Genomic DNA, 57671 nt, shown 5'->3' with positions numbered 1-57671 from the left:
GGGGCGCGGGTGCTGGTGGATGGCGCGCAGTCGGTTTCGCACATGCGGGTGAACGTACAGGCGCTGGATGCTGACTTCTTTGTGTTCTCCGGGCACAAGGTGTTTGCACCCACCGGCATTGGCGTGGTGTACGGCAAGAAGGAGTTGCTGGACAGCATGCCGCCGTGGCAAGGGGGTGGCAACATGATTGCCGATGTCACCTTCGAGAAAACGCTGTATCAGCCGGCACCCAACAAGTTCGAGGCGGGCACGGGCAATATCGCGGACGCGGTGGGCCTTGGCGCAGCCATCGACTATGTCGAGCGTATCGGGCTGGAAGCCATTGCCCATTACGAGCACGACCTGCTGGTGTATGCCACCCACGGCCTGCAATCGGTACCGGGTTTGCGCCTGGTCGGCACGGCAGCCAACAAGGCCAGCGTGCTGTCCTTTGTGCTGCCGGGCTATCGCACCGAGGAAGTGGGCAAGGCGCTGAATCAGGAAGGCATTGCGGTGCGCTCCGGCCACCACTGCGCCCAACCGATTCTGCGGCGCTTCGGGCTGGAAGCCACGGTGCGGCCTTCGCTGGCGTTCTATAACACCTGCGAGGAAGTCGATACCCTGGTAGCGGTATTACAGCGGCTGGCACGGCGGGGTTGAGGGTGATGTAGCAAACAGCAAGGGCCAATGCCATGCATTGGCCCTTGCTGCTTTACAGTCCGGCACGCGGTGCGCTCAGGATCAGACGTAGCCCCAGCAGGCCGATGGCACACGCAGCCAGGCGGTCGATGTGCTGTTTGGCGCTCAGGTAGATGGCCTGTGGCCTGCTGCTGGAAAAGCCGAAGGCCACCAGCGCATACCAGCCAGCCTCCACCAGCAGCACGGCAGGCGGCAGGGCTAGGCTGCACCACAATGCCGGCTGCCTGGGCAGCAGGGCAGCAAAAATGCTGCCATAGACAATTGCGGTCTTGGGGTTGCTCAACTGGGTGGACAGCCCCAGCCAGAAGGCGCGCAGTAGCGGGTCATGCTGTTTGTCATGTGTGGCAGCCAATGTCAGGGGTGTTGTTGCGCCTTGCCAGATACGCAGGGCCAGCCACAGCAGATACACCCCGCCCGCCAGTTTCAGCAAACCATACAGCCAGCCCACGGCGGCCAGCAGGGAGTACAGACCCAGCAAGGCCAGCAGACTGAAAACAGCACCGCCTACACCCATGCCCAGTGCAGTAGCCAGGCCGTGACGACGCGACTGGCTGATGGCGGTGCGGGCCACCACCACAAAGCTGGGGCCGGGGCTGATGGCACCCAGCAAAATGGCGAGCACAATGGCAATGAAAGCGGCTGAAGAACTCATGAATGGCTCTCTGGGCTAAGGGTGAGGGAGGTGGCTGGCGCTGCTGTCTGCTTGCCCGGTCTTTGCGGGCGGCCATTGGCAGCATAACATCATGCGCTTGCCCTTCATGAAAGTGTTGTCATGCCATCCATCCGTCTGATGCAACTGGACGATTACCCCACCGTGCTTACCCTGATGCAGCAAACCCCTGGTATTTCCATCCGCGATGCTGATTCTGAAGAAGCTACCGCGCGTTATCTGGCGCGCAACCCCGGTCTGAGTTTTGTTGCCGAGTGCGATGGCCAGATCGTGGGCTGTGTGATGTCCGGCCATGATGGCCGCCGTGGCTATCTGCAGCATTTGCTGGTGCTGCCGGCCTATCGGCGTCAGGGGTTGGCGCGACGTCTGGTGGATGCCTGCATTGCCGAACTGGCGCGCCAAGGCATCGCCAAGACCCATCTTGATGTATTTCGCAGCAATACCGCCGCGCTCAGCTTCTGGGACCGGCAAGGCTGGCAGCGGCGCGAGGATATCTGCCGCTATTCTTATATTTCCAGCGGCAACAGCCAGGCCTGAACCGGGAGTCGTTAGCACCTCACTGGCGGCAGAGGCCCGCTTGCGCTTACAATGCGGCCCTTTTTTCTCGTCCGGGGGCTGTCATGGAAATGATTTACGCTGTGCAACGCTACGCCGCCACGCGGCCATGGGCCAGACGTGTCGGGCAGCTTTACAGTCAGGCGGTGCAAGCCGAAGCCGTACAACAGGAAGGCATGGCGCTGGTGGTGCGCGAACTGGAACGCGCCGCCCAGGTGTATCCGGCAGCCAGCGCACGTATGACCATCGAACAGCGGCTGGCCGATGCCTATGGACAGTTTTGCCGCCATGGCCGGGTGATGGCACATCTGGAAAATGGCCTGATGCAGGCGCTGCAGCATACCCGCCTGCCCGCCAATATGCCGGAGCGGCTCACGCTGCCTGCCGATGCCTTCTATCTGCATGCGGGTGAGCAGGGCGGGGCCTTTGTCATGCATCTGCCTGCCAGCAATGCAGTCGCCCTATTGTTGGTAAGCGCTGATTTCTCGGCAAGTGGCAGCGACTGGCTGGCGGATACCGAACAAAGCCTGGCCTTGCTGGTGAATTACCCCGGTGAACTGGCTGCGCCGATGGCCACGGTGGTGCCTGAATGGCATGCGTTGTTGAGCACGGTGTTGGGTGGACTAGCCGTCATGACCCAGCCCAAGCTGGAAATGGTGCGTGGCTGGGAAGAGGCCGCCCCGGCGGATGTGGTAGCGCTGGCCAGCCACCCCGGTTGCGTGAAGTCCCGCAAGAAAGGGCGCAGCCAGCTGCTGCAGGCAGGTTACCAGGAGGTAAGCTATTGCCGGATGAATGGGGTGGCTGCAAGCACGGCTGGCTATGCCAATCAGGGTTACTGGCGACGCCAGGCAGTGAGCGATGCGCAGGGCGGCTCCCGCCTGGTGTGGGTGATGCCGCGCTGATCAGCGCTGTGCCAGCTGGGTGCGCAGGATCTGACGCACCGCCGAGGTTTCAAAGGGCTTGCCCATGATGGCGGACACGCCGGCAGCCTCGGCAGCTGCCAGTTTTTCCATGTTTTCCTCACTGGAAATCATGATGATGGGAACCGAGCACTGCATGCTGCGGGTGCGGATGTAGCTGGCCAGCTCGCAGCCATCCATCAGCGGCATGTTGTAGTCGGTCAGCACCAGGTCAAACAGCGTGCTGTCGATCAGTGGTACGGCATCCTTGCCACTCCAGGATTCGGTAATTTTCTCGAAGCCCAGTCTTTCCAGTACGGTGCGGATGTGGCGGCGTGCCATCACGCTGTCGTCCACTACCAGGATGTTGAGGTCGGCATAGTCGATATCGCTGTCGGTATCGTTCTGGTTGACGGCCAGGAAATCCATGGTGTCGTTGATGACCTTGCGCAACTGGGGCAGGTCGAAGGGTTTGGGCAAAATGCCCATCAGTCCGGCCTGACGCATGGGGTCAATCAGCTCCGGGTTGGTTTCGCTGGAAATCAGGATGAAGGGCAGGTCGCGCAATTCCGGGTGGCCGCGCATCTGGAAAATCAATTCTCCGGCAGTCATGTCCGGCAGGTGAAAGGCACTCATCACCACGTCCGGCTTGTATTTGCCGATGTATTCCAGCAGTGCTTCCCCGGTTTCGAATACTTCCATGCGCGTGATGCCAAGTTCTGCCAGCGCATTGCGGATGATCTGCGCTTGAACCGACGAGCTTTCTGCCAGCGCGACAATCAGATGTTGGGTAGACAGCATGCGTGTATCCGTTTTCTGTTGTAAGGCTACATTCCACTATAGGCTGATTGGCTGTGCTGTCAGCATGGCCAATGAAAAAACCCTGCCGCAGGCGACAGGGTTTTTGGCTTATTGCTCCTGATGGTAGCGGGTAATGCGTTCTACCTCTTCCTTGGAACCCAGGAACACCGCAATGCGTTCATGCAGGCCTTGCGGCTGGATGTCCATGATGCGCTGGTGGCCGTTGGTGGCTGCGCCGCCAGCCTGTTCAATGATGAAGGCCATCGGATTGCCTTCGTACATGATGCGCAGCTTGCCGGCTTTGTCCGGATCACGGGCATCTTTCGGATACATGAAGATGCCGCCGCGGGTGATGATGCGATGCACTTCGGCCACCATGGAGGCCACCCAGCGCATATTGTAGTCCTTGCCCAGCGGACCGGTCTTGCCGGCCAGCATTTCGTCGACATAGCGTTTTACCGGGGCTTCCCAGTGACGCATATTGGACATGTTGATGGCAAATTCCTGTGTGGTTTCCGGAACCTGCATGTCGGAGTGCGTCAGCACGAAGGAGCCGTGCTCGCGGTCCAGCGTAAAGCCGTGCACGCCGCTGCCAAAGGTCAGCACCAGCATGGTTTGCGGGCCATAAACGGTGTAGCCGGCGGCAACCTGCTTGGTACCCGGCTGCAGGAAGGCTTCCTGGGTGGGGTGATCAATGCCTGCCGGGCAGCGCAGAATGGAGAAGATGGTGCCTACCGAGATATTGACGTCAATATTGGACGAGCCGTCCAGCGGATCGAACATCAGCAGGTATTCGCCCTTCGGGTATTCGCCCGGAATGTGGTAGGGCAGTTCCATTTCTTCCGATGCCATGGCGGCCAGGCTGCCACCCCATTCGTTGGCATCCAGCAGGAAGTCGTTGGCGATCACATCCAGCTTCTTTTGTGCCTCGCCCTGGATATTGCCGGTACCGGCTTCGCCCAGAATGCCGGCCAGTGCACCCTTGTTGACGGAGTAGCTGATGGCCTTGCAGGCGCGGCCAACGGTTTCGATCAGCAGGCGCAGTTCGGGCGGCAGGGTGCCGGCCTTGCGCTGTTGTTCGATCAGAAAGCGGGAAAGGGTGATGCGGCTCATGTCATTCCTTGCGTGCGGTGGATGTGCAAAACGTATCTGGTTCTGGCACAGCGAATCTAATGTCAGGCGGTCATTATAACGAATATGCCTGCATCGTCATGCGCTAACAGCTATCAATAAACGGTGATTCCAGCGAGAGCCTTGTAATGCGGATATTTCTGGCGCTGATTCTGATGTCATGGTTGCCCGGTGCCATGGCGCTGAGCATTTATACCGAAGAATGGCCCCCCATTACCTTTCAGCGTAACGGCATGGCCGATGGCATGGCAGTGGAGGTGGTAAGGGAAATCCAGGCCAGAATTCATGACAACAGCCCCGTGGAGGTGGTGCCGTGGGCGCGTGGCTATCGCGAGCTGGAAAGCACGCCCAACGTCATGCTGTTTACCGTAGGGCGCAGTGATGCGCGTGAAAAGCTGATGACGCTGGTAGGGCCGGTTGCGGTATCGCAAACCGTGCTGCTGTGTCGCAAGGGCGAGTCAGCTGGGCTGCTGGCGCTGGGGAGTGCCATTTACAACAGGCCGGTGGGGGCGTATCGGGGCAGCATCTTTGCTGACGCCGCGGTGGCGGCCGGTTTTACCGAGCTTGATCTGGCACCTACCCCGCAGATCAGCGCACAGAAATTGCTGGGCGGACGCTATGACTTGTGGGTGGAAGGCAGCTTTGTCGTAGCCGCCGTGCTCAAGGATATCCGGCAGTCAGCCGATGCAGTGGAGGTGGTGAGGGTGCTGGAGTCGCTGGAGTTGTACCTGGCGTTTTCGCGGGGCACGTCGGGCAGGGTCATCCGCCGCTGGTATGACGGGTTGGCGGCGATCAAGAAAGATGGCACTTTTCGGCGTATCTACAACAAATGGCTGCCGCACGAGAGTGTGCCAATGGAGGTGAGAGAACTCGGGCTGCCGCCTTCACCCTGAGGAGCGGCAGCCTGTGCTGCTGGCTTAGTCAGCCGGGAAGGCGTGGGCAATCATGTTGGCATTCAGCCCGGCAGCAGGAAAGGGCCGCATCTGGCCGGCTTCCTGTTCCAGCCAGCGGCAGAACGAGGCCACGGTGGAATCGCCCGATGCGGTGCGCGGTACGATCCAGCAATAATCCCGCACCGGCACTACCGGGCTGGATAGCGGTGCCACCAGTTGGCCGGAATCCACCAGCGACTGTGCCATCGGCAGCGGGCCCAGTGCCACGCCCAGGCCATCCAGCGCGGCCTGCAAGGCCAGCGAGAAGCGGTCGAAGTGCAAGCCGCAGGCCGGTTTCAGCTCGGGCACACCGGCCAGGGTCAGCCAGCGTTGCCAGGCGGTGGGGCGTGTGTCGGCATACAGCAGGGTGTGCTGAGCCAGGTCTGCCGGGCTTTCAATCGGAAAACGCTTGAGCAGCGCCGGCGAACACAAGGGCAGCTCGCACTCTTCCAGAAACGGTTTGGCAATATGGCCGGGCCAATCGCCGGGGCCGCGGCGGATGGCAATGTCAAACGGACTGTCCAGCCGGCTGATGTCGCGGTCGGATGTCACCAGATGCAGTTCGACATCCGGGTAGCTTTCGCGAAATACATGCAAGCGCGGCATCAGCCAGTGCATGGCCATGGTAGGGGTGGAGTTGATGGTGAGGCGGCGCTGGTTGTCCGGCTGCAGCAACTGCGAGGTGGCGTTGGCAATCAGGTCCAGCCCGTCCTGCACCTGAATCAGGTAGCGCCAGCCGGTATCGGTCAGCTTCACCCGTCCGCCGGCGCGCTCGAACAGACGCACACCCAGCCATTCTTCCAGCTGCTTGATCTGCTTGCTCACAGCACCGTGGGTAACGAACAGCTCGTCCGCCGCCGAGGAAAAGCTTTCCAGCCTTGCTGCGGCCTCGAATATCCGCAGCGCATTAAGAGGGGGGTAAGTACTCATGGTGTGAGTATAACTCACAGACGATGTTTCGATTACTCGTTTGTAACTGGCATGCAGAGGGCGTAATCTTCCAGCAATCAAAACGGGGTAGAAGGAAATCTCCCCGGACGGTTGCCGCCAGTTGATCCCGCGCTGGCGGCTGACTCATTGCAAACAACCCAAGCAAAAAGGTCCCAAGCTATGCTCGAAGCCTACCGTCAGCATGTTGCAGAGCGCGCTGCACTGGGCATTCCGCCCCTGCCGCTGAACGCCAAGCAAACCGAACAACTGGTCGAACTCCTGAAAAACCCGCCGAAGGGCGAGGAAGATCTGCTGGTCGAGCTGATCACCTTCCGCGTACCGCCGGGCGTGGATGATGCGGCCAAGGTCAAGGCATCCTTCCTGGCCGCCGTTGCCGAAGGCAGCGTGGCTTCGCCGCTGGTTTCCCGCGCCAAGGCCACCGAACTGTTGGGCACCATGCTGGGTGGCTACAACGTCAAGCCGCTGATCGACCTGCTGGCTGACGCCGAAGTGGGCGCCATCGCCGCCGAAGGCCTGAAGAAAACCCTGCTGGTATTCGATTTCTTCCACGACGTGCAAGTGCTGGCCGACGGTGGCAATGCCAACGCCAAGGGCGTGCTGCAAAGCTGGGCCGATGCCGAATGGTTCACCAGCCGTCCGGAAGTGGAAAAGAAAATCACCGTTACCGTATTCAAGGTGCCGGGCGAAACCAATACCGACGACCTGTCGCCGGCACCGGACGCCTGGAGCCGCCCGGACATCCCGCTGCACTACCTGGCCATGCTGAAGAACACCCGTCCGGGTGCTGCCTTCGTGCCGGAAGAAGATGGCAAGCGCGGTCCGATGCAGTTCATCGAAGACCTGAAGAAAAAAGGCCATCTGGTTGCCTACGTGGGCGACGTGGTGGGTACCGGTTCTTCCCGCAAGTCCGCCACCAACTCGGTGGTATGGGCGACCGGCCAGGACATCCCGTTTGTGCCGAACAAGCGCTTTGGCGGTGTAACCCTGGGCGGCAAGATTGCTCCTATCTTCTTCAACACCCAGGAAGATTCCGGCTCGCTGCCGATCGAAGTGGACGTGTCTGCGCTGGAAATGGGCGATGTGATCGATATCTACCCGTATGACGGCAAGATTGAAAAGAACGGTGCCACCGTTGCCAGCTTCCAGCTGAAATCTGACGTGCTGCTGGACGAAGTCCGTGCTGGCGGTCGTATCAACCTGATCATCGGTCGTGGCCTGACCTCCAAGGCGCGCGAAGCGCTGGGTCTGGCTCCGTCCACCGCCTTCCGTCTGCCCAAGGATCCGGTCAATTCCGGCAAGGGCTTCTCGCTGGCACAGAAGATGGTTGGCCGCGCCTGTGGTCTGCCGGAAGGTCAGGGCGTACGTCCGGGCACCTACTGCGAACCGAAGATGACCACCGTGGGTTCGCAAGACACCACCGGCCCGATGACCCGCGACGAGCTGAAAGACCTGGCCTGTCTGGGCTTCTCCGCCGATCTGGTGATGCAGTCCTTCTGCCACACCGCTGCGTATCCGAAGCCGGTGGACGTGAAAATGCACAAGGAACTGCCGGCCTTCATCTCCACCCGTGGTGGCGTTGCGCTGCGTCCGGGCGATGGCGTGATTCACAGCTGGCTGAACCGTCTGCTGCTACCGGATACCGTGGGTACCGGTGGTGACTCCCACACCCGTTTTCCGATCGGCATTTCCTTCCCGGCCGGCTCCGGTCTGGTGGCTTTTGCCGCTGCTACCGGCGTAATGCCGCTGGACATGCCGGAATCCGTTCTGGTGCGTTTCAAGGGCGAACTGCAGCCGGGCGTCACCCTGCGTGACCTGGTGAATGCCATCCCGCTGTACGCCATCAAGCAGGGTCTGCTGACTGTGGCCAAGGCTGGCAAGAAGAACATCTTCTCCGGTCGCGTACTGGAAATCGAAGGTCTGCCGAACCTGAAGGTTGAACAGGCATTCGAACTGTCCGACGCTTCTGCCGAACGTTCTGCTGCTGGTTGCACCGTGCATCTGAACAAGGAACCCATCGTCGAATACATGCGCTCCAACATCACCCTGATGAAGACCATGATCGCCGACGGCTACGCCGATGCCCGCACCCTGGAACGCCGCATCAAGAAGATGGAAGAGTGGATTGCCAACGGTGAACTGCTGAAGGGTGATGCCGATGCCGACTACGCCGCCGTGATCGAAATCGATCTGGCCGACGTGAAAGAGCCTATCGTGGCCTGCCCGAACGACCCGGACGATGTGAAGTTCATGTCCGAAGTGGCCGGCACCAAGATCGACGAAGTGTTCATCGGTTCCTGCATGACCAATATCGGTCACTTCCGTGCTGCGTCCAAGCTGCTGGAAGGCAAGCGCGACCTGCCGGTCAAGCTGTGGCTGGCGCCGCCGACCAAGATGGATGCGCAGCAGTTGACCGACGAAGGTCACTACGGTGTGTTCGGCATGGCCGGTGCCCGTACCGAAATGCCGGGCTGCTCGCTGTGCATGGGTAACCAGGCGCAGGTGCGTGAAGGCGCTACCGTGATGTCCACTTCCACCCGTAACTTCCCCAACCGTCTGGGCAAGAACACCAATGTGTTCCTGGGTTCGGCCGAACTGGCCGCAATCTGCTCCAAGCTGGGCAAGATTCCGACCGTGGAAGAGTACAAGGCCAATATCGGCATCATCAATGAGAAGAGTGCCGAGGTTTACCAGTATCTGAACTTCGACCAGATCAAGGACTATCAGGACATCGCCGCTACCGTGGCAGTGAACTGATCCCGCCTGTGATCAACAAGAACCCCGCCTGGTGCGGGGTTTTTTGTCTGCTGCGGTTACCTGCGGCCAGCTAGTGCGGATTGGTGGCAAAAAACAGGTACAATCGACAATCTTGTTGCCCTGTAGCGCTGCGTCGGTTTGCTGGTTGGCCAGCGGCTGGATGCAGGCAGCGGTTTGAATGACGAAAGAGGTTGCGGATCGTGTGGTTTGTGTTTGCGCTGATTGGTTTGGGTGTGGCTGGTGGTGTGGCCTGGCGGAAGCTGGGAGGAGGGCAGTCCTGGGTCAAGGGCTTGCCGGAACAGCGCGTACGCCTGCTGAAAAAGCTGGACCAGATGCTGGGTGCCGGCCACGACGAGGCGCTGGATATCACACCGGCAGCCTTTCGTGAGCGCCGCCGCGAGCCGGTTGCCATCCACTTCGATGCTGATGAAGAAAGCCGCCCGTCAGAGTCGGGCGTGCCGCTAAATGAAAAAAGTACACAGCTGCCAGTCGTATCCGGATCGGCAAGCACCGAATTCCGTCAGCCCGTGGCAGCACCCTCTCATGCCGATAGGGCAGGACCTGCTGTAGCGGCAGCAGCAGAAGTAGTGACTGCCAAGCGCCAAACCACCGTTCGTACTGCACCGCCGGCAGATCTGCCGCATGTGGAGCTGGCGCGCAGTTACCGCAAGAGCAAGCCCCAGCCCAAACCGGCAGCGGCACCGGTTACCGGCAATCTACCGGTCATCGGGCTGGACGAATTGCAAAACAATATGCACCACGGTGCACGCCGCCGTCAGGCGCAGCGCCAACCGCTGGCAGCTCAGCCAGAACAGAAATCCCTGCCGTTGATTGATCCGCACGAAGTGCGCGCTCAGGTCAATGCTTTGCACAGCAAGCGCCGTAGCGGCGAAGTGCTGGTCGAAAAGCCTGCCGTGGTTCTGCAGCCGGTGCGTTCGGCACCCCTCAAGATCATGCCGACACCGTCGGTGCCGCGTCGCGAGCAGGCACCGGAAGAGCCCGCCATTGTCCGCCACGAACAGCAACCCCGCAGCAAGGCTTACGAAGGTTGGATCCGCCCGCCGGAGGGCAAGGCAGCTGCAAGCAAGACAGCCCAGCCTTCGGCAGCGCTGCCAGCAGGACTGTCGCTTGCCGATATCCCGGATGCTCCGGCCGCTGGTCTGCCCGCAGCGGCTGCGCGGGTCACGACTATGGTTGGCAGCGTACTTGAGGCAATACCACCGGCAGATACGTTGCCGCCAGTCCTTGCCACAGACAGCATGGTGCCGGAAGCGGCTGAACAAGCTGCTGCTGCCGAACCATCCCTTGCCCAATTGGTGCATACAGTCCATGAAGATGCAGAGCCTGTTGCAACTGAAACTGTTGTCGCTGAGCCGCCTGCAATTGATGCCGGCCAGCCACCACGGCAAGATGCGCCCCTGAATGTGCTTGCAGAACCGATGGCAGCACCTGCTGTTGTTGCCGCCAGCACGCAGTCGTTGTCAGTAGCAGCGCTTCCTGATGATGAAAACAGCTTTACACCAAGCGTTGAGGAGCGTCAGCCCTGGCGCTGGCCTGAGCAACGCCAGCAGGTGCCGCAGCCTGTTGCGCCAGTTGCCCGGGCCGGGCAGGAGCAGGATGCATTGCGCTGGTCGACGATTGTAGAACGGCTGCCGCAGGCCGAAGCAGCAGCTGCAAGCGATAGCCCACTGGTTTGGCATTTGCTGGACGATGCTCAGCCCTCAGTCAGCCTGGCTGCCGACCCTGTGGAAACAGCTACCGCCCTGGCAGATACAGCATCCCCTGATGCATCCGTCGTGCAATCTGCTCTGATGGGGACGGCGGCTACAGATTCCGCCGGGTATGCCCCTGCGAGCGCCGTGCCGCCGGGTACTACGCCAGATGCTGCCCAGCCGTGGAGCTTGCCTGCCCCGGCCGCAGTGCATCGCTCCAGCCTGCCGGTGATCTACGGCGAAGACTGCCTGCCAGGACTGGATTTGCTGCGCCCGGCAGAAGAAGCCACTGCCGTGGTGTCTGAAGATGAATTGCTGGAGCGCGGCATTCTGATTGAGGAAAAACTGGCCGAATTCAAGGTCAAGGTGAGTGTGGTGGATGCCTATGCCGGGCCGGTGATCACCCGTTATGAGGTAGAGCCTGCCGTTGGCGTGCGTGGCAATCAGGTGGTTAACCTGATGAAAGACCTGTCACGGGCGCTGGGGCTGGCGTCAATCCGTGTGGTGGAAACCATACCGGGCAAAACCTGCATGGGGCTGGAGCTGCCCAATGCCAAGCGCCAGATGATAAGGCTGTCAGAAATCTTCTCCGCTGAGGTGTTCCAGCAGCCGGCCTCGCGCCTGACCATGGCGCTGGGCAAGGACATTACTGGCCAGCCGGTGGCCATCGACCTGGCCAAGGCCCCGCACCTGCTGGTGGCGGGCACTACCGGTTCGGGCAAGTCGGTGGGCGTCAATGCCATGATTTTGTCCATGCTGTACAAGGCCACACCGGACGAAGTGCGTTTCATCATGATCGACCCCAAGATGCTGGAACTGTCGGTATACAACGATATTCCGCACTTGTTGGCCCCGGTGGTGACCGACATGAAACTGGCGGCCAATGCGCTCAACTGGTGTGTGGGTGAAATGGAGCGGCGCTACCGGCTGATGAGTGCGCTGGGCGTGCGCAATCTGGCAGGCTACAACGACAAGGTGCGCGAAGCCGAGGTGGCTGGCCGCCGGCTGACCAACCCCTTCAGCCTGACACCTGAAACACCGGAGCCGCTGAATAATCTGCCCTTCATCGTGGTGGTGGTGGATGAATTTGCTGACCTGATGATGGTGGCCGGCAAGAAGATTGAAGAACTGATTGCCCGTCTGGCCCAGAAGGCCCGTGCAGCCGGTATCCATCTGATTCTGGCTACCCAGCGGCCGTCGGTGGATGTGATTACCGGTCTGATCAAGGCCAATATCCCGACCCGGATTGCCTTCCAGGTATCCAGCAAGATCGACAGCCGCACCATTCTGGATCAAATGGGTGCGGAAAGCCTGCTCGGCCAGGGTGATATGCTGTTCCTGCCGCCGGGCAGCGGTTATCCGCAACGGGTGCACGGTGCTTTTGTCACCGATGACGAAGTACACGCGGTGGTGGATTTTCTCAAGCAATGGGGTGAGCCGGATTATGTGGAAGGCCTGCTCACCGGCGAGAGCGAGGCGGATGAGGAGTCGGCCGCAGCCACCGCCAAGACTCAGGCGGCTACCGAGAGCGATCCTCTATACGATGAGGCGGTGGAGATTGTGCTGAAAACGCGCAAACCGTCGATTTCTGCGGTGCAGCGCCATCTGCGCATAGGCTATAACCGTGCGGCGCGGCTGATCGAGCAGATGGAAGCCGCCGGCATTGTCAGTGCCATGGAAAGCAATGGCAACCGCACCGTGCTGGTGCCGCAGCGGGAGTTTTGATCGATGTAGGCCTGATGTGTGCCACGCAGGGCAGAGGAAAACAAAAAAGGCAGCCAAGGCTGCCTTTTCCTGTGATGAACAATCTCAGTAGCGACGCTGGCGACGCGGAGGCTGTTCGTCGTTACGGATGCGGATGGGGATCAGCTCGCGCTTTTTCTCCAGCGGGGCAAGCATCATGCCCAGCACAACGGCAAAGGCGGCGATCAGTGCGATCATCAATACGGTTTCCATGGCTGATCTCCCTTGGCTAAGTATGGTTCTATCTGGTTGAACCCTGAATTCATTGTCGGCACAACTGGCTGATTGCTCAAGTTAAATATGCGGCAATTGTGGTTTTTTTCAAGCAAACCTGTGCTATTTCATAGTGATGCAGGTAGCAATCCAAACATCATCTATAAAGTAAGGCATGAACCAATACGTAATGAGCTGGAGAAGGTTTTGACTGCGCCATTCCATGCTGATTCCACCCCAGCGGCACTGGCGTCGGCAGCAGTGCTGCAAGCCATGTTCAACGCGGCAGATTCGGCGTTGCTGGCACTGGATGCTGCAGGCACCATCACCTTGTTCAATCCAGCGGCAGAAAAGCTGCTGGGCTACAAGGCAGACGAATTGCGTGGCCAAAGCCCAAGCTGCCTGCTGGCACCGGATAGGCTGGAACAGGAATGCCGTCAGCTGACGCTGCGGCTGGGGCGCAGTGTCGCAAGCGCGGAGGTATTCACGGCAGAGGCACAAGCTGGCCGCAGCCTGCAACGCGAGTGGCCATTGCTGGACAAGCAGGGGCGCGAGCATACGGTACGTCTGTCGGTAACCGCCATTGCCACCCCAGGTGCGGACAGCGGCTTCATGCTGGTGTTGCAGGATATTACCGAACTCAAACGCATGCAGCAGTTAATGAGCCGCCAGCATGCATTGTTTACCACCGGGCCCATGGTGGCATTTTCCTGTAGCCCGGAACATCCTGATGTCGTGGTGGAAGTCAGCCCTAACGTGGCGGATATTCTGGGTTGTTTTCCCGAGGATATCCTGCTGGAGCCTGCGTGGTGGTTGCAGCGGCTGCATCCGGACGACAGGTCAGCCCTGGCCGATGGCCGTTGGCGGCTGTTGCAGGGGGAAGGCTTTGTTACACGGCGTTATCGCTTTTTGCATGGCAGCGGGCGCTGGTGCTGGCTGGAAGAGCATGTGCAGCTACTGCCTGGCGACGTGGTGCAGGGCTACTGGATTGATGTCAGCAAACAGGTGGAGGGTGAGGACCGGCTGGCCAAGATTGCCAGCAACATTCCCGGCATGCTGTTCAAGTACACCATCGATGCGTATGGCAAAGGTCATTTTGTCTATGTGAGCGAAGGGGTGCGCAATATCTTCGGCATCTCGCCCCAGCAGGCGCGGGAAAACGCAGAACTGGTGGCGCAGCGGGTTTTTCCGGATGATCTGCAGCGGGTGCGCGAAGAGGGCGAATCTGCGCTGCGCTATCACCTGCCATGGATATGCGAGTTTCGCATCCTGCTGCCGAATGGGCGGCTGATCTGGGTGGAAGGACGGGCGACGCCGGAGTTGCAGGACGACCAGTCGGTGAGCTGGCATGGCCTGATCTCGGAAATCACCCAGCGCAAGCGTACCGAAGAGGCGCTGCGCGAAAGCCAGGAAAGGCTGGACATGGCCATGCGTGGTGCCAATATCGGCCTGTGGGACTGGCATGTGGCACTGGGGCGTCTGGATTTCAACCAGCAGCTGGTGAACATGCTGGGTTACGACTATCACACCCTGCACAATAATCCGGCGCAGTGGCAGGCGCTGGTGCATCCGGATGATCTGTCCACCGTGCGGCACAATATTCGTGTGTTGCTCAAGCGCGAGGCACAGCAGTACCGCATTGAGTACCGGCTGATCAAACGCAATGGCGAAATCATGTGGATTCTGGACAAGGGCCAGGCTACCGAGCTGGATAGCAACGGCAATGTCTGCCGCATTGTTGGCACCGTGCAGGACATCACCACCCACAAGCAGGCGCAGAAGCTGCTGGAAAACAGCGAGGCGCACTTTCGCATGCTGTTCCAGAATCATGGTGCAGTGATGATTCTGATCGATCCTGCCAGCGGCCAGATCGTGGATGCCAATTCATCCGCCGAGCGCTTTTATGGCTATAGCCGTGCCGAGCTGGTGGGCATGCCGATGAGCCAGATCAACCAGATGGAGGACGAACGGGTACGTGGCACCATGGGGGTGGCCTTGTTGCAGGCGCATAACCATTTCACCTTTACTCATCGGCTGGCCAGCGGCGAGTTGCGCACCGTGGACGTGCATTCCTCGCCAGTGGATTCCGGTGGCCGCACCCTGCTGTTTTCCATCATCCACGACATTACCGCACGCCGGCAGGCCGAGGATGCGCTCTCCACCCTGCAGCGCCAGTTGCTGGCCATTATCGAGAATTTCCATGGTGCCATGCTGCTGGAAGACCAGAATGGTGCCGTGGTGCTGGTCAACCACCAGTATTGTGAAATGTTCATGCCGGAGCGCAGTCCGGAGCAGATCAAGAATGACAGCCGTTTGCATGTGGCTGCTGAAGCGGCCTGCTGTTTTGCCGAGCCGGAACGGCTGATGCAGCGGCTGGAAGAATTGCAGCACTCGCGCCAGATGGTGCTGGGAGAGGAATGGGAGCTGGTCGATGGCCGTATGCTGGAGCGCGATCATGTGCCCATCTTCATCGAAGGCCGGCTGCGCAGCGTACTGTGGGTCTACCGCGACATCAGCAGCCGTAAGAAACAGGAGGAGGCCCTGCGCCTGCTGGCTACCACGGATGCGCTGACCGGCATTGCCAACCGGCGCAGTTTCATGGAAAAGCTGGGCGACGAATTTGCCCGCTTCATGCGCTTTAGCAATCCGGTGGCGGTGCTGATGCTGGATATCGATCACTTCAAGCAGGTCAACGATACCTGGGGGCATGCAGTAGGTGACAAGGTGCTGCACGAATTTGCTGCCATCTGCCAGCAGGAAGTGCGCAAGGTGGATGTGCTGGGCCGGCTGGGCGGGGAAGAATTTGCCGTCATCCTGCCTGGTAGTGGCATGGCAGGTGCGCTGGCGCTGGCGGAAAGGCTGCGCGAAGCGGTGCGCGCCCGTGAGATCAAGGTGGGAGAGGCATCGTTGCAAATCCGCACCAGCATCGGCGTGAGTTGCTTTTCACGCCAGCAGCAGGATGCCGCCGTGGCGCTGGCGCTGGCCGACCAGGCTCTGTATGAGGCCAAGCTGGCCGGGCGCGATCAGGTGAAGGCTTTTGATGGCAATGGTCAGCATTTTCCACCCATTGCGCCGGCAGGGAGCTAGGCGGCGGGCAGAGGGGATGCAGGTGCAGTCTGTTTCAGGCTGCGCATGGCGCGGTCCACGCCATCCAGCGTTAGCGGAAACATGCGTTGCTGCAGCAGGGTACGCATCATCTGCAGGGATGGGGTGTAGTCCCAGTATTGCTCGGCCACCGGATTGAGCCATGCGGCATGACGGAACTGCGTCAGCAGGCGCTGCATCCATGCTTCACCGGATTCCGGATTCATGTGTTCCACGCTGCCGCCCGGATAGCTGATTTCATACGGGCTCATGGTGGCGTCACCCACCAGAATCAGCTTGTAGTCCTTGCCGAAGGTGTGGATCAAGTCCCAGGTGGACAGGCTGCTGCTCTGGCGGCGCTGGTTGTCCTTCCACACGGTTTCGTAGACGCAGTTGTGGAAGTAGTAGTACTCCAGATGCTTGAACTCGCTTTTGACGGCGGAGAACAGCTCTTCTACTGCCTTGATGTGGTCGTCCATCGAACCGCCGACGTCAAACAGCACCAGCACCTTCACGGTATTGCGCAGCTCCCGCACCATCTGCAGCTGTAGCAAGCCTGCATTGCGGGCGGTGGCGGCAATGGTGGCATCCAGGTCCAGCACTTCCTCGGCGCCATCGCGGGCAAATTCGCGCAGCCGGCGCAAGGCCAGCTTGATATTGCGACTGCCCAGCTCTGCTGCATTGTCGAAATTGCGGAACTCCCGTTTGTCCCACACCTTTACTGCGCGGCGGTGGCGCGAGCCATCCTGGCCGATGCGTATGCCTTCCGGATTGTAACCGTAGGCACCAAACGGGCTGGTGCCGCCAGTGCCTATCCATTTGTTGCCGCCCTGATGCCGCTCATTTTGTTCTTCCAGCCGCTGGCGCAGGGTGTCCATCAGCTTGTCCCAGCCCATGGCCTGTAGCTGCTGTTTTTCCGCTTCGCTGAGGAATTTCTCCACCTGTTTGCGCAGCCACTCTTCCGGAATCTGCGTTTGCAAATCGTCCAGTTGCAAGGTTTTGCCATGGAAGTAGTGGCTGAATGCCTGATCGAAACGGTCGTAATGCTTTTCATCCTTGATCAGCGTGGTGCGTGCCAGGAAGTAAAAGGCGTCCAGGCTGCCAAAAGCAACATGCTGCTTCAGCGCTTCGAGCAGGGTGAGGAATTCCTTGAGCGATACCGGCAGGCCGGCGTCGCGCAATGTATAAAAGAAATTGATCAGCATGGTGGCTTCGTGCAGCGTGACAGGGAAAAATCCAGATGCTATTCTGGCTTTAGAGTCGTGGCTCTAAACGACCGTTTGCCGGATGGAACAACACGAGGATAGCACAATGAATGTCATGCCGATGATGCCTGACACTGAAGCAGATCTGCAGGAGGGCTATGCGGCGTTACGTACCGCCGCCGATAGCGAACGCTTCCCCGGCCTGGCCTGTCGCCGTGGCTGGCTGGATGCACTGGAACAGCTGATCCAGCACAACCGCTCGGCACTGATTGCCGCCGTCAATGCCGACTTCGGTCAGCGCAGCAGTGTGGAAACGCAACTGGGTGAGCTGTTTCCCAGCCTGGAAGAGTTGCGTCGGGCACGGCGCAAGTTGGGCGGCTGGATGCAGCCGCAGCGGCGGCCGGTTTCCATCTGGTTCCGCCCGGCGCGTAACCGGCTGTTGCCGCAACCATTGGGCGTTGTGGGCATTGTCGTACCGTGGAACTATCCGCTGTTTCTGGCGCTGGGGCCGCTGGTTGGTGCGCTGGCTGCCGGCAACCGGGTGATGATCAAGATGTCCGAGCTTACCCCGGTTACCGGCCAACTGCTGGCCGAGCTGGTGGCACGCCATTTCGAGCCGGGTCTGGTCTGTGTGATCAATGGCGGCCCTGAGTTGTCACAGGCGTTTACCCGCCTGCCTTTCGACCACCTGTTGTTTACCGGCTCCACCGCCGTGGGTCGGCATGTGATGCGGGCCGCGGCGGACAATCTGACGCCGGTGACACTGGAGCTGGGTGGCAAGTCGCCGGCCATCGTGGCACGCGATGCCGACTTTGCCCACGCCGCAGAATCCATTATTGCCGGCAAGATGTTCAATGCAGGCCAGACCTGTGTGGCACCGGATTATGTGCTGGTGAATGCCAAGGATCGCGATCGCCTGCTGGCCATGCTGGATGCCGCCGCCACCCGGGCCTATCCCACATTGGCGCATAACACTGACTACAGCAGCATCATCCACCCGCGCCATTATCAGCGCCTGCAGCAATGGCTGGCCGAGGCCGAAGCTGCCGGTGCCAGAATCTGCCAGGTCAATCCGGCTGCGGAGGACTTGCGGGCAGTGCGCAAGATCCCGCTGACGCTGGTGCTGGATTGCCCGCCGCACTGTGCGCTGATGCAGGAGGAAATATTCGGCCCCATCCTGCCGGTGCTCAGCTACGACCGTTTTGACGACGCACTGGATTACATCAATGCCCGGCCGCGCCCGCTGGCGCTGTATCTGTTCGACCGCGACCCGGTGCGCATCGACAAGGTATTGCAGCAGACCATCTCCGGTGGTGTGTGTATCAACGAAACCGTATTGCACGTGGTACAGGATGCCATGCCCTTTGGCGGTGTCGGGCCTTCGGGTATGGGCCATTACCATGGCTACGAAGGCTTTCTCACCTTCTCCAAGCTCAAGCCGGTATTCGAGCAAAGCCGCTGGGCCGGCACCTGGTTGACCCGCCCGCCTTACGGGCGTGCGGTGCAATGGCTGCTGCGACTGATGCTGAGGGGATGAGATGATCAATATCAAGCGACGGCAGTTGATCAAGACCGGCATGGCCGGCAGCGTGGTATTGCTGGCTGCAGCCTGGCTGGCGGCCCCCGTAGATGATTATCCCGCGCCGGTGTCCGCCGTGCGGCTGGATTTCCTGCAAGCTGCTGATGGGCAGATCATTCGCAGCCTTGCACCGGTGATGTTGGGTATCGCCGGGCTGCCACTGGATGATGTAGTACAGGGGGTAGACCGGGCCATCACCAAGCTGCTGCCTGCGGTGCAGCAAGAGCTGCGCCAACTGTTTGACCTGCTGGCCAACCGCTGGGCGCGCTGGTGGCTGGCCGGCGTGCGCAGCCCATGGGCCATGGCGCAAGCGGGGGAGCTCAGCCAGTTTCTGCTGCGCTGGCAAAACAGTTCCTTGCTGTTACTGCGCTCGGCGTATCAGGCCCTGCGCGCGCTGATCAATGCGGCCTGGTTTGGCAACCCTGCCAGCTGGGGTGCGTTGGGTTATCAGCAACCACCACAAATCATGGGCTTGCTGCCATGAGCCAGAACATGACATTGCCGGACCCGATTGCCCAAGGCGTAGCCGCTGGCTGGCGCGTGCTGGATGGTGCGGCGCAGACACAGGACCTGCAACTGACTTGCGATGTGCTGATCATCGGCACCGGAGCCGGTGGTGGTATGACGGCGGAAGTGCTGGCCAGCGCCGGGCTGGACGTGCTGATGGTGGAAGAGGGTGCCTTGCGGACATCGCGTGACTTCCGCCTGCTGGAAGCCAAGGCCTATCCGGAGCTGTATCAGGAAGCGGCCAGCCGCAAGACGGCAGACAAGGCCATCACTATTTTGCAGGGGCGCACGGTGGGTGGCAGCACCACCGTCAACTGGACCAGCGCTTTTCGCACCCCGCCAGATACCTTGGCCTGGTGGGGAGAGCGCTATGGTTTGCAGGGCCTCAACTCACAGGCCATGGCACCGTGGTTTGACATGGCCGAACAGAGACTGGGCATTGCCGACTGGCTGGCAGATCCCAATCCCAACAACAGCGTGCTGGAGCGTGGCTGCCAGGCGCTGGGGCTGAAGCATGGCCGCATCCGGCGCAATGTGCGTGGCTGCTGGAATCTGGGTTATTGCGGCATGGGCTGTGCCACCAATGCCAAGCAGTCCATGCTGGTAACAACCATTCCCGGCGCACTGGAGCACAAGGCCAGCCTGCTCAGCCGCGCCCGGGTGGAGCGGCTGCTGTTGGCGGCGGATGGCAAGTCGGTACAGGGCGCTACAGGCCGCTTGCTCAAAGCGGATGATCACAGTCCGAGTGCGCGCCAGTTCAATATCAAGGCACGGCATGTGGTGCTGGCCGCCGGAGCAATTGGCACGCCAGCCATCCTGCTGCGCAGCGGCCTGGGTGATGCGCATGTGGGCAAGCGCACTTTTCTGCATCCGGTCAGTATCTGCGGGGCAGTCATGCCGCAGCGCATCGAACCTTACAATGGCGCACCGCAGACGGTGTATTCCGACCACTTCATGCATACCCAGCCACTGGATGGTCCGCTGGGTTACAAGCTGGAAGTGCCGCCGGTCCATCCTTTGCTGATGGGGGTGACGCTGCCTGGATTCGGTCAGCACATGGCTACGCTGATGCAGCAGCTGCCCAATCTGCATGTAATGCTGGCTTTGTTGCGGGATGGTTTTCATCCGGACAGTCAGGGCGGGCAGGTGCGTTTGCGTGCGGATGGCTCGCCGGAGTTGGATTATCCCCTGAACGACGTGCTGTGGGATGGCGTGCGGCGCAGCTGGTTGACCATGGCCGAGCTACAGTTTGCCGCTGGTGCACGTCAGGTACAGGTGATCCATGAGCAGGCAGCATTGCAGTCCAGTTGGAAGGCGGCCCGCGAGATGATAGGTCAGCTGGCGCTCAAGCCCTTGCTGGCCCGGCTGGTTAGCGCGCATGTGATGGGTGGTGCCGCGATGAGCAGCCGGCCCGAAGACGGTGTGGTGGATGAGTATGGCCGCCACTGGGCGCTACGCAACCTCAGCGTGATTGATGGCTCGGTGTTTCCCACCAGTCTGGGTGCCAACCCACAGTTGTCAATCTATGCCTTTGCCCTGCGTGCGGCACACCAGTTGTGCGCGGCATTGAAAGCCTGAAAATCTAGAGCAAAAGCCCAAAAATGCCGGATATCCGGCATTTTTGGGCTTTGTCTGGTGGTAAATTCCATTTTGCTGCAGTTTGACTGACTAAGCGCAACCGCAGTCCATGCAGTTGCAATATACTGAAGTCATTATTGATGAATGAGTGTTCATTACTTCAATGGCATTTTCTGGCAAATTTTTCCCCTTGTGGCTGGGTCTTGCCGTTCTGAGCAAGCTGGTATTGGCAGAATCACTGCAACAGGCCTGGCAGCAGGCGGAGCAGGCCAGCAACAGCCTGCGCGCTGAGGCCCGCAAGGTAGCAGGGGCGCGGCAGCAGGAGGCCGCCAGCCATGCAGCCGCCGGCCCGGCGCTTACCGTCGATGCCGGTGTCAGTCAACTGGATAGCACGCCGACAGCGCGGCTGGATATCAGCCCGCTCAGCCAGGGGTTGGGTGCGCTGGGTGCACATCTGCCCTCTACCGTGGATGCGCCGTTGAGCAACCGGGATGTGCGCTATGCCAATGCCCGTCTTAGCCTGCCGCTGTATACGGGGGGCCGGCTTGCTGCCATGCAGCAGGCAGCCGCCGCAGCCACCAGCGCCAGCCAGTACGCACAGGAGCAGGCCCGGCAGTCACTGCGGCTGCAGGTGGCGGAGGCCTATTTTAATGTGCTGCGCGCGCGTCATGCTGCCAGCGTGGCCAGCCAGTATCTGCAAAGCCTGCAGTCCTACCAGCGTGATGTGAACAATTTTTTCCGCAAAGGCGTGGTGGCGCGTGGGGATGTGCTGGGGGCTGAGCTGGCGGTTGCTGATGCACAGCAAAAGCAAATCTCGGCCCGGCAGGCCGAAAGCCTCAGTCAGTCCGCCTATAACCGCTTGCTCGGGCGTGACTTCAGCCAGCCCGCCCAGCCGGATGAGCTAAGCCTGTCCGGAGACAAGCGCAGCCTGGCTGAGCTGCAGGACCGTGCCTTGCAGATGCGACCTGAACTGGCCGGTCTGGCCGAGTGGTCGGCATCCTTGCAGGCCAGTGCGCGCAGCGTGCGGGCGGAAAGTCAGCCGCAAGTGGGGGTGTATGCCGCCTATAGCTATCTCAACAATCCCTATCTGGTGAACAAAGGCGTGGGTTCGGTGGGTCTGGGGGTCAGCTGGACGGTATTCGACAGCGGCCTGATCCGCGCGCGCGCCGGCAGCGCCAGCGAGCAGGCAATGGCGATTGAAGACCAACTGCACGAGGTGCAGTCGCTGATTGCGCTGGATGTACAGCGCGCCCATAGCCAGCAGATAGAGGCGGCCGAGCGCATCAAGGTGGCACAGGCGGCCTTGCAGTCGGCAGATGAATTCCTGAGCATCCAGCGCGACCGTTATCGCAACGGCCTGGCCAATCAGACCGAGGTGCTGGCGGCAGAAGCTCGCCGGGCGGATGGTCAGCGCAATCTTTTCAATGCCCGTTACGACCACGCCCTGGCGGTGGTGGCCTTGCAACGGGCCATCGGCGAGTTGTGACATGAACAAAAGCAAAGTGGTGATGGCGGGGATCGTGCTGGCGCTGGCCGGTGCACTGGGTTACGGCATCTGGCAGGCGCGTGACCGTGGCCTGCCGGAAGGGCTGATCCAGGCCAATGGCCGGCTGGAGGGCGATAGCGTGCTGGTGGCCGCCAAGTATCCGGGGCGGCTGGAGACGGTGAAGGTGCATGAGGGGGATATGGTCAGCAGCGGCCAGTTGCTGGCCCGCCTGCATTCGGATGAAGTGACTGCCCGCTTGCGGGCTGCGCAAGCCACTCTGGCTGCCGCCCGTGCCCAGCAGCAGCGTGCCACCGCTGCCGCGGCCCAGGCCGACAAGGACGCCGCCCGTTTTGCCGACTTGCTGGCCCGTGGCTCGGTAGACCGCATGCATGCCGAACAGATGCAACTGGCCGCCGTGAGTGCCCGCAGCCAGAATCAGCAGGCAGCCGAGCAGATTCACCAGGCAGAAGCGGTAGTGGCCGAAGCCAGTGCCGTACTGCAGGAACTGCAACTGAAAGCACCTTCTGGTGGCATGGTCAGCAACCGGCTGCGTGAGCCGGGGGAAATGCTGGCAGCCGGTGGGGCAGTGGTGGAGATCATCGATCTGAACCACCTCTATCTCAAGGTGTATGTGCCGGAAAACCAGATCGGCAAAATCCGTCTTGGCCTGCCGGCGCAAATCACCACCGATGCCTTCCCGCAGCATCCGTTTGCCGCCACCGTCAGCCATATCGCAGCGCGCGCCGAATTTACCCCCAAGGAAGTGCAGACCCCGGATGAGCGGGTAAAACTGGTGTACGCGGTCAAGCTCACCCTGGCCAGCAATCCCGATCTGCGCCTCACGCCCGGCCTGCCTGCCGATGCGGTCATCCGCTGGAAGCCTGGGGTGGCCTGGCAAGCACCGCGCTGGTAGTCATGGACGACATCCTTATCAAGGCCAGCGGTTTTGGCAAACGCTATGCCGGTCATGTGGCGGTTGACACCCTGGACATGGCCGTGCGCCGTGGCGAGCTGTACGGGCTGATCGGCCCAGATGGCGCCGGCAAATCCAGCCTGATGAAGGCGGTGGCCGGCGTATTGTCCTACGAGCAGGGTAGTCTGGAGGTGTTTGGCCAGTTGCTGGACAGCGAACGCAGTGCCGAAGCCATCAAGGACCGCATCGGCCTGATGCCGCAGGGCCTGGGGCAGAACCTGTACGGCGATCTGTCGGTGGAAGAAAACGTCGACTTCTTTGCCCGGCTGCGGCTGGTGCCGCGTGCCGAGGCAGCGGCCCGCAAGGAACAACTGCTGGCCATCACCCGGCTGGCAGCGTTTCGCCAGCGGCCGATGAAGCAGCTATCCGGTGGCATGAAACAGAAACTGGGCCTGGTGTGTACGCTGATCCATGCCCCGCAGCTCATCATTCTGGATGAACCCACTACCGGGGTGGATCCGGTGTCGCGTCGCGACTTCTGGGCGATTCTGGCCGAGCTGATCGCCGGGCAGGGCCTGACTGCGCTGGTGTCCACCGCTTATATGGACGAAGCCAGCCGCTTCAACCGCATGAGCCTGCTGCATCAGGGCCGCAAACTGGCAGAAGGCACGCCGGCGGAGATTCTGCAGCAGGCTCCCGGCAGCATCGTGCAGTGCCGGGTGGAACCCCAGTTGGCCGCCATGCAGCGGCTGGCCGCCGCCTGGCCGCAGTGCGAGGCCATGGGGCCGGACATCCGCCTGTTTGTACCAGAAGCCAATCCTGATGCCGCCCGCCAGCAGGTGACGACCCTGCTGGATGGGCTGGACTGCCGCCAACTGGATGTGCTGGAGCCCGAGCTGGAAGATGTGTTTGTCGCCATGCTGGGCGGGCAGCAGGGTGGTTCGGCAGCGCCTTCCCTGGCCGCGCAGCAGCCCCAGCCTGCCGGGCAGGAGCTGGCCATTGAGGCCAAGGGGCTGAGCAAGCGCTTTGGTGATTTTGTCGCCGTGGGCGATGTCAGCTTTCAGGTGCGGCAAGGTGAAATCTTCGGCCTGTTGGGGGCCAATGGTGCCGGCAAGACCACCGCCATCAAGATGCTGACCGGCATTCTGCCGCCCAGCAGTGGCAGCGGGCGCGTGGCCGGGGCGGACATGAAGCAGGCCGGTGCGCTGATCAAGTCACGCATCGGTTATATGTCGCAGGCGTTTTCCCTGTATCTGGACCTGAGCGTGGTGGAAAACATCCGCCTGTATGCCGGCATTTACGGCCTGGATCGCAAGGCGCGTGCTGTACGGCTGCAGTGGATTCTGGACATGGCGGGGCTGCATGGTCACGAAAACGATCTGGCCGCCGCCCTGCCCATGGGCTTGCGCCAGCGGCTGGCACTGGGCTGCGCGCTGGTGCATCAGCCGCGGGTATTGTTTCTGGACGAACCCACCAGCGGGGTGGACCCCCTGGGCCGGCGCGCCTTCTGGGACATCCTGTTCCGCCTGTCACGGCAGGATGGCGTGGCCATGCTGGTGACCACCCACTATATGAGTGAGGCCGAACATTGCGACCATCTGGCGCTGATGTTTGCCGGTAAGGTGGTGGCGGACGCCTCGCCGCAGCAGATGAAACAGCAGGTGCTGGCCGAGGCCGGCCAGTTGTATCAGGTGCGCGCCGACAATGCTGCCGCGCTGGTGGCACCACTGCGCCAGGCCGGTTTTGCCGATGTGTCGCCCTATGGTACGGCCTTGCACGTGCTGACGCCGGATGTGGCGCGGCTGGGCGCGGTATTGCGCGATCTTGGCGTGCAGCACCCGCCGCAAGCACGGCCCATTGCGATGGAGGATGTGTTTGTGCAGCGTGTCAGCCAGTTGGAGGCGCAAAAGGCGGCCTCCGGGAGCAAGTCATGAATCTGCAGCGCGTGCTGGCCATCGCCGGCAAGGAATGGCGTGAAATCGTACGTGACCGGCTGTTCTTCTCGCTGGCTTTTGTGGTGCCGGCCTTGTTGATGCTGTTGTTCGGCTATGGTCTGTCGCTGGATGTGGAAAACATCCCGTTTGCTGTGGTGGACCACGATTGCAGCGCCGCTAGCCGCGACTATGCCTACCGCTTTATCGATTCGCGCTATTTCCAGTTTCGCGGTTATGCCGGGGATGAGCGCGATGCCAGCCGACTGATTGGCTCTGGGCAGGTGCGGGTGGTGCTGGTGATACCGCCGCAGTTTGGCAAGAGCCTGGCCCAAGGCCGCCCGGCGGCCATCCAGACCCTGGTGGACGGCAGCTTTCCCAGCCGCGCCATGACCACCAAGGGCTATGTCACCGCCATCAATGCCGCCTTCAGCCTGGCCGCAGTGGCCCAGGCAGTGTCGCAGGCTACCGGCCTGTCACAGCAGGATGCCCTGGCGCAGCTAACGCCCATCGCGCTGGAATCGCGCTATCTGTACAACCAGAGCGTGTCCAGCATCTGGTCGCTGGCACCCAAGCTGATCATGGTAATCCTGATGCTGTCGCCGCCTTTTCTCACCGCGCTGGGCGTGGTGCGGGAAAAAGAGAACGGCTCCATCTTCAATATCTACGCGTCCAATGTCAGCCGTGGCGAGTTTCTGGTGGGCAAGCTGGCACCTTATGTGGCCATTTCCAGCGTCAACATCCTGTTGCTGTGGCTGCTGGCGGTATTGCTGTATCAGGTGCCGTTCAAGGGCAGCCTGCTGTTTTTCCTGCCGGCCACGCTGGTGTATGTGTTGTGTACCACTGGCATCGGCCTGTTGGTGTCGGTGCTGGTGCGCACCCAGGTGGCGGCGATGATTGTCACCATGGTGGTGACCATGATTCCGGCGGTGCTGTATTCCGGCCTGATCATTCCCATTGTGTCGCTGGGGGCCGGGGCGCATGTGGTGGCGCAACTGATGCCGGCCATGTATTACACCGACATCGTGGTGGGCTGCTTTCTCAAGGGGGTGGGCTTGATGTCGCTGTGGCAGCCATTGGCCATCCTGGCTGGTTACGCCTGCCTGCTGTTTGCCATCGGCTATCGATTGTTCAGCAAGAGGCCAAGTACATGAATGCAGATTGGCAACTGGCCTGGCGGCGCTTTGCCGTGATGCTGGTGAAAGAGTTGAAGCAGCTGGGGCGCGACCGGGTATTGCTGGCCTTCATCGTCTATGCCTTTAGCGCCGATATTTTTCTGGCAGCATCCGGGGTGTCGCTGTCGCTGAATCATGCCGCCACCCTGGTGCAGGACATGGACCACAGCCCGCAGTCGCGTGAACTGCTGGCGCGCTTCCAGCCGCCTTACTTCCGCATGGATGGCGCAGTAGGGCAGGATGCCGCCGCACTGGCGGCGCTGGATCAGGGACGTGCCATGCTGGTGTTGTCGGTGCCGCCGCAATTTGGCAAGCAACTGGCCACCGGTCAGCCCACCAGCATCGCCCTGCAGGTGGATGCCACCAACTCGGTACTGGGTTTTCTGGCCACCAGCCACGCCCAGCAAATTGTCAGCCAGTATGGGCTGGAGTCGGCCATGCAGCGGCTGGGTGCGGGGGCGGATGCAGCGCGCAGCCTGCCGCAAGTGCAGAACGATATCCGCGTCTGGTACAACCCTAACCAGGAAGACAGCTGGTTTATGGGCGTGGCGGAAATGCTCAATATCGCCACCGTGTTTGCCGTGCTGCTGCCTGCTGCCGCCATGGTGCGGGAGAAGGAGCGCGGCACGGTGGAGCAACTGATCGTGTCGCCCTTGTCGCCATTCGGCATCCTGTTTCCCAAGGTGGTGTCGATGACCGGGGTCATCCTGTGCGGGGTGGCGCTCAGCCTGTTCCTGGTGCTGATTCCGGTGTTTGCCATTCCGGTAAAAGGCAGCTTGCTGCTGTTTTTTGCCCTGTCCGGCCTGTATGTGTTCACCACCGCCGGGCTGGGTTTATTTGCCGCCACCATCGCGCGCAATCTGGCCCAGGCCGGTATGCTGTCCATCCTGATTCTGGCACCGATGCTGTTTCTGTCCGGTGCCTGGACCCCGCCCGAGGCCATGCCGGTGTGGCTGCGTGGGCTGATGTATGCCTCGCCCTTGCACTACTATCTGGACATTGCTTTTGGCGTGTTGCTGAAGGGGCAGGGGCTGGCGGAACTGCAACCGGCGATATTGGGCATGGGCGGCATTGGCGTGCTGGTGTTTGCCAGCGGCCTGTTGTTGTTCAGAAAGCAATTCGACTGAGCACGATCATCTGTATTTGTCGGCGCAGCGGAAACCAAAGGTAAGGTGGCTTGCCTCAGACTGATAGCCGCCCGTCCATGGGCGGTGAAGTTGCCGCAGCCGGGCCGTCCTGCCGGTGTGCGACACTGCGTGCATTGCATCTCTCATACAGGAGATCACCATGAGCAGCATGATGAAGGCAGCCGTTTTTATTGCACCAGGCCGGATTGAAATTGCCGAAAAACCCATTCCGGACATAGGTCCCAACGATGCCCTGATCCGCATCACCACCACCACCATCTGCGGTACCGATGTCCATATTCTCAAGGGCGAGTATCCGGTAGCGCCGGGTCTGACTATCGGCCATGAGCCGGTAGGCATCATCGAAAAGCTTGGCAGCGCGGTCAGCGGCTATCAGGAAGGCCAGCGGGTGATTGCCGGTGCCATTTGCCCCAATTTCAATTCTTATGCTGCCCAGGATGGGGTGGCCTCGCAGGATGGCAGTTATCTGATCGCGTCCGGCAAGTGTGGCTGCCACGGCTACAAGGCCACGGCGGGCTGGCGCTTTGGCAATCTCATTGACGGCACCCAGGCCGAGTATGTGCTGGTGCCGGATGCCCAGGCCAATTTGTCGCCCATTCCGGATGGACTTACCGACGAGCAGGTGCTGATGTGCCCGGACATCATGTCCACCGGTTTCAAGGGCACGGAGAACGCCAATATCCGCATCGGCGACACCGTGGTGGTGTTTGCCCAGGGGCCGATCGGCCTGTGTGCCACGGCGGGTGCACGCCTGCTGGGTGCCACCACCATCATCGCGGTGGATGGCAATGAGCACCGCTTGGGCATCTCGCGGCTGATGGGGGCGGATGTCACCCTCAATTTCACCCAGTGCGATGTCGTGGATGAAGTGATGAAGCTTACCGGCGGGCGCGGGGCTGACTCGGCCATCGAGGCGCTGGGAACCCAGCAAACCTTTGCCTCGGCCTTGCAGGTGCTCAAGCCCGGCGGCACGCTGTCCAGCCTGGGGGTATACTCCAGCGACCTGACCATTCCGCTGGGGGCATTTGCTGAAGGTCTGGGCGACCACAAGATCAATACCGCACTTTGCCCTGGCGGCAAGGAGCGCATGCGCCGGCTGATGGGGGTGATTGCTTCGGGAAGAGTGGATCTGGGGCCGCTGGTGACGCATCAGTATGCGCTGGATGATATCGAGGCCGCTTACGATCTGTTTGCTCACCAGCGCGACGGCGTACTGAAGATCGCCATCCGTCCCTGAGCATGCGCCGGCCAGGCCGGCTGGCTGAAACAACAAAGGCCGTCGTCCCGTGGGGCGGCGGCCTTTTGGCTTGTGCTGGCAGGGGTTAGCGGCCAGCGTGGCGTTCGCTCAGTTGCTGGAAGGCTGCCATGAAATCCGGCTGCACATAGGGCTTGAGCAGGGCCATTACCTGGCGCACCCCACGATGGCCGGAGGCTTCGGTAATGGGTGATTTGGGGCGTGAAGTCTGCTCGAAGGCAAACCAGAATTTCACCACCAGCCAGATATTGATGCTGACGGCCTCGATATCTTCTTCGTCCATCTTCAGCAGGCCCAGGCGGATGAATTCGCGGAAGTGCTCGCCCAGAATGCTCTTGAGTTCAGTATTGACGAACTGGTGGTATTCCGACTGCAGCTGCGGGCTGCGCGCCAGCATGCCCGGCAGGTCGTAGAACATGAAGCGGAACTGCCACATGGCCAGGAAGGCGGTATCCAGGTAATTGACCAGATCGGCCACTGTCATGTCGCGGGCTTCCGGCACCGCCAAGCGCTCGTTGATGAAGTCGCGGTACATCAGGAAGATCTGGTAGACGATTTCTTCCTTGTTGCGGAAGTGGTAGTACAGATTGCCCGGGCTGATGCCCAGATGCGCCGCAATGTGGTTGGTGGTGATATTGCGCTCGCCCTGTTCATTGAACAGCTTCAGGCTTTCCAGAATGATGCGGTCGTAGGTCTTGATGCGGGGTTTGCTCATGAGGCACCGAAACAATGGGGCAAGCGCGAATTATAACCGGTGTTTGGAGTTGTAGCTCTAATTATTTCGATACGCACGGCGTTGGCGTGGCGGAGCTTTCCGGATAGCAGCCAGCCATGAACTGGTAGATGATGGCCTGTTCGATGCGTTGTCTTTCCTTGGCCGGAATGGCAATGCGCAGAATCAGCTGGTAGCGTTTTTCATCTACCGCCTGCATGCCGATGCGCGGCTCCACCGACGGTGTGTCCACCAGGTAGCGCTCGGCCATGCGCTCCATGTGTACGCGGGCGGCTTCCACATGCTGCTGGCAGTGTTCCTCAGCGGCTGCCAGCAGCAGGTGCTGGGCGCGGGTAGGGGGAATCTGGTAGCCCACCGGCACATTGATGATATGCATCACGTAGTCGCCCATGTAGTTTTCCCGGATCACCGCATTGGACAGCAGCAGGCTGTTGGGAAAGGTGAGGGCGCGGCCAGTCATCTGGTGGGCATTATGCTGCGGGCCAATTTCCATCACCGTGGTGGACAGCAGGCCGATGTCCACCACCCGGCCACGAATATTGCCCACCTCGATATGATCCCCCAGACTGTAGCTATTGGACGCATGGCGCACCACAAAGCCGGACACGCACAGGATCAGTTCCTTGGTGGCCAGAATCAGCGCGGCGGCAAAGGCCAGCATGGAAACGGCGATGGTCTGTAGCTCTTCGGCCCAGATCATGCCGATACCGGCCAGGCCGGTGATAAACAGAAAGTTGCGGGTGGAAACCGACCAGCGCCGTCGCTCCTCCACCGGCACTGACACGTTGCTGGACAGAATGTGGCCCACCACCACGCGGATCAGCAGCAACACAGCGACCAGCATCAGCGAGCGCACGATCTCGTGAGAGTAGTCGGTGCGCAGCTGATGGATCAGCTCGAGCAGATCTTGCATGGTGGCGTTGGCCTTTCTAGTCGTTCAGTTTGACGGCGTGTTCACGGGTCTCGTGGAACACGATGTCCGGCCAGCGCTCCTGCGTCAGTTGCAGGTTGACGCGGTTGGGGGCCAGATAAGCCAGGTTGCCGCCGGCATCGGTGGCAATATTCATTTGCAGGGCCTTGATGAATTCATCCAGCTTCTTGCGGTCGTTGCAGGTAAACCAGCGCGCTGACCAGATGCTGGCCGATTCGAACACTGCATCCACGCTGTATTCTGCCGCCAGGCGGCTGGCCACCACTTCGTACTGCAGCACGCCCACCGCGCCCAGAATCAGGTCGCCGCCGCTGTGCGGCTTGAATACCTGCACCGCACCTTCTTCGCCCAGCTGTTGCAGGCCTTTTTGCAATTGCTTGAGTTTCAGCGGGTTCTTGATGCGAACCGAGCGGAACAGCTCCGGCGCAAAGAAGGGAATGCCGGTAAAGGCCAGCTCTTCGCCAGAGGAGAAGCTGTCGCCGATCTGGATATTGCCGTGGTTGGGGATGCCGATGATGTCACCGGCAAAGGCTTCTTCCACGATCTCGCGGTCGTGCGACATGAAGGTCACCACGCTGGAAGCCGAGATTTCACGGTTCAGTCGCAGATGCTTCATCTTCATGCCACGTTCAAACTGGCCGGAACACACGCGCAAAAAGGCAATGCGGTCGCGGTGCTTGGGGTCCATATTGGCCTGGATCTTGAACACGAAGCCGGAGAACTTGCCTTCGGTGGGGCTAACCATGCGCAGGGTGGCGTCACGGTCTTGCGGTGCCGGAGCCCAGTTGATCAGTGCGTCCAGGATTTCGCGCACGCCAAAGTTGTTGATGGCGGAACCAAAGAATACCGGGGTGAGTTCGCCAGCCAGGAATTCTTCCAGATTCCATTCGTTGGAAGCGCCCTTGACCAGTTCGATCTCCATGCGCAGATTATCCATTTCCAGCGGAAACAGCTCGTCCAGGCGCGGATTATCGATGCCCTTGATCACTTCGATATCGGTAATCAGCTTTTCGCTGCCGGCTTCAAACAGAATCACTTCGTCATTCAGCAGGCTGTACACACCGCGGAAGGTCTTGCCCATGCCGATAGGCCAGGTAATCGGTGCGCAGCGGATCTTCAGCACGTTTTCCACTTCGTCCAGCAATTCCAGCGAATCGCGCACTTCACGGTCGTACTTGTTCATGAAGGTGACAATGGGCGTGTTGCGCAGACGGCAGACATTGAGCAGCTTGATGGTTTGCTCTTCCACGCCCTTGGCGGCGTCAATCACCATCAGCGCGCTGTCCACGGCAGTGAGCACGCGGTAGGTATCTTCCGAGAAGTCCTGGTGGCCCGGGGTGTCCAGCAGATTGACGGTATGGTCGCGGTAATCAAACTGCATCACCGAGGAAGCCACGGAAATGCCGCGCTGCTTTTCGATTTCCATCCAGTCCGAGGTGGCAAACTTGCCGCCCTTCTTGCCCTTTACCGTGCCGGCCATCTGGATGGCACCGGAAAACAGCAGCAGTTTTTCGGTCAGCGTGGTTTTACCGGCGTCAGGGTGGGAAATGATGGCGAAGGTGCGGCGATGCGACACTTCCTCGGCAATGCGGGACAATTCTGCGGACATGGATGGGTAAAGGGCTAGACGTAAGAAAGGCGGTGATTTTACAGGATAGCCGCGCACAACAAAACCTCGGGCGCTGCAAATAGTTTGCGGTGGTTTTTCTTTTTGACATCAGCAAGATAGCACCGCTTGTTGTTTCAGGGGGCTGACAAGGGCGGGAAAGCGGGTCGGCAGCGTGGCGTGATTTGGTTATCATCAGGGTTTCGCTGCCGGTATTGGCTGGCAGGCAGGACAGAACAGGAGCAGGCATGTTTACCGGTATCGTGCAGGGCATGGCCGAGGTGGTGGCCATCGAGGAAAAGCAGGATTTTCGTCGTCATGTAGTACGGCTGCCGCAGGCCTTGACCGGTGGCATCGCACTGGGTGCGTCCATTGCCCACAATGGCTGCTGCCTGACCGTGACCGAGGTCAATGACGATCTGGTGGCCTTCGACCTGATGGCCGAAACTCTGCGGCTGACTAATTTGGGTGCGCTGCAGGTGGGTGAGCGGGTGAATGTGGAACGCGCGGCCAAGTTTGGTGATGAAATAGGTGGCCATGCCATGTCCGGCCACATCATGTGTCTGGCGCGGGTGGAGGAAGTCATCCGCAGCCCGAATAACTGCACGGTATGGTTCAGCCTGCCGGCAGAATTCGCCAAATATGTGCTGGCCAAGGGCTATATCGGTATTGATGGCTGCAGCCTCACCATCGGCTCGGTAGAGGGCAACCGCTTTTGCGTGCACCTGATTCCGGAAACGCTGGAGCGCACCATTATCCAGTTCCGCCAGCCGGGTGACGCCATCAATATCGAAATCGATACCCAGACCCAGGCCATCGTCGATACCGTGGAGCGGGTACTGGCGCAGCGTCACGCTGCAGCAAGCTGAGGCGCTGCAAAAATATTGGCTGGCTTGCTTGATGCTGGCCGGATTGGCTCCATGTTTTATTGAATGCGCGGGCTTGCCCGCTGCGCAGGTCGACAAACCGGCCTGTTGCCACAGAATTCACCGCCCATCCGGGATGCCGGTTGGCGCGAACCCGATAAAAGGATGCAGCAAATGGTTATTTCTCCGGTGCAGGACATCATTGCCGACATCAAGGCTGGCAAGATGGTGGTGCTGGCTGATGCGGAAGATCGCGAAAACGAAGGCGACCTGGTGATGGCGGCGGAATTCGTTACGCCGGAAGCCATCAACTTCATGGCCAAGCATGCGCGCGGCCTGATTTGCCTGACCCTGACCGAGCAGCGTTGCAAGCTGCTGGAACTGCCGATGATGGCGGCCAATAACGGTACTTCCTTTGGCACCAACTTCACTGTCTCCATCGAGGCGGCTGAAGGGGTGACCACCGGCATTTCCGCCGCCGACCGCGCCAAGACCGTACAGGCTGCTGTGGCGCGCAATGCCAAGGCCAGTGATCTGGTGCAGCCCGGCCATATCTTCCCGCTCAAGGCGCAAAATGGTGGCGTGCTGATTCGTGCCGGTCATACCGAAGCAGCTTGTGATCTGCCTATGCTGGCTGGGTTGGAGCCGGCTGGGGTGATCTGCGAAATCATGAACGACGACGGCACCATGGCGCGCATGCCGGAATTGCTGGAGTTCGCCAAGACCCACGGCCTGAAGGTGGGCACTATTGCCGACCTGATTCATTACCGCAGCCGTACCGAATCGCTGGTGGAAGAAGTGGGCCAGCGTCCGGTGGATACACCGTTTGGTTCTTTCGATCTGCATGTGTTCCGCGATGTCACTACCCGCGAAACCCATCTGGCACTGGTCAAGGGCAAGCTGGATGAGGCCGAGGAAACCCTGGTGCGTGTACACGAGCCGCTGTCGATCATGGACGTGCTGGACCCGACTTCCCGCCCGCACTCCTGGACGGTGCCCGGTGCGCTGGAAGCCATCGACGAAGCCGGCAAGGGTGTGGTCATCCTGCTGTATCGCGATGAGACCGGGGAAGACCTGCTGCAGCGTGCGCTGGGCCAGAACGTCAAGCGCTCGCCCTGGGATGGCAAAACCTTTGGTGTCGGCGCGCAAATGCTTAAGACCCTGGGCGTGGGCAAGATGAAGCTGATGTCACCGCCGCTGAATGTGCCGTCGATGGCTGGTTTCAATCTTGAAGTCACCGGTTTTTGCCAGCCTGAACACTTTCATATCGAAATCGGTTAAAATAACCGGTTTTCCGTCATGACCGCCCCTGATGATGCTGCTAGCCCGGCAGTCCGGGGCTTATCTGATTGCCTTATCTGATTTTTGCCGTGAGGACTCACATGCTTGAAGCTATCCAGCGCATTGCCCCCGATTTCAACGGTCAAGGCCTCAAGGTCGGTATCGTTCAGGCTCGTTTTACCGAAGAGGTTTGCCATGGCTTGCGTGATGCCTGCCTGGCCGAGCTGAAAACGCTGGGTGTTGCCGCCGCCGACGTAACCCTGGCCACCGTGCCGGGCGCACTGGAAGTGCCGCTGGTGCTGCAAACCATGGCCAAGAGTGGCAAGTTTGATGCGCTGGTGGCGCTGGGTGCCATCATCCGTGGCGAAACCTACCACTTCGAGCTGGTTTCCAACGAATCCGGTGCTGGTGTGACCCGTGTCGGTCTGGACTTCGACATCCCCATCGCCAACGCCATCCTCACCACCGAGAATGACGAGCAGGCTGAAGTACGCATGCTGGAAAAAGGCCGTGACGCAGCCCGCGTTGCGGTGGAAATGGCCAATCTGCACAAAACGCTGCGCGGCTGATCCCTGCGGGGATGCCGCTCACTTGCTCTTTTTAGGAAACCGATATGAAAACTGCCCGTCGCCGTGCCCGCGAATTTGCCGTTCAGGGCATTTATGAATGGGAATTGAACCCGGATCGCCCGGCTTCGCTGATTGAAAAGCACCTGCGCGAAAACGAATACTTCGCCAAGGCAGATGAAGCTCTGTTCCGTGCCGTGCTGTACGGTGTACTGAAGGATGTGCCGCTGCTGTCCGGCCAGATTCGCCCCTACTACGAGCGCAATGAAGAGGAAGTCAGCCCGGTGGAGCGTGCCGTGCTGCTGATGGCTACATTGGAACTGACCCAGCACCCGGAAACACCGTATCCGGTCATCATCAACGAAGCCATTGAAATCACCAAGACTTTTGGTGGTACTGACGGCCACAAGTTCGTCAATGGTGTACTGGACAAACTGGCAGCTGAGGTGCGTGCCGACGAGGTTGCCTCGCAACGCTCGCGCCGTCAGGGCTGATGATCTTGCTGCATGAAACTGACACCCGCTACGGCGGGTGTTTTTGCATGAAAATCCGCAACTGATGCCTATGAATGAATTCGACCTGATTCGCCAGTACTTCACCCGGCCCGCGCCCTCGGCTGTGCTAGGGGTGGGGGACGATGCCGCCATTCTGCGCCCCACACCTGGGCATGACCTGCACGTGTCGGTAGATATGCTGGTGCAGGGGCGGCATTTCTTTTCCGATGTCAGCCCGCAAGCGCTGGGCCATAAGACGCTGGCAGTCAATCTGTCCGACATGGCCGCCATGGGGGCGCGGCCGCGCTGGGCCTTCCTGGCGCTGGCCATGCCGCAGCTGGACGAAGCTTGGGCGCGTGACTTCAGCCACGGCCTGTTTGCGCTGGCCGAGCAATATGGCGTTGAGTTAGCCGGTGGTGATACCACCCGCGGCCCGCTCACCCTGTCCATCACCATCATGGGTGAAACGCCGCAAGGTCAGGCCTTGCGCCGCGATGCCGCGCAGCCGGGCGATGATGTCTGGGTGAGTGGTGAGCTGGGTCTGGGAGCCATTGCCGTGGCCTTGCGCAACGGCCAGCTGGCTGATGCAGGCTTGGGCGAAGATGTGCTGGCGGCGTGCCAGTGCAAGCTGGACTTCCCGGCGCCGCGTCTCGAGCTGGGGCAAGCCCTGCTGGGTGTGGCGCATGCGGCGGCTGATGTGTCAGACGGGCTATTGGCCGATCTGGGGCATATCCTGGCAGCCTCGAGCGTGGCGGCGGAAATCCGGGCCGACAGCCTGCCATCCTTGCCGCCGCTGGAAGCTGAGCGCGCGCGCTGGCTGGATTATCTTGCCGCGGGTGGCGATGATTACGAGCTGTGCTTTACCGCGCCAGCAGCTGCCCGCGCAGCCGTGGAGGCAGCGGGCAAGGCGGCAGGCTGCCGGGTGACGCGTATCGGCCATATCGTGGCGGGCAGCGGCGTGCGCCTGCTGGATGGGCAGGGCGCGGTGATGACATTGAAAAAGGCGGGTTATGACCACTTCGCATAAGCAGGCTCCGGCCTTTCGCCCGGACTGGGCATTTCTCATGCGCCATCCGGCGCATTTGCTGGCTTTTGGCTTTGGCAGCGGTCTGGCCCGCAAGGCGCCCGGAACCTGGGGCACGCTGGTGGCCTATCCACTGTTTTTCCTGTTGCTGGCGCTAGGTGCCGGGCCGCTGCTGATCAGCCTGCTGTGCGTGCCGCTGTTTGTGCTGGGGGTGTGGGCCTGCCAGAAAACCGGTGATGCGCTGGGCGTGCACGATTACGGCGGCATCGTGTGGGACGAAGTGGTGGCCATGCTGCTGGTGCTGGCCTGGGCACCGGCTGGCTGGGCGGGCTGGCTGCTGGCCTTTGCGCTGTTCCGTCTGTTTGATATTGTAAAACCCTGGCCGATAGGCTGGTTCGACCGGCGCGTGCATGGCGGTTTCGGCGTGATGCTGGATGACATCATTGCCGCTGGTTTTGCCCTGGTGGTACAGGCGCTGCTGGCAAGCTGGCTGCCGCGCTGATTTTTGCAAGGAGAGCTTCATGCGTTGGGATGGCAATCGCGAAAGTGACAATGTCGAGGACAGGCGCGACGAAGAAAGCGGCTCCTCGGGCGGCTTCAGTCTTGGCAGCGGCAGTATCGGGCTGGGTACGGTCGCCATTGGTCTGGTGGCCTGGCTGGTGTTTGGTGCCAACCCCTTGCAGGTGATTTCCGCGCTGAGTGGCGGCGGCCATCAGCAGGTGCAGACCCAGCCGCATCAGCCCAAAGTGCATTCGGTCGAAGAAGAGCGCGAAGCCAAGCTGGTACGGGTGGTGCTGGCCGATACGGAAGACGTGTGGGGGCAGATTTTCCAGCAGCGTGGCGGCAGTTACGAGCGCCCCAAGCTGGTGATGTTCAGCAACAGCACGCCCACCGCCTGCGGGCAGGGCGAGTCGGCCATGGGGCCGTTCTACTGCCCGGCCGATCACAAGGTGTATATCGACCTGGCTTTCTACCGCACGCTTAACCAGCAACTGGGAGCCCCGGGCGAGTTTGCCGAGGCATACGTGATTGCCCACGAAGTGGGGCATCACGTGCAAAACCTGCTGGGCATCTCCGGCAAGGTGGATGCGGCGCGGCGTGGTGCTTCCGAACGCAAGTCCAATGCGCTGTCGGTGCGGCTGGAGTTGCAGGCCGATTGCTTTGCTGGAGTGTGGGGCAGTCATGCCGACAAGGCGCGCCATATTCTGGAGACGGGGGATCTGGAAACCGCACTGAATGCGGCCTCAAAAATCGGCGACGATACCCTGCAGCGTTCTGCTGGCCATGCCGTGGTGCCGGACAGCTTTACCCACGGTAGCAGTGCGCAGCGGGTAAGCTGGTTCAAGCGCGGCTTTGACAGCGGTGATATCGCCCAGTGCGACACCTTTGCCGCCAACCCCTTGTGACAGGTGGTTGGCAGCTTATGCGATGTGCTTAATTGCATGGGCAGCAGACCGGTCTGCCCCATCTGCTGCGGCTTTGTGGTATTCTTGCGCCCCTCTTGATTGTGACCCGTCACCCATCCAATGAAAGATCCCTGCGATCACTACACTTTTGACCTGATCGGCGGCGTGCAGAAAAAGCCTGGACGCAAGCCCTTGGGCGAGCGCGCCATGACGGTAGCCGAGCGCAAGCGCCGCAGCCGGGAGCAGCGCCGCAACCGTCTGCAAGAGTTGTCGGTGACCGTGGAGTTGAGCCGCGACGCGCAGAAGTCGCTGGACAAGATGATCGAGTGGTGGGGGGTGAGCAAGAAGGAAGCCATTAACCGCGCCTTGCAGATTGCCTGTCAGTCACAGACGGGCCGCACCGGCATGTTGTTTGGTCTGGAGTTGCCGCCAGGCGGAAAAAAAGCCCCGCGCAAACGGCAGGGCTGATTCGGGTTGCAACAAATAAAAGGCTGCTCCATTGGGGCAGCCTTTTTGTTTTGGCATCAGCCGTAACGTTTTTTGGCTTCGATGGCCAGGCCGCTGCCAATGCTGCCAAACAGATTGCCTTCCACGTGGCGGGCATTGGGTAGCTGGTCCTGCACGCAGCGGCGCAGTTCAGGTACGCCACTGGAGCCGCCGGTAAAAAACACGGTGTCGATCTGGCTGGCGCTGATGCCGGCATCCTGCAGCAGGCTGTCTATGGTCTTGCCGATCTGCCCCAGCATGCCGGCGATGGTGTCGTTGAATTGCTCGCGCAGCAGTTCGGCATACAGGCCATCTTCTACCAGCTCCAGGCCCAGGCGGTGGCTGTTGCTGCCTGACAGGGCAATCTTGGCTTCTTCCACCTGCATGGCCAGCCAGTGGCCGGCACGCTCCTGGATCAGCTTGAACAGGCGGTCGAAGGCGCGCGGGTCTTCTACGTCACGGTGGATGTCCTGCAGATCCATCCACGCCTTGCGGGTGTAGGCAAAGTTGATGGTGTGCCAGGTGGCCAGGTTGAAATATTGTGCCGAAGGCATTTCGGCATTGTTGCGCAGGCGGCTCTTGAAGCCGAATAGCGGCATGACGCCGTGCAGGCTCAGTTGCTTGTCGAAATCTGTCCCGCCGATGTGCACGCCGCCAGTGGCCAGAATATCCTGACGGCGGTCGTCCAGCATGCGCCGCTCGGGCGACAGGCGTACCAGAGAAAAGTCCGAGGTGCCGCCGCCGATATCCACGATCAGCACCAGCTCTTCCCGTTCGATGGATGATTCGTAGTCAAAGGCAGCAGCCAGCGGTTCAAACTGGAAGGATATGTCTTTGAAGCCTACCTGGCGGGCAATCTGGGCCAGGGTTTCTTCGGCCAGAGCGTCGGCTTTGGGGTTGTCGTCGACAAAGAATACCGGGCGGCCCAGTACCACTTGCTCGAACGGGCGGCCTGCGGCGCGGTCGGCGCGCTGTTTGACCTCCTGGATGAACAGGGTGAGCAGGTGGCGGAATGGCAGGGCGCGGCCTTGCACTTCGGTCTGGCTGTCGATCAGGCTGCTGCCCAGCAGGCTTTTCAGCGAGCGCATCAGCCGGCCTTCATAGCCTTCGGTGTACTCCAGCAGTGCCTTGCGGCCAAACACCGAGTGGTCCTCCTCGTAATTGAAGAATACTACCGAGGGCAGGGTGATCTTGCCGTCTTCCAGTGGAATCAGCGTGTCAGCGCCGGGGCGTAGCCAGCCTACCGTGGAGTTTGAGGTGCCGAAGTCGATGCCGCATGCCTGCGCAGCGCTGCTTGTGTTCATGATTCCATCCCGAAAAGCGAGGCGGGATGGTACGCGTAACCGTGCGTTTTGGGAAGGGGTCTTAGGTTGAAGTGTCGTCTTCCCGATGGCTGTCCGTGCTGTTGTCGGCTGCAAAAGCCTGTTCCGTATTGCCAGTTTGTGCGGCTTGCATGCGATGCATGCTGGTTGCCTGGTGGCGGGCATCTTCCTCGCTATGCAGGTAGCGGCGGGTGGTCTGGATGCTGGCGTGACGCAGGTTCTGGCTGACCATCAGTAGCGGGATGCCGGCGTCCAGTTGATGGCTGGCGGCGGTGTGGCGCAGCCAGTGTGTGCTGGCCTGCAGCAGGCGGTCGCGCGTTTCCTCATTTGCGCAGCTACTGGCGGCGCGGCGGAATACCTCCTGGCAGATCAGATAGATTGCCTTGTCGCTGATGCCTCGCACTTGTGTGTTGTGCCGACCGGGAATGCGGCATACCAAGGGCGTGGCTTCGGCGTGGGCTGGTAATGGCGGCAGCCCCAGTGACTGCCGGTAGTGACCTAGTGCAGCCAGTAATTCTTCAGCAACGGGGATGTCGGCAAGGCTGCCCCCCTTGCCCCTTACCCGCCACCACCATTGTTGGCGGCGTTGGCTGAAGTCACCCATGTGAGCGGCGGCTACCTCCTGCCGGCGTGCACCGGTAAGGTAAAGCAAGGTCAGCAGCCAGCGGGCGCGGGCTGCTTGTTGTTGTTCACGCGCGGTTTGTGCGGGCAGCTTTGCCAGTGTGTCGAGAATGGCTTGCCAGGCTTGGCTGTCGAGAAAGCGCTCGATGGGGTGCATGTCCATGGCCTGGCGCTGGCGTAGTAGCTTGAAGGGATTGCCCCGGCGATAGCCAGCTTCACTTAGGTAGCTGAACAGTGCGGACAGGATGGTCAGGGCCTGACGAATACTGCTGGCTTGTAGCGGACCGGTAAACGGCTTCCAGTGGGCGTGCTGGCGCGGGCGTGCCGGGCCGATCCACCGCTCGGCAGGCCATGGTGCTTGCAAGAAGCGCTGGTAATCCAGCACGTCCTCGCGCTGTACCTGCTGCAGTTGTTTGTGGCGGTCGTCCAGCCACAGCAGAAAGCGCTCGGTTTCCTTGCGGTAGCTACGTAACGTGGCAGGCCGGTCGATGAACTCGCTCAGCCACAGCAATACTGCCTGTTGGTCGGACTGGGCGGCAATCAGTTGCGGGCCTGGCGGCAGTGCTGGAAGGGTATCGGACATGTTGCGCCGATTCTAGAAGCAGCTTGCTGTAGCGACAAGGCTTTTACATTGTTTGCGCGGTTTGATGGGCATGCCTGGTGGTAGCATCAACTACCTGTCATGGAGTGAGCGATATGAAGCAGATTGCAAGTCGGCCAACTATTTTCATTGCCGTGCCTTTGGCACCAGCCTTGATGGCACAGTTGCACGAGCAGTTTGAATGCCTGCATGGCTGGGAGTTGCAGGCCGAGCTGGTGGCTGGCAAGGTTTGGCCGGCGGTGCGGGCGGTGGTCTCTACGGGCGGGGCAGGGGCGTCGCGCCAGTTATTGCAGGCACTGCCCGAGGTCGAACTGGTGGCATGTGTGGGTGTGGGGTTTGATGCCATCGATCTGGCTTATGCGCGCGAGCACGGTATCGCAATCACCACCACGCCGGGGGTGCTGGATCAGTGCGTGGCCGATACTGCGCTGGCCTTGTTGTTGGCGGTTTTTCGTCGGGTGGTACAGGCGGACCGCTTTGTCCGCGCAGGTCATTGGCTGCATGGTGGGTTCCCGCTGACGCACAGCCTGGCTGGCAAGCGCTGTGGCATTGTCGGGCTGGGCAATATCGGACGTGCCATTGCGCGCCGGGCTGAGGCATTCGGGATGGTACTTGGTTATCACGGACCCAGGGCCAAGGCCGATGTGGCCTACCGTTACTATCTGGATCTGGGTGCAATGGCGGCCGAGGTCGATGTGCTGGTGTTGGCGCTGCCGGGCGGTGCCGCCACGCGGCATGTGGTGGATGGCAGGGTGCTGGATGCGCTGGGGCCGGATGGGGTGCTGATCAATATTGCCAGAGGTTCGGTGGTGGATCAGGCCGCGCTGGTGGAGCGCCTGCTTGATGGTCGCCTGGGCGGGGCCGGGCTGGATGTGTTTGAGCATGAGCCGCAGGTGCCGGAGGTGCTGTTCGGGCTGGACAATGTTGTGCTTGCACCGCATATGGCCAGTGCCACGCTGGAAACGCGGGCGGCCATGGCGCAGCTGATGCTGGACAACCTGCTGGCGCACTTTGCCGGGCGGCCGTTGCTGACGCCGCTGCCGCTGGTTTGATGCATATCAGGCGGCTTGGCTTGAATTCTGCCAGCTGGCCCAGCTATAGAAGAGGAATGATTGCCGTATTTGCAAGGGGAGCAGGGTGAGAACAAATGCATGAAAAATCAAAAATACTGGTAGTGGATGATGTATTGATCACTCGCCGGCTGATGAAGGCGGGTTTGGCGCATTGTTTTGATGTGCTTGATGCGGAAAGTGGGGAGGATGCCCTGTCAATGCTGGAGGCATTGCAGCCGGCGGCTATTGTGCTGGATGTTGAAATGCAACCTGGTATTGATGGTTTTGAAACTTGCCGGCGCATTCGGGAGGATAGCCGCTTTGCGTATATCCCTATTGTGTTTGTATCGGCACGTGAGGCGGTGGAGGATAGGCTGAGTGGCTATGAGGCTGGTGGCGAGGATTATATCGTCAAGCCATTTTCGGCGTTGGAGCTGGAGGCCAAGCTGCAGAAGTTGATTGACGCAGCGGACGAGCGGCGACGCCTGAATGGCTTGGCGCATGCTGCCAGTAGTGCGGCGATGACGGCTATGATCAGCATGAGTGAAATGGGGGCTCTGTTGGAGGTGATCAAACAGCTGGGCGCGGCTGCCAGTTTGCGGGAGCTGGCTGATGCCATGTTGGCGGGGCTGGGGCTGTATGGTCTGCAGGGTGGTGTGCAGTTGCGTACGGCGGCGGGGGTTTTGACGCGCAGTAGCGATGGGGAGGCTAGTCCGCTCGAGGTGTCGGTATTGGATCATCTGGTAACGATGGGGCGGTTGGCGCAGTTCAAGAACCGGATGGTGATCAACTTTCCGGCGGTGTCGCTCTTGGTGCGTGATATGCCGCAAGATGATGAAGAGCGCTGTGGCCGCTTGCGTGATCATCTGTCCATGCTGGCGGAGGCTGTCAATGTACATGTGGAGTCGCTGGCTGTAATGGCTGAGGCGCGCCGTCGCGATGATCTGATTGTACAGGTTGCCTTGCGCATGACGCAGACGCTGGGAGATGTGGACAGGGCGCAGCGGGACAATCTGGTGGCGGGGCGCGTTGCGCTGGAGGGGATTCGTCAGCGGATAGATGAGGCGTGTGTTTCCATGCTGCTGACCAATTCGCAGGAGAGTCTGCTAAATAGGGCGCTGGATGAGGGGATTGATGCGTTGTTGAACTCGCAGTCGGATATCTCGGATCTGCAGGACATGCTGTCCCGTATGGTAGTGGAGTTGCGCCAGGTGTCGGGTGTGGTGCACTGAGTGCGCGGGTTTGTGAACTGACGGTGTCTGGTGGGTGGATCGCTGAATGGTGAGTAAGGTTTGATTGGCAATGGCCCGGCATGAACTGCCGGGCTTTTTCATGTCGATGACAGGGTGGGAGTGAATTCTGAATGCTTGTTTTGCAAAGCCTACGGAAAATACTTCCGATAAGTATAGTAATCGGAAAAATATGTATTCGACTGTAATTAAATAATGTAATACGTAAAAAATGTATTGTGAGTGTGATACACTGATTGAATTCAATTCGGAGTGAGGCTGTGATGGCGGCTGATATTTACTCGCGCATCAGGCAGGTGGCGTTTGATCTGGTCGGTGAAGGCGTGTGGCCCACAGTGGTGGAGGTGCGCTCCCGTCTGGGGACGGGCTCCAACACCACCATCAACAACACCTTGAAAGAGTGGCGGCAGGAATTTTTATCGCGCATGGCCAGTTCCTCGCGCCATCCAGATTGGCCGGCAGGCCTGGCTGATGCTTTTGGCATGATATGGCAGAAGTCCTGCGAGGCGGCAGAGCAGCAGTGGGAAGCCATGCGCAGCGAAGCGGCTGCCCAGGTGGCGGCTGCCGAAGAGGATAAAACCACTTTGCAGGCTCGGCTGGATGGGGTGGAGTCCGCATTGCAATCTGCCTTGCGTGAACTCGAGCTGCGCGCACTGCATCAGCAGGAGCTGGAAAGTAAGCTGCAGGCCGCCGAGCAGCGCCAGGCACTGCTTGATGCCAACTGTCTTGGTCTGAATGAGCAGCTGGAGCAGGGGCGGCAATCTTTGCAGCAGTTGCGACGCGAGGCTGATCAGCGTGTGGCCGAGTTGGAGTTGCGCCACGATCAGCGTCTGCTAGAGGCGCGTCAGGAGGCTGAGCGGCGTGAAACGCTGGCCTATGAGCGTCTGGAAGGCTTGCGTGTTCGCCTGTACGAGCAGGTAGAGGAGGAGCGTCAAGCCATGAAGCTGGCCACAACGTCGCTGCAGGATGAGCTGCAGGCAGTGCGTCAGCAGGCCATTCGGACTGAGCAGCAGTGGCGTGAGCGGCTGGCCGAGCGCGACCGGGAGTCCGGCAAGCAGGCCGCTAGGCTGGAGATGCTGGAGCAGCGGAATGTTGAGCTGCAGCAGACGTCTGAGCGCCAAGCCGTACTTGGCGAGCAGGCCAGTGCGCGGCTACTGGATATGGCGGGGGAAAATGCGCGGCTGGCAAGTGAAATGTCGGCTGGGCTTGAGCGGCAGCTGGTACGGCTGGCCGCGGCCATGCACGATGCCAGGCAGGACTTGCTGGTGCTGGATGAGGCCGGTATGCGCGAGTGGGTCAGTCGCCAGTTGCAGCTGCCCTTGAGTTAAGGGTGAGTGGCCAGAAAAAACGGATGCAATGCATCCGTTTTTTGTACTGCTAGCTTGTCATTGCTCAGAATAGATGCGGCAAGGCATTGCAGATTTGCTCCAAGTAGCGGGCATCGATGGTGTCGAACTGCTCGAGACTGCTGGAGTCGACGTCGAGCACGGCTACAACTTCGCCACTGGCATTGTGAATGGGTACGACAATTTCCGAGCGAGCGCTGGACGAGCAGGCGATATGGCCGGGAAAAGCATCGACATCCGGTACTACCAGGGTCTGGTTTTGTGCCCAGGCGCTGCCGCATACACCCTTGCCGTGCGGGATGCGGGTGCAGGCAATCGGCCCCTGAAACGGTCCGAGTACCAGTTGTGTGTTTTTCACCAGGTAGAAGCCGGTCCACAGCCAGTCAAAGGTGCTGTGCAGTGCTGCGGCCAGGTTGGCCAGTGCGGCGATCTGATCGTCTTCGTGTTGTACCAGTGCCAGGGCCTGCGGTAGCAGGGTCTGGTATTTTTCTTCTTTGCTTTCGCCCTGAATGGTCAAATGTTCAGCCATGTCTTGCTCTGATGTGTAATTCAAGGCCGTCAGCATAGCAGAATGCTGGCCATGAAAAGTGGCAATAAAAAACCCGGCTTTTGACCGGGTTTTTTGTCCGTACCTGCCGGTCCGGCATTACATCATGTGCTGGCCGCCGTTGATGGCCAGGTTGGCCCCGGTCATGAAGCCGGCTACATCAGATGCCAGGTAGTTGATCAGGCCGGCAATTTCTTCCGGCTTGCCCAGGCGGCCTACCGGAATGTTGGCGATGATCTTGTTGCGTACTTCTTCCGGCACGGCCATCACCATGTCGGTAGCGATATAGCCAGGCGAGATGGTATTGACGGTGACGCCCTTGCGTGCCACTTCCTGGGCCAGGGCCATAGTGAAGCCGTGCATGCCGGCCTTGGCGGCAGAGTAGTTGGTTTGGCCAAACTGGCCTTTCTGGCCATTGATGGAGGAGATGTTGATGATGCGGCCAAAGCCACGCTCCACCATGCCGTCCAGAACCGGCTTCACCATATTGAACAGCGAGTCCAGATTGGTCTTGATGACGGCGTCCCAGTCATCCTTGGTTTGTTTCTTGAAAGTGCCATCGCGGGTAATGCCGGCATTGTTCACCAGTACGTCCACGGCACCCACTTCAGCTTGCGCCTTGGCCAGCATGTCGGCGCAGGCGGCGGTGTCGGTGACGTCACACTGATAGGCGTGGATGTCGTTAAAGCCCATGCCCTTCATATCGGCAAGCCATGCCTGTTCCTTGCCCGGCTTGCTGTAGGTGGTGATGACGGTGTGGCCCGATTCTGCCAGGGCCTTGCAGATGGCGGTGCCAATGCCGCCCATGCCTCCGGTTACGAGTGCGATGCGTTTTGTCATGATGCTGGCTCCTTGTCTTTGTTGGTGCGAAAGTCGCTGGTCTTGGTCTGGTCTGTCTTTTTCTTACCAGAATATGAGTCCGACAAGGAATTGTAAACAGCTTGGATGACAAAACATTTTATGCTGATTGATTTAACAATTCATTACTTAAACGTTGAAGTAAATCCAGTCTTTGCGATGATATTTTTCCATCTGCAGTGGCCTGCTTGATGGCGCAGTCAGGTTCCTTGCGGTGCGTGCAGTTGTGAAAGCGGCATTGCCCGATCAGTGGCCGCATTTCCGGGAAGTAATGTAGCAAATCGCTGGCCTGCAGATGCTTGAGGCCAAACTCCTGCAGGCCGGGGGAGTCGATCAGGTCGCTGCCGTCTGATAGTTCTGTCAGGTGGTACAGGGTGGCGTGCGTGGTGGTGTGGCGGCCGGAATCCAGTGCTTCAGAAATGTCACCGATGCGTGCGTTGGCTTCGGGCAGCAGGGCGTTGGTCAGGGTGGACTTGCCCATGCCAGATTGACCGACAAATACGCAGGTTTCGCCATCCAGCAGCGGCAATAGCGGGCTCATGTCCTGCTTGGCCGACAGGGTGATCATCTTGTAGCCCAGTGCGGCATAGGGCTGCAGCTTGCTGATGAGTGCCGTGGTTTCCGGCAGGTCGGCCTTGTTGATCAGAATGACCGGATCGATATCGGCGGCTTCTGCGGCAATCAGGCAGCGATTCAGCAATTCTTCGCTGGGGCTGGGTACGGCGGCAATCACGAACAGAATGCGACTGACATTGGCCGCAATCACCTTGGTTTTCCATTCATCCTGCCGATAGAGCAGGCTGCTGCGTGGCAGACTTTCCTCGATGACGGCCTGCTCCTTGTTCTGGATCAGGATTTCCACCCGGTCGCCACAGGCAAAGTCCACGCGCTTGCCGCGGGTGGAGCAGCCGTAGGTTTGGCCTTCGGCCTCAACGATAAAACGGCGGCCATGGCTGCGGATGATCTGTCCGATGGCTGCTCTCATGCGCGTCCTTGCAGTGCTTCGGTTTTGGCCGCGCAAATGAAGTCGTTAAGGGTAAGCCCACCGGCATCATGGGTACTGAAGTGAACGACGACATGGTTGTAATGCACCGACAGGTCGGGATGGTGGTCTTCCTGATGGGCAATCCATGCCAGTGCATTCACAAAGGCCATGGTCTGGTAGTAGTCGGCAAAACGGAAGGTCTTGCACAGCTCGATACCCTGGATTTCCCAGTCGGGCAGTTTGGCCAGGAATTGGCTGGTGGTGTTGGCGTCCAGCGGACTCAGGCCGTGGGCGGTTTCGCAGTGCAGTTCGAGCAGATTCATGTGCTGGCTCCTTTCAGGTGGGCGATGCGCAGGCTCGCCGGAGGGTGGGAGTCGTAAAAGGCAGAGTGCAATGGGTCCGGTGTCAGCGTGGATGCATTGTCACGATAGAGTTTTACCAGGGCGGTAACCAGATGCTCTGCATCGGCCTGGTCGGCGGCAAAGGCATCGGCCTCGTATTCGTGACGGCGCGACATCAGGCTGGACAGCGGAGTCAGCGGGAAGGTAAAGGCCGGTACCGCCATGAAGAATAGGATCAAGGCCATGACGGTGCTGGGCGTATTGACGCCGAGTGCAGCATAAAACCAGTCGGCATGCAGCAGTTGGCCCAGGATAAACAAAAAGCCCAGCGACAGGGCAAAGGCAAAGCTGATGCGCTTGACGATGTGTTTACGCTTGAAGTGCCCCAGTTCGTGGGCCAGTACGGCTTCGATTTCTTCCGCGCCCAGTTGTTTGAGCAGGGTGTCGAAAAACACGATGCGCTTGGCACTGCCAAAGCCGGTGAAATAGGCATTGCCGTGGCTGGAGCGGCGTGAGCCATCCATCACGAACACGCCTTGGCTGGTAAAGCCGGTACGGGCAAGCAAGGCCTCAATGCGCTGCTTGAGTTCCAGGTCCTCCAGCGGGCTGAAGCGGTTGAACAGCGGTGCAATCAGGGTGGGGTAGAGCGCAACCATCAAAAGCTGGAACACCGACCATACCAGCCATACCCACAGCCACCACAGCGGTCCGGCCTGCGCCATCAGCCACAGTACCAGTGCCAGCAATGGCAGGCCGATGGCAGCGCCAATCGCGCTGCCTTTGAGTAGATCGACCACAAACATGCCCAGCGTCATCTTGTTGAAGCCGTAGCGTGCTTCGATGCGGAAAGTGCTATACAGCGAAATAGGCAGGCTGATGGCGGAGCTGATGACTGTAACGGCCACGACCAGCAGCAGGCCGCTGGCGATGGGACCGGAATGTAATTGCGCAATGTAGCCTGCCAGCCATTCCAGGGCCCCACCCATGGTCAGGGTCAGGATCAGGCTGGTATCGATGATGGACGACAACAGGCCCAGACGGGTCTTGGCCATGCTGTAGTCGGCAGCGTGCTGATGCTGCTGCAAGGTGATGGCATCAGCAAATTCAACAGGTACATGGCGGCGGTGTGCGGCAATGTGGCGGATGTGGCGCAAGCCCAGCCACAGCTTGAGCACAAGGGTGGTAGCCAGTGCGGCCAGAAACAGAATGCGGAATGCCTCAGTCATGATTTACGCAGGTGGGTTTGCCGCAAGCGCAGCAATGAAGGAAAATACGCGGATTCGTAAAGATTGGACAGTATGGCACAAGATCAGAACAACCTCATCTGGCTCGACATGGAAATGACCGGGCTGAACCCTGAAACCGACCGCATCATCGAAGTGGCGATGATTGTGACCGACAGTCAGCTCAATATCCTGGCGCAGTCGCCGGTGCTGGTAATCCACCAGCCGGACAGCGTGCTGGATGCCATGGACGACTGGAACAAGAACACCCACGGCAAGAGCGGCCTGATTGACAAGGTGAAAGCTTCGACCCTGAGCGAGGCGGAAGCCGAAGCCAGCCTGCTGGCCTTCATGGCCGAGCATGTGCCGGCGCGTACCACGCCGATGTGTGGCAACACCATTCATCAGGACCGTCGCTTTATGGTGCGCTGGATGCCGGCGCTGGAAGAGTACTTCCACTACCGTAACCTGGACGTCTCCACCTTGAAGGAGCTGTGCAAGCGCTGGAAGCCAGAGGTGGCGCGCGGTGTGGTGAAGCGTGGCAAGCACGAGGCGCTGGCGGATATTGAAGAGTCCATCGAAGAATTGAAATATTACCGCGAGCACTTCATCAAGTTGTGATGTAGCGCTGTTGCTACAGATGGTAGTATGCAGGTTGCAAGGGGACGCGAGTCCCCTTTTTCTTGGTGCATGCGCCCGTGCTGGCGTGTGCAGACTTGCCGGATTGAATCCCCATTTTTGATTGCAGCCATTTCATTATCATGTTTGACGACAGCAAAGCCGGTATCAACCACAGCCCGGTATGGGCCCGACTCCACCAGCATCAGCGCGCCACCCGCTTCATGCAGATGCGCGAACTGTTTCAGGCTGATCCACAGCGCTTCGAGCGCTTTTCCCTGCAGCTGGATGGCCTGCTGCTGGATTATTCGAAAAACCGCATCACCGAGCGCACGCTGGAGCTGCTGATCGACCTGGCGCATGAGGCGGATCTGCCCGTCTGGATGCAGCGCATGCGTAGCGGCGAGCGCATTAATGTCAGTGAGAAACGGGCGGTGCTGCATACGGCATTGCGCTTGCCTGCAACGGCGACATTGCCGCTGGATGGCGAAGACGTGGTGCCGGCAGTACATGATGTGTTGCGGCGCATGCAAGCATTTACCGACAAGGTACGCAGCGGACAATGGCTGGGCTATACCGGCAAGCCCATCCGCAATGTAGTGAATCTGGGGATAGGCGGTTCCGACCTGGGGCCGCTGGTGGTGCAGGAAGCCATGTCGGCCTATGCCCACCCGGATCTGGCCGTACATTTTGTTTCCAATGTTGATGGCCAGCATATCGCCCGCACGCTGGAGAGGCTTGATCCTGCCACTACGCTGTTCGTGATTGCATCCAAATCGTTTACCACTCCGGAAACCCTGCTCAATGCTGCAGCGGCCAAGGCCTGGTTTCTGCAAGCTGGCAGTCAGGCTGATGTCGCGCGCCATTTTGTTGCGGTGTCGACCAATGCGCCGGCTGTTGCGGCCTTCGGTATTGATACCGAGCACATGTTCGGCTTCTGGGATTGGGTGGGTGGGCGTTACTCGGTGTGGTCGGCTATCGGCCTGCCGGTGATGCTGGCGGTAGGGTATGACAATTTCCGCCAGTTTCTGGATGGCGGGCATGCCATGGATGAGCACTTCTTCAGCGCGCCGTTGCAGCAGAACATGCCGGTGCTGCTGGCGCTGATCGGCATCTGGTACAACACCTTCTATCAGGCGCATACCCACGCCATCATGCCTTACGATCACGGCCTGCGCCGCTTGCCGGCGCATATCCAGCAGCTGGACATGGAGTCCAATGGCAAGCGGGTGGGGCGCTTTGGCGAGCCGCTGGATTTCGACACCGGCCCGGTAATCTGGGGTGAAGAAGGTGCCAACAGCCAGCATGCCTTTTTCCAGCTGCTGCATCAGGGGACCCGGCTGGTGCCTTGTGACTTTATCGTGCCGATGAGCGGCCATTACGGACTTGAACAACAACACCGCGTGCTGGTGGCCAACTGCTTTGCCCAGGCCGAGGCGCTGATGCGCGGTAAGAGCGAAGCTGAAGTCATGGCCGAACTGCCGATGCTATCCGGCGAAGAGCTGGACATGCTGTTGCCGCAAAAACTGTTTCCTGGCAATCAACCTTCCAATACCATTGCGCTGGACAAGGTGACACCCTATACCCTGGGCATGCTGATGGCGTTGTACGAGCACAAGGTATTCGTGCAGGGGGTGATCTGGGGCATCAATTCCTTTGATCAATGGGGTGTCGAGTACGGCAAGCAACTGGCGCGGCGCATCCTGCCGGAGTTGGATGCGGCAGCCGATGCCTCGGCTGCACATGATAGTTCCACGTTGGGCTTGATCCGCCATTTCAGGAAAACACATGAATGAACAATTGACTGTGCTGGCGTCCCGGCTGGGAGAGCAGCTGTTGCAGCGGGGCGAGACCATTGCTACGGCAGAGTCCTGCACTGGCGGCATGATTGCTGCAGCTCTGACCGATATTGCGGGTAGCTCGGCCTGGTTTGGCTATGGCATGGTCAGCTACAGCAATCAGGCCAAGCAGGATCTGCTGGGTGTAAGTGCTGTTACGCTGGAGGCCCATGGCGCAGTCAGCGAAGCGGTGGTGCGGGAAATGGTGGCGGGTGCGCGTGAACGTGCCGCAGCAGATTGGGCTGTGGCAGTGTCCGGTATTGCCGGGCCGGGTGGTGGTTCTGCAGCCAAGCCGGTGGGTACGGTATGGCTGGCCATTGCCGGACCTGGTGGTGCGGGCAGGGTGTTTGTCCGTTGCTTTTCGGGTGACCGCGCAGCGGTGCGCTTGCAAACCGTGCAGGTGGCACTGACCGCCGTGCTGGATGCAATGGATGCCCAGCCCTTGCGCGCTTGAGAGCTGCGGGCAAAATGCAAAAGGGAGCCAGTGGCTCCCTTTTTACATCCAGCAGCAGTGCTACTGCTGGCGCAACCAGTCGCTGGTGTGACGTATCAGCTGATAGGCAACGGACAGCTGGGCCGGTATGGCGGGCAAGGTGTCGATGTGATACCAGCCGGCATCTTCGATCTCGCCTGGCTGAGGGCGGATGTCCCCGCCATCGTACTCGGCGGTAAAGGCCAGCATCAGCGAGTGCGGGAAGGGCCAGGATTGCGAGCAGACATAGCGCAGATTTCTCACGCGCACACCTACTTCTTCCAGGGTTTCGCGATGCACGCATTGTTCCACGGTTTCCCCCGGCTCGACAAAACCGGCCAGTGCACTGTACACGCCCGGCAGAAAGTGGGGACTGCGTGCCAGCAGTAATTCCTTACCGCGGTAGACTGCCACCATCATGGCTGGTGATAGGCGCGGGTAGTATAGCTGACCACAAGCAGGGCAGCTTTTGCCCTGGTCGTGGCCGTGCTGTTGCAAGGGGCTGGCGCAATGGCCGCAAAAACGGTGCGTGTGCTGAAACTGACGTAGCTGGGCAGCACGGGCGATACCTGCGGTTTGCTCTGGTGGTAGTGCCATCAGGGCTGCGCGCAAGGGCAGCCATTCGCCATCTGCCGGTGCCGGGCCGATCAGATCTGCTGCGTACAGGTTGTAGCCTTGCTGCTGGTCGATGAATAGGCGATTGGCCAGCGGCCAGTGGCGGGCGGCATCCGTCGGCAGGGCCTGGTTTTGCAGTAGCAGGCGCGGCCCGTCGAAGATGCACCAGCGGGTCGGAAGATCGGGGTTGAAGTGTTCTGGCAGTTCGAGCGGCATGATCGGGCTTTGGAGAGCTAAGCCGCCAGTGTAGCCGCAGCGCCGTAACATTGTCTGCTGTCAGACCTGGGGTCGGGGTAAAAATTTGCGGCAAATAAGCGGGCAGGCCGGGCTGGCTGATGCAGATCAAGCCCGGTTCCAGGCTTCAGTCGCGCTGGTCATGCATCCAGCAGGCGCTTTGGCGGCGTACTACTTCGGACAGAGAGCCGCTGTCGCGATACACATCGCGCAGCCACTGACTGTCCGACTGGCGCTTGAGCGTACGCTCGCGCAGTGCGGCCAGTTCTGCCTCGCAACCCAGTGCAGCGGCGTGTGCCTGTAGGCTGCCCAGGGTTGCCAGCAGATCGTCCTGCACGCTGGTCTGCTGAGCGGCGCTACCATCCACCAGTACGCCATCAAAGCCGAAGCGGCAGGCCTGGAAGCGGTTGTAGCTGTAGGTCAGGTAGCGCTCCGGACGGATGTCCTGCCATTCATCTTCCAGGCAGCGGCGGGCCAGCATCTGGGCGTAGGCGGCCAGCAGGGTGGGCGTGACGATGTCCAGCGGGGTGTCGCAGATGCGGACTTCTACCGTGCCGTATTCAGGTTTGGGGCGGATGTCCCAGTAAAAATCCTTCATGCTGGCGACGATGCCCAGTCGTGCCATGTCCTGAAAGTAATCGTTGAACTGGTCCCAGTTTTCCACCCCGGGCATGCAGCCGGACAGCGGGAAGGCATTGACGCTGGTCAGGCGGGAAGTCTGGAATAGCGTGTCCATGCCCTGATAGAAGGGGGATGACGCGGACAGGGCAATGAAGTGGGGAATGTAACGCGCCAGATAATGACTTAGGCGGATGGCGCTGTCGCCGTCCGGGCAGCCGATGTGAATGTGCTGGCCGTAGACGGTGAACTGCTTGGCCAGGTAGCCGTACAGCTCGGAAACCAGTTGATAGCGAGCTTTGGGGTAGATCTGTTGCTTGCTCCAATGCTGGAAGGGGTGGGAGCCGCCACCTGCCAGACCGAGGTTCAGCTTCTCTGCGCTGTTTACCAGCAACTGGCGGATGGCCTGCAGCTCCTGCAGCATGCTGGCGCTGCCCTGGTGGATGGCGGTGCCGATTTCAATCATGCCCTGGGTAATTTCCGGCTTGATGTCGTAGCCGTGGGTTTGGCGGTCTACCAACAGCAGCAAGTCGTCCGAGCCGCGGGTCAGGTTGTAGTCGCGGCGGTTGACAATCATCAGCTCCAGTTCCACGCCCAGGGTCAGCGGGGTACTGTTATTGAATTCCAGCATGTCATTGCTCCTTGCAGATGTCGCCGGTCTGTTGCAGGGCTAGGCGGCACAGCCAGGGCCCGGCCAGCTCGCTGATTAACAGAACTGCCATCATGCTGGCGGCAGCACTGCCAGCCTGCGTACCCAGCGCCAGAGCGCTCATGCTGAGCAGCATGGCGCTGCCGCCTGATAAGGGATTGAGCGCCAGTCCCAGCCACAGGCCACGACGACGGGTGAGGCAGTTGGCCGGTGCCAGCAGAAACCAGAACAGCATGGCAATGGCGCTGCGCAACAGCAGATAGCCCAGTGCCAGTGGCCAGTGGCTTGCCAGTGCCTGCGGTTGCAGCCAGGCACCGGCTGCCACGAAAAAGGCGACAAAGAAAAAGTGGCTGCCCGCCAGCAAGCCTGGTTCGCTCACGCTTTCGCCACCCCGCAGATTGCGGGTGGCAAGGCCGAAAACCAGCAAGGCCAGTGCGGGCAGGGTGTTCAGCATGCCGGCCAGCCCGACCAGCAGGGCGATCAAGCCGAATAGCAGCACGGTCTGCTGCTGACGCTGATGGCCCAGCCAGTGGTTGAGGGCAATCGCCAGCAGTCCGGCCAGCAGTCCAAGCAAGCTGGAACCCAGAATTAGCCAGGCCGGGGTGAGCAGGCTGTCCTCCGGCGGATGATTGTTGAGCAGATGGGCCGAGCCCAGCGCAATGGCAAAGGCCAGTAGCGACAGCAGGCTGGATAGCGCTGTGGCAGTGGCCAGTCGGTCGCTAACCTGGCCCTCGGCCCGGCCTTCGCGCAGCATTTCCAGAATGACGATGGGCGAGGTGGCCATGCCGATGGCAGCCATCGCGGTGCTGCTTTGCCAGTCGAGCCCGGCATTGGATAGCAAGGTGCACAGCGCGGCAAATACCAGCAGGCAGTAAGCCAGGGTACTTAGCAGCAGGGTGCGCTCCGCGCGCAGCCAGCGCAGGTCCACCCGACGGCCGCTTTCAAACAGGGCCAGGCCCAGGGCCAGGTTGACGAAGAGATCGGCGGCGCGCAGCAAGTCTTCATTCAGCACATGCAGGCTGGCTGGCCCGATGATCAGCCCGATCAGTACATAGCCGGTCATGGCCGGCAGCCGGGCAATGCGGTTGGCAATCTGGCCGCCAATAACACCCAAGGTTAGCAGGATGCCAAAGGCGGCAAGCGGGTTCAGTACAAGGTGCTGCCATGGAAAATGAGGCATGGGCGTCTCCGTGGTCTGTGAGTCGGGCCTGGGTGGGCAGGGGCAAGGCCGGGAGCGGCGCTGGACGATGAAGCCGTGTGGGTACAGTAAAGCAGGGTCTGGTTAATCAGAGACTGCTGATTTAGCAGAAGGGTTCCGCGCTGGGGCCGATTTTCCTCTGCGAAGCGGACAGCCAGTCAGGGTGGCTGCCATGAAAAACGGCCCTTGCAGGGCCGTGGGATGGGGGCGGTGGGTGTCAGCGCCGGCGCTGCTCTTGCCACAGCAGATGGCAACCCAGCAACACACCCATACCGCACAGCGCCAGTACATAGTGTGCAGGTGCCTGCGGATTGGTTTTCATCCACAGCGTAACCGCCATCGGTGTCAGGCCGCCGAAGATGGCATAGGACAGATTGTAGGAGAAGGACAGGCCGGTAAAGCGAACGGCGGGCGGGAAGGCGCGCACCATGACGTAGGGAACGGCACCGACAATCCCCACGCTAAACCCTGCCAGTGCGTAGAGGGCATACAGCTGACTGCTGTCGATGGCGATTGTCGTATAGAAATGATGACTGCTTGCGCCCAGTAGCAGGCTGCCAAGAATGAAGGTAAGGCCGCTGCCCAGGCGGTCGATGATGCGGCCGGCCAGAATGCAGCCGACGATCAGGGCCAGTGTGGCCAGGCTGTTTGCTTTAAGGCTGGTAGCGGCGGCAATGCCGAACTGCTTTTGTAGATAGGCCGGTGTCATCAGGATGACCACCACAATGGCAGCGGACAGCAGCCAGGTGAGCAGCATGGAAACGACGACTGCATGCTGGTGTTGCTGCAGCACGGTCTTCAGCGGTAGTTCATCAGCCAGTGCCTTCTTGGCCTGCATTTCGGCAAAGACCGGGGTTTCCTCCAGCCACTGGCGCAAGTACATGGCGATCAGACCAAAGATGCCACCAGTCAGGAAGGGAAGCCGCCACGCCCAGTTGGCAATCTGCACTGGGCTGAAACTGCTGTTGATCAGCGTGGCCAGCAGTGAGCCCAGCAGGATGCCGGCGGTCAGTCCTGCGGTGAGTGTGCCGCAGGCATAGCCGGTGTGGCGGGCAGGTACGTGCTCTGCCACGAACACCCAGGCACCCGGCACCTCGCCGCCAATGGCAGCACCCTGCAGGATGCGCAAGGCCAGCAGCGCCAGCGGGGCAGCAATGCCTATGCTGGCATAGGTGGGCAGCATGCCCATCAGCAGGGTGGGGACGGCCATCAGCACGATGGATAGGGTGAACATGCGCTTGCGTCCCAGCTTGTCGCCAAAGTGGGCCATGACAATGCCGCCCAGTGGGCGGGCCAGGTAACCGGCAGCAAAGATGCCGAAGGTTTGAAACTGGCGCAGCCAGTCCGGCATGTCAGGCGGAAAGAACTGCTGGCCAATGACCAGGGCAAAAAATACGAAGATGATGAAGTCGTAGAATTCGAGTGCGCCGCCCAGGGCGGCCAGGGCCAGGGTGCGGTAATCCTGGCGGGTGAGCGGGCGTGGGGCTGCCTGTCCAGCCTGGTTGTGGTGCGGGATCATGCGTGTTCTCTATGGTGGGTGAGCGGAGCGGCCGATCTGCGTCGGCGTGATGCATTTGCGAGTGCAAGTGGAGAATACGGGACAGGTGGTGGGCAAGGCAATGAGAATAGATGCCGCCAGGCAGCATCTAATTGCGCACTTTCAACTTTAAATTAAGTAAAGTTTTTCCAGAGCAAGAAAAACTTCAGGATTGCTGTGTTTTTATGCTAAATGCGTGATTGCAGCTGAGTCAGTGTGTCGGCGGCTTCCTGCATGATGCGGTCGAACAGTTGCTGCACGTCAGGAATGTCGTCGATCAGGCCTTGCACCTGGCCAATCAGTTGAACCCCCTTCTGGTGGTTGCCTTCTTCGATGGCCAGGCGGATGGATTCGGTGGCCGCACCAAACAAGGCCAGCTGGCGCAGCTCTTGCGGCTTTTTCAGCATGCCGCCCAGCGCCACTTTCAGCACAGGCATGCCCATCTTGCGGGCTACGCTACTGGCTTTCCACGCAGCCGCCAGCAAATTCATCGGTTTGCGGCTGGCTGCGCGTGCGGCGGGTGAGTCCATCATGCGGCACCATAGACCATCGAAGTTGCGCGAATATAGCGTGTCGCCCACGCCGCGCTGGCGGATCATCTCCTTGCTGGTGGTGTGTACCGGGCTTTCCTGCGTCATCGCCAGGCGGCTGCCCATGGCGATGGCATCGGCGCCGAGCGCCAGTGCCGCCATCAGCCCGGCACCGCTGCCGAAGCCGCCGGCGGCAATAATGGGCAGGCTGCTTGCTTTGCGGATGGCCGGGATCAGCACCAGCGAAGTAACTTCTCCTCCGTGCGCTGCGGCTTCATGACCGGTGACCAGCAAGCCGTCCACGCCGGATTTTTCTGCCGAGATGGCGTGCTTTTCCGTCACCACGGTGGCAATCACCTTGCCGCCATAGGCATGGGCACGCTGGACGATCCAGTCGCCCTTGCCCAGTGAGAAGTTGATGATGGGGACTTGTTCTTCCAGTGCCACTTCACAGTTCTCCCGCGCGCCGGGCATCATCAGCGTGCAGCCGATGCCAAAAGGCTTGTCGGTAAGTTCGCGGATGCGGCGGATGGCACTGCGTGTCATCTCCGGGCTGAGCGGGCCGGTGGCCAGAATGCCCAGACCGCCGGCATTGGCAGTGGCTGCCACCAGTTCCGGGGTGGCGATATAGCTCATGCCGGGGCAGGCTAGCGGGAGTTGAATGCCAAATGTTGCAGTAAATCGGGTTTGCATGATGATGGCCGCCGGGTGGTTTACACTATGGCGCTATTGTTCAGGCTTTTTTCGAAAAATTCAAACGGTTGTTTGATTATGTATATGGTATTGATTGGCTGGCTCTACGTAGTGCTGATGCTCGCCGTGGCGCAAAACAGCCTGTGGGCAACGTTTTCCATTTTGTTCTTTATGGGATTTCTGCCTACCTTGTTTATTGCAAGAATGACACGCCGCAAGCTGCGAAAGCG

51 protein-coding genes and 1 pseudogene (2 of these 52 cut by a window edge) are annotated in these 57671 nt (G+C 60.3%); 31 read left to right on the top strand and 21 right to left on the bottom strand.

The features are described from left to right. A protein-coding gene (locus QVF59_RS00635) for a family 2A encapsulin nanocompartment cargo protein cysteine desulfurase (RefSeq protein WP_287876745.1) crosses the window boundary here: on the top strand, positions 1-639 show its 3' end. It extends 1182 nt beyond the left edge of the window; the window shows 639 of its 1821 coding nt (coding positions 1183-1821); the start codon falls outside the window, past its left edge; it ends in the stop codon at positions 637-639. Between the two features lie 52 nt (positions 640-691). Here the strand turns inward: QVF59_RS00635 and QVF59_RS00630 are convergent, their stop codons facing one another. Next, a complete protein-coding gene (locus tag QVF59_RS00630; RefSeq protein ID WP_159877244.1) occupies positions 692-1330 on the bottom strand; it encodes a LysE family translocator in 639 nt (212 codons plus the stop codon). 120 nt (positions 1331-1450) lie between these two features. On the opposite strand from QVF59_RS00630, the gene QVF59_RS00625 reads away from it, so the two are divergent. After that, positions 1451-1885 (top strand): GNAT family N-acetyltransferase, encoded by a 435-nt coding sequence (locus QVF59_RS00625; protein WP_159877242.1) that lies wholly within the window; start codon positions 1451-1453, stop codon positions 1883-1885. A gap of 83 nt (positions 1886-1968) precedes the next feature. Beyond that, on the top strand, positions 1969-2805 hold the full coding sequence (locus QVF59_RS00620; protein WP_287876743.1) for a hypothetical protein: 837 nt from the start codon (positions 1969-1971) through the stop codon (positions 2803-2805). Here the strand turns inward: QVF59_RS00620 and QVF59_RS00615 are convergent, their stop codons facing one another. Next, the gene (locus tag QVF59_RS00615; RefSeq protein WP_159877240.1) at positions 2806-3603 is read right to left on the bottom strand and encodes a response regulator; all 798 of its coding nucleotides are present in this window, start codon (positions 3601-3603) and stop codon (positions 2806-2808) included. 108 nt (positions 3604-3711) lie between these two features. Next, the gene (locus QVF59_RS00610; RefSeq protein ID WP_159877238.1) at positions 3712-4716 is read right to left on the bottom strand and encodes a class 1 fructose-bisphosphatase; all 1005 of its coding nucleotides are present in this window, start codon (positions 4714-4716) and stop codon (positions 3712-3714) included. Between the two features lie 146 nt (positions 4717-4862). Here QVF59_RS00610 and QVF59_RS00605 point away from each other — a divergent pair, with 146 nt between their 5' ends. Continuing rightward, positions 4863-5627 carry a substrate-binding periplasmic protein gene (locus tag QVF59_RS00605; protein WP_159877236.1) on the top strand — a complete coding sequence of 255 codons (765 nt, stop codon included), beginning with the start codon at positions 4863-4865 and terminating at the stop codon, positions 5625-5627. Between the two features lie 24 nt (positions 5628-5651). Here QVF59_RS00605 and gcvA read toward each other — a convergent pair whose 3' ends face one another. Continuing rightward, complete coding sequence (gene gcvA / locus QVF59_RS00600) at positions 5652-6596, bottom strand: transcriptional regulator GcvA (protein WP_159877234.1); 945 nt, start codon at positions 6594-6596, stop codon at positions 5652-5654. 180 nt (positions 6597-6776) lie between these two features. On the opposite strand from gcvA, the gene acnB reads away from it, so the two are divergent. Next, the gene (gene acnB, locus QVF59_RS00595) at positions 6777-9371 is read left to right on the top strand and encodes a bifunctional aconitate hydratase 2/2-methylisocitrate dehydratase (protein WP_287876742.1); all 2595 of its coding nucleotides are present in this window, start codon (positions 6777-6779) and stop codon (positions 9369-9371) included. Between the two features lie 200 nt (positions 9372-9571). After that, entirely contained in the window at positions 9572-12808 is a 3237-nt protein-coding gene (locus QVF59_RS00590) for a DNA translocase FtsK (RefSeq protein ID WP_287876741.1), read from the top strand. A gap of 84 nt (positions 12809-12892) precedes the next feature. Here QVF59_RS00590 and QVF59_RS00585 read toward each other — a convergent pair whose 3' ends face one another. Then, positions 12893-13039, bottom strand: a complete 147-nt coding sequence (locus tag QVF59_RS00585) for a hypothetical protein (protein WP_159877230.1) — start codon at positions 13037-13039, stop codon at positions 12893-12895. A 207-nt stretch (positions 13040-13246) separates the two neighbouring features. Between QVF59_RS00585 and QVF59_RS00580 the strand changes: the two genes are divergently transcribed. Continuing rightward, positions 13247-16126, top strand: coding sequence for a PAS domain S-box protein (locus tag QVF59_RS00580; protein WP_287876740.1), 2880 nt, complete (start codon positions 13247-13249; stop codon positions 16124-16126). Here QVF59_RS00580 and QVF59_RS00575 read toward each other — a convergent pair. Next, a complete protein-coding gene (locus tag QVF59_RS00575; RefSeq protein ID WP_287876739.1) occupies positions 16123-17328 on the bottom strand; it encodes a vWA domain-containing protein in 1206 nt (401 codons plus the stop codon). The two genes, QVF59_RS00580 and QVF59_RS00575, sit on opposite strands and share 4 nt — an antisense overlap. A gap of 106 nt (positions 17329-17434) precedes the next feature. Between QVF59_RS00575 and QVF59_RS00570 the strand changes: the two genes are divergently transcribed. The 9 genes from QVF59_RS00570 (at position 17435) to QVF59_RS00530 (ending at position 28882) form a co-directional block, all read left to right on the top strand. Further along, the gene (locus QVF59_RS00570) at positions 17435-18865 is read left to right on the top strand and encodes a coniferyl aldehyde dehydrogenase (protein ID WP_287876738.1); all 1431 of its coding nucleotides are present in this window, start codon (positions 17435-17437) and stop codon (positions 18863-18865) included. A gap of 1 nt (position 18866) precedes the next feature. After that, entirely contained in the window at positions 18867-19391 is a 525-nt protein-coding gene (locus QVF59_RS00565) for a hypothetical protein (protein ID WP_287876737.1), read from the top strand. A gap of 8 nt (positions 19392-19399) precedes the next feature. Further along, the gene (locus QVF59_RS00560; protein ID WP_287876736.1) at positions 19400-20992 is read left to right on the top strand and encodes a GMC family oxidoreductase; all 1593 of its coding nucleotides are present in this window, start codon (positions 19400-19402) and stop codon (positions 20990-20992) included. Positions 20993-21155: 163 nt separating this feature from the next. Beyond that, positions 21156-22478, top strand: a complete 1323-nt coding sequence (locus tag QVF59_RS00555; RefSeq protein WP_287876735.1) for a TolC family protein — start codon at positions 21156-21158, stop codon at positions 22476-22478. 1 nt (position 22479) lies between these two features. Next, on the top strand, positions 22480-23391 hold the full coding sequence (locus tag QVF59_RS00550) for an HlyD family secretion protein (RefSeq protein WP_287876734.1): 912 nt from the start codon (positions 22480-22482) through the stop codon (positions 23389-23391). A gap of 2 nt (positions 23392-23393) precedes the next feature. After that, positions 23394-25325, top strand: coding sequence for an ATP-binding cassette domain-containing protein (locus QVF59_RS00545; protein ID WP_287876733.1), 1932 nt, complete (start codon positions 23394-23396; stop codon positions 25323-25325). Continuing rightward, a complete protein-coding gene (locus QVF59_RS00540) occupies positions 25322-26476 on the top strand; it encodes an ABC transporter permease (RefSeq protein ID WP_287876732.1) in 1155 nt (384 codons plus the stop codon). Before QVF59_RS00545 ends, QVF59_RS00540 begins: the two co-directional genes overlap by 4 nt. Then, positions 26473-27624, top strand: coding sequence for an ABC transporter permease (locus tag QVF59_RS00535; RefSeq protein ID WP_287876730.1), 1152 nt, complete (start codon positions 26473-26475; stop codon positions 27622-27624). Before QVF59_RS00540 ends, QVF59_RS00535 begins: the two co-directional genes overlap by 4 nt. A gap of 160 nt (positions 27625-27784) precedes the next feature. Next, entirely contained in the window at positions 27785-28882 is a 1098-nt protein-coding gene (locus QVF59_RS00530; RefSeq protein ID WP_287876729.1) for an NAD(P)-dependent alcohol dehydrogenase, read from the top strand. 85 nt (positions 28883-28967) lie between these two features. Here QVF59_RS00530 and QVF59_RS00525 read toward each other — a convergent pair whose 3' ends face one another. The 3 genes from QVF59_RS00525 to QVF59_RS00515 form a co-directional block, all read right to left on the bottom strand. Then, complete coding sequence (locus tag QVF59_RS00525) at positions 28968-29615, bottom strand: TetR/AcrR family transcriptional regulator (RefSeq protein WP_159877208.1); 648 nt, start codon at positions 29613-29615, stop codon at positions 28968-28970. A 61-nt stretch (positions 29616-29676) separates the two neighbouring features. After that, a complete protein-coding gene (locus QVF59_RS00520; protein ID WP_159877206.1) occupies positions 29677-30546 on the bottom strand; it encodes a mechanosensitive ion channel family protein in 870 nt (289 codons plus the stop codon). Positions 30547-30562: 16 nt separating this feature from the next. Continuing rightward, positions 30563-32173 (bottom strand): peptide chain release factor 3, encoded by a 1611-nt coding sequence (locus tag QVF59_RS00515; RefSeq protein ID WP_287876728.1) that lies wholly within the window; start codon positions 32171-32173, stop codon positions 30563-30565. 245 nt (positions 32174-32418) lie between these two features. Here QVF59_RS00515 and QVF59_RS00510 point away from each other — a divergent pair, with 245 nt between their 5' ends. The 8 genes from QVF59_RS00510 to QVF59_RS00475 all read left to right on the top strand — a co-directional run bounded on the left by QVF59_RS00510 (position 32419) and on the right by QVF59_RS00475 (position 38275). Then, positions 32419-33039, top strand: coding sequence for a riboflavin synthase subunit alpha (locus QVF59_RS00510; protein ID WP_287876727.1), 621 nt, complete (start codon positions 32419-32421; stop codon positions 33037-33039). Between the two features lie 171 nt (positions 33040-33210). Then, a complete protein-coding gene (gene ribBA, locus QVF59_RS00505) occupies positions 33211-34317 on the top strand; it encodes a bifunctional 3,4-dihydroxy-2-butanone-4-phosphate synthase/GTP cyclohydrolase II (protein ID WP_287876726.1) in 1107 nt (368 codons plus the stop codon). Positions 34318-34418: 101 nt separating this feature from the next. After that, positions 34419-34886, top strand: coding sequence for a 6,7-dimethyl-8-ribityllumazine synthase (gene ribH, locus QVF59_RS00500; protein WP_045844974.1), 468 nt, complete (start codon positions 34419-34421; stop codon positions 34884-34886). A gap of 44 nt (positions 34887-34930) precedes the next feature. Next, a complete protein-coding gene (gene nusB, locus QVF59_RS00495) occupies positions 34931-35377 on the top strand; it encodes a transcription antitermination factor NusB (RefSeq protein ID WP_159877198.1) in 447 nt (148 codons plus the stop codon). Positions 35378-35447: 70 nt separating this feature from the next. Next, positions 35448-36404 (top strand): thiamine-phosphate kinase, encoded by a 957-nt coding sequence (gene thiL, locus QVF59_RS00490; protein ID WP_287876722.1) that lies wholly within the window; start codon positions 35448-35450, stop codon positions 36402-36404. Continuing rightward, entirely contained in the window at positions 36388-36903 is a 516-nt protein-coding gene (locus QVF59_RS00485) for a phosphatidylglycerophosphatase A family protein (protein ID WP_159877194.1), read from the top strand. The genes thiL and QVF59_RS00485 overlap by 17 nt, the downstream gene beginning before the upstream one ends. 19 nt (positions 36904-36922) lie before the next feature. Beyond that, entirely contained in the window at positions 36923-37807 is an 885-nt protein-coding gene (ypfJ, locus tag QVF59_RS00480) for a KPN_02809 family neutral zinc metallopeptidase (protein ID WP_287876719.1), read from the top strand. A gap of 120 nt (positions 37808-37927) precedes the next feature. Beyond that, on the top strand, positions 37928-38275 hold the full coding sequence (locus QVF59_RS00475; RefSeq protein ID WP_159877190.1) for a hypothetical protein: 348 nt from the start codon (positions 37928-37930) through the stop codon (positions 38273-38275). A gap of 56 nt (positions 38276-38331) precedes the next feature. Here QVF59_RS00475 and QVF59_RS00470 read toward each other — a convergent pair whose 3' ends face one another. Continuing rightward, positions 38332-39597: an Hsp70 family protein gene (locus QVF59_RS00470; protein WP_287876716.1), complete on the bottom strand. Its 1266-nt coding sequence runs from the start codon at positions 39595-39597 to the stop codon at positions 38332-38334. Positions 39598-39658: 61 nt separating this feature from the next. After that, the gene (locus tag QVF59_RS00465; RefSeq protein WP_159877186.1) at positions 39659-40819 is read right to left on the bottom strand and encodes a tyrosine-type recombinase/integrase; all 1161 of its coding nucleotides are present in this window, start codon (positions 40817-40819) and stop codon (positions 39659-39661) included. 113 nt (positions 40820-40932) lie between these two features. On the opposite strand from QVF59_RS00465, the gene QVF59_RS00460 reads away from it, so the two are divergent. The 3 genes from QVF59_RS00460 (at position 40933) to QVF59_RS00450 (ending at position 44467) form a co-directional block, all read left to right on the top strand. Further along, positions 40933-41889, top strand: a complete 957-nt coding sequence (locus QVF59_RS00460) for a 2-hydroxyacid dehydrogenase (protein ID WP_287876715.1) — start codon at positions 40933-40935, stop codon at positions 41887-41889. A gap of 95 nt (positions 41890-41984) precedes the next feature. Continuing rightward, positions 41985-43121 (top strand): response regulator, encoded by a 1137-nt coding sequence (locus tag QVF59_RS00455; protein WP_287876714.1) that lies wholly within the window; start codon positions 41985-41987, stop codon positions 43119-43121. Between the two features lie 281 nt (positions 43122-43402). Then, a complete protein-coding gene (locus tag QVF59_RS00450; protein WP_287876713.1) occupies positions 43403-44467 on the top strand; it encodes a DNA-binding protein in 1065 nt (354 codons plus the stop codon). 64 nt (positions 44468-44531) lie between these two features. Here the strand turns inward: QVF59_RS00450 and msrC are convergent, their stop codons facing one another. The 5 genes from msrC to QVF59_RS00425 form a co-directional block, all read right to left on the bottom strand. After that, positions 44532-45014, bottom strand: a complete 483-nt coding sequence (msrC, locus tag QVF59_RS00445; RefSeq protein WP_159877178.1) for a free L-methionine (R)-S-oxide reductase MsrC — start codon at positions 45012-45014, stop codon at positions 44532-44534. A gap of 117 nt (positions 45015-45131) precedes the next feature. After that, the gene (gene phbB, locus QVF59_RS00440) at positions 45132-45872 is read right to left on the bottom strand and encodes an acetoacetyl-CoA reductase (RefSeq protein ID WP_159877176.1); all 741 of its coding nucleotides are present in this window, start codon (positions 45870-45872) and stop codon (positions 45132-45134) included. 118 nt (positions 45873-45990) lie between these two features. Then, entirely contained in the window at positions 45991-46875 is an 885-nt protein-coding gene (rsgA, locus tag QVF59_RS00435; protein ID WP_159877174.1) for a ribosome small subunit-dependent GTPase A, read from the bottom strand. Continuing rightward, positions 46872-47198, bottom strand: a complete 327-nt coding sequence (locus tag QVF59_RS00430) for a 4a-hydroxytetrahydrobiopterin dehydratase (protein WP_287876712.1) — start codon at positions 47196-47198, stop codon at positions 46872-46874. Before QVF59_RS00430 ends, rsgA begins: the two co-directional genes overlap by 4 nt. After that, complete coding sequence (locus QVF59_RS00425) at positions 47195-48442, bottom strand: M48 family metallopeptidase (RefSeq protein ID WP_287876711.1); 1248 nt, start codon at positions 48440-48442, stop codon at positions 47195-47197. Before QVF59_RS00425 ends, QVF59_RS00430 begins: the two co-directional genes overlap by 4 nt. A 72-nt stretch (positions 48443-48514) precedes the next feature. Between QVF59_RS00425 and orn the strand changes: the two genes are divergently transcribed. From orn to QVF59_RS00410, 3 genes are all read left to right on the top strand, one after another. Next, positions 48515-49060, top strand: a complete 546-nt coding sequence (gene orn, locus QVF59_RS00420) for an oligoribonuclease (RefSeq protein WP_159877168.1) — start codon at positions 48515-48517, stop codon at positions 49058-49060. Positions 49061-49200: 140 nt separating this feature from the next. Beyond that, positions 49201-50853 (top strand): glucose-6-phosphate isomerase, encoded by a 1653-nt coding sequence (gene pgi / locus QVF59_RS00415; RefSeq protein WP_287876709.1) that lies wholly within the window; start codon positions 49201-49203, stop codon positions 50851-50853. Continuing rightward, positions 50846-51349 (top strand): CinA family protein, encoded by a 504-nt coding sequence (locus QVF59_RS00410; RefSeq protein ID WP_159877164.1) that lies wholly within the window; start codon positions 50846-50848, stop codon positions 51347-51349. Before pgi ends, QVF59_RS00410 begins: the two co-directional genes overlap by 8 nt. Before the next feature lie 60 nt (positions 51350-51409). Here QVF59_RS00410 and nudC read toward each other — a convergent pair whose 3' ends face one another. The 5 genes and pseudogenes from nudC to QVF59_RS00385 all read right to left on the bottom strand — a co-directional run. Then, a complete protein-coding gene (gene nudC, locus QVF59_RS00405) occupies positions 51410-52198 on the bottom strand; it encodes an NAD(+) diphosphatase (RefSeq protein WP_159877162.1) in 789 nt (262 codons plus the stop codon). A gap of 145 nt (positions 52199-52343) precedes the next feature. Beyond that, positions 52344-53465, bottom strand: coding sequence for a YbdK family carboxylate-amine ligase (locus QVF59_RS00400; RefSeq protein ID WP_287876688.1), 1122 nt, complete (start codon positions 53463-53465; stop codon positions 52344-52346). A gap of 1 nt (position 53466) precedes the next feature. Then, positions 53467-54663: a cation:proton antiporter gene (locus tag QVF59_RS00395; RefSeq protein WP_287876686.1), complete on the bottom strand. Its 1197-nt coding sequence runs from the start codon at positions 54661-54663 to the stop codon at positions 53467-53469. Between the two features lie 235 nt (positions 54664-54898). Continuing rightward, entirely contained in the window at positions 54899-56200 is a 1302-nt protein-coding gene (locus QVF59_RS00390; RefSeq protein WP_287876684.1) for an MFS transporter, read from the bottom strand. A gap of 206 nt (positions 56201-56406) precedes the next feature. Next, positions 56407-57456 (bottom strand): annotated as a pseudogene (locus QVF59_RS00385) (NAD(P)H-dependent flavin oxidoreductase); the annotation flags it as partial. 12 nt (positions 57457-57468) lie between these two features. Here QVF59_RS00385 and QVF59_RS00380 point away from each other — a divergent pair. Further along, a protein-coding gene (locus tag QVF59_RS00380; protein WP_287876682.1) for a hypothetical protein crosses the window boundary here: on the top strand, positions 57469-57671 show its 5' portion. It continues 49 nt past the right edge of the window; only the first 203 of its 252 coding nucleotides appear in the window; its start codon is at positions 57469-57471; its stop codon lies beyond the right edge, outside the window.

Origin of the sequence: Aquitalea sp. (assembly GCF_030150775.1) — a bacterium.
GTDB classification, from domain to species: domain Bacteria; phylum Pseudomonadota; class Gammaproteobacteria; order Burkholderiales; family Chromobacteriaceae; genus Aquitalea; species Aquitalea denitrificans.
The sequence above is the reverse complement of the archived record's forward strand: the minus strand, read 5'-3'. Positions and strand labels throughout refer to the sequence as shown.

Coding starts and splice junctions, on each gene's coding strand:
- QVF59_RS00630 (WP_159877244.1), bottom strand. CDS start 1,330: ATGAGTTCTTCAGCCGCTTTCATTGCCATTGTGCTCGCCATTTTGCTG.
- QVF59_RS00625 (WP_159877242.1), top strand. CDS start 1,451: ATGCCATCCATCCGTCTGATGCAACTGGACGATTACCCCACCGTGCTT.
- QVF59_RS00620 (WP_287876743.1), top strand. CDS start 1,969: ATGGAAATGATTTACGCTGTGCAACGCTACGCCGCCACGCGGCCATGG.
- QVF59_RS00615 (WP_159877240.1), bottom strand. CDS start 3,603: ATGCTGTCTACCCAACATCTGATTGTCGCGCTGGCAGAAAGCTCGTCG.
- QVF59_RS00610 (WP_159877238.1), bottom strand. CDS start 4,716: ATGAGCCGCATCACCCTTTCCCGCTTTCTGATCGAACAACAGCGCAAG.
- QVF59_RS00605 (WP_159877236.1), top strand. CDS start 4,863: ATGCGGATATTTCTGGCGCTGATTCTGATGTCATGGTTGCCCGGTGCC.
- gcvA (WP_159877234.1), bottom strand. CDS start 6,596: ATGAGTACTTACCCCCCTCTTAATGCGCTGCGGATATTCGAGGCCGCA.
- acnB (WP_287876742.1), top strand. CDS start 6,777: ATGCTCGAAGCCTACCGTCAGCATGTTGCAGAGCGCGCTGCACTGGGC.
- QVF59_RS00585 (WP_159877230.1), bottom strand. CDS start 13,039: ATGGAAACCGTATTGATGATCGCACTGATCGCCGCCTTTGCCGTTGTG.
- QVF59_RS00575 (WP_287876739.1), bottom strand. CDS start 17,328: ATGCTGATCAATTTCTTTTATACATTGCGCGACGCCGGCCTGCCGGTA.
- QVF59_RS00570 (WP_287876738.1), top strand. CDS start 17,435: ATGAATGTCATGCCGATGATGCCTGACACTGAAGCAGATCTGCAGGAG.
- QVF59_RS00565 (WP_287876737.1), top strand. CDS start 18,867: ATGATCAATATCAAGCGACGGCAGTTGATCAAGACCGGCATGGCCGGC.
- QVF59_RS00560 (WP_287876736.1), top strand. CDS start 19,400: ATGACATTGCCGGACCCGATTGCCCAAGGCGTAGCCGCTGGCTGGCGC.
- QVF59_RS00555 (WP_287876735.1), top strand. CDS start 21,156: ATGGCATTTTCTGGCAAATTTTTCCCCTTGTGGCTGGGTCTTGCCGTT.
- QVF59_RS00550 (WP_287876734.1), top strand. CDS start 22,480: ATGAACAAAAGCAAAGTGGTGATGGCGGGGATCGTGCTGGCGCTGGCC.
- QVF59_RS00545 (WP_287876733.1), top strand. CDS start 23,394: ATGGACGACATCCTTATCAAGGCCAGCGGTTTTGGCAAACGCTATGCC.
- QVF59_RS00540 (WP_287876732.1), top strand. CDS start 25,322: ATGAATCTGCAGCGCGTGCTGGCCATCGCCGGCAAGGAATGGCGTGAA.
- QVF59_RS00535 (WP_287876730.1), top strand. CDS start 26,473: ATGAATGCAGATTGGCAACTGGCCTGGCGGCGCTTTGCCGTGATGCTG.
- QVF59_RS00530 (WP_287876729.1), top strand. CDS start 27,785: ATGAGCAGCATGATGAAGGCAGCCGTTTTTATTGCACCAGGCCGGATT.
- QVF59_RS00525 (WP_159877208.1), bottom strand. CDS start 29,615: ATGAGCAAACCCCGCATCAAGACCTACGACCGCATCATTCTGGAAAGC.
- QVF59_RS00520 (WP_159877206.1), bottom strand. CDS start 30,546: ATGCAAGATCTGCTCGAGCTGATCCATCAGCTGCGCACCGACTACTCT.
- QVF59_RS00515 (WP_287876728.1), bottom strand. CDS start 32,173: ATGTCCGCAGAATTGTCCCGCATTGCCGAGGAAGTGTCGCATCGCCGC.
- QVF59_RS00510 (WP_287876727.1), top strand. CDS start 32,419: ATGTTTACCGGTATCGTGCAGGGCATGGCCGAGGTGGTGGCCATCGAG.
- ribBA (WP_287876726.1), top strand. CDS start 33,211: ATGGTTATTTCTCCGGTGCAGGACATCATTGCCGACATCAAGGCTGGC.
- ribH (WP_045844974.1), top strand. CDS start 34,419: ATGCTTGAAGCTATCCAGCGCATTGCCCCCGATTTCAACGGTCAAGGC.
- nusB (WP_159877198.1), top strand. CDS start 34,931: ATGAAAACTGCCCGTCGCCGTGCCCGCGAATTTGCCGTTCAGGGCATT.
- thiL (WP_287876722.1), top strand. CDS start 35,448: ATGAATGAATTCGACCTGATTCGCCAGTACTTCACCCGGCCCGCGCCC.
- QVF59_RS00485 (WP_159877194.1), top strand. CDS start 36,388: ATGACCACTTCGCATAAGCAGGCTCCGGCCTTTCGCCCGGACTGGGCA.
- ypfJ (WP_287876719.1), top strand. CDS start 36,923: ATGCGTTGGGATGGCAATCGCGAAAGTGACAATGTCGAGGACAGGCGC.
- QVF59_RS00475 (WP_159877190.1), top strand. CDS start 37,928: ATGAAAGATCCCTGCGATCACTACACTTTTGACCTGATCGGCGGCGTG.
- QVF59_RS00470 (WP_287876716.1), bottom strand. CDS start 39,597: ATGAACACAAGCAGCGCTGCGCAGGCATGCGGCATCGACTTCGGCACC.
- QVF59_RS00465 (WP_159877186.1), bottom strand. CDS start 40,819: ATGTCCGATACCCTTCCAGCACTGCCGCCAGGCCCGCAACTGATTGCC.
- QVF59_RS00460 (WP_287876715.1), top strand. CDS start 40,933: ATGAAGCAGATTGCAAGTCGGCCAACTATTTTCATTGCCGTGCCTTTG.
- QVF59_RS00455 (WP_287876714.1), top strand. CDS start 41,985: ATGCATGAAAAATCAAAAATACTGGTAGTGGATGATGTATTGATCACT.
- QVF59_RS00450 (WP_287876713.1), top strand. CDS start 43,403: ATGGCGGCTGATATTTACTCGCGCATCAGGCAGGTGGCGTTTGATCTG.
- msrC (WP_159877178.1), bottom strand. CDS start 45,014: ATGGCTGAACATTTGACCATTCAGGGCGAAAGCAAAGAAGAAAAATAC.
- phbB (WP_159877176.1), bottom strand. CDS start 45,872: ATGACAAAACGCATCGCACTCGTAACCGGAGGCATGGGCGGCATTGGC.
- rsgA (WP_159877174.1), bottom strand. CDS start 46,875: ATGAGAGCAGCCATCGGACAGATCATCCGCAGCCATGGCCGCCGTTTT.
- QVF59_RS00430 (WP_287876712.1), bottom strand. CDS start 47,198: ATGAATCTGCTCGAACTGCACTGCGAAACCGCCCACGGCCTGAGTCCG.
- QVF59_RS00425 (WP_287876711.1), bottom strand. CDS start 48,442: ATGACTGAGGCATTCCGCATTCTGTTTCTGGCCGCACTGGCTACCACC.
- orn (WP_159877168.1), top strand. CDS start 48,515: ATGGCACAAGATCAGAACAACCTCATCTGGCTCGACATGGAAATGACC.
- pgi (WP_287876709.1), top strand. CDS start 49,201: ATGTTTGACGACAGCAAAGCCGGTATCAACCACAGCCCGGTATGGGCC.
- QVF59_RS00410 (WP_159877164.1), top strand. CDS start 50,846: ATGAATGAACAATTGACTGTGCTGGCGTCCCGGCTGGGAGAGCAGCTG.
- nudC (WP_159877162.1), bottom strand. CDS start 52,198: ATGCCGCTCGAACTGCCAGAACACTTCAACCCCGATCTTCCGACCCGC.
- QVF59_RS00400 (WP_287876688.1), bottom strand. CDS start 53,465: ATGCTGGAATTCAATAACAGTACCCCGCTGACCCTGGGCGTGGAACTG.
- QVF59_RS00395 (WP_287876686.1), bottom strand. CDS start 54,663: ATGCCTCATTTTCCATGGCAGCACCTTGTACTGAACCCGCTTGCCGCC.
- QVF59_RS00390 (WP_287876684.1), bottom strand. CDS start 56,200: ATGATCCCGCACCACAACCAGGCTGGACAGGCAGCCCCACGCCCGCTC.